Source organism: Mesorhizobium sp. WSM2240, from assembly GCF_040438645.1.
Taxonomy (GTDB): domain Bacteria; phylum Pseudomonadota; class Alphaproteobacteria; order Rhizobiales; family Rhizobiaceae; genus Allomesorhizobium.
Window position 1 is genome coordinate 3,496,425 of record NZ_CP159253.1, and the last position, 57,671, is coordinate 3,554,095.

The following is a 57,671-nucleotide window of genomic DNA, read 5'->3' on the forward strand; positions in this document are numbered from 1 at the left end:
CGGGCCGAGTACGAAGACCTGAAGGCGCGCAAGGGCTTCCGCATCGTCGATCATTCGATTGACGCCGATAGCGCTTCGCCGCGTGTCTGCGCCCAATTTTCCGAGGAACTGGTCAAGACCGGCGTCGACTATGCGCCCTTCGTGACGATCGACGATGCAGCCCCCAAGGCCGTCGAAGCCAAGGACCGGCAGATCTGCGTGGAGGGCCTGGAGCATGGCCGCCATTATCGCGTGGCGTTCCGTCCCGGCCTGCCGGCCGCGATCGGCGAGGTGATCGAATCTCCGGTCGTGCTGGAGGTCTACGTCCAGGATCGCGCGGCGTCTGCCCGCTTCACCGGCGACAGCTTCGTACTGCCCTCCTCCGGCCGGCGGGGCATTCCTCTGGTCACCATCAATATGGAGGCGGCCGACCTCAAGCTGTTCCGCATCGGCGACCGCTCGCTCGCCCAGCTTCTCACTGGCTATCAGTTTCTGCGCCAGCTCGACGGCTACGACATCACCAATATAGCCGACCAGATCGGCGAACCGATCTGGTCGGGCGAGATCGAGGTCACCAGCACGCTGAACGAGGAGGTCACCACCTCCTTCCCGGTCGACGAGGCGCTGCCGAATCGCGAGCCCGGTGTCTATGTGTTGACCGCGCAGCCCAAGAACGACACGCGCGACACCTGGGAATCGCGCGCCACGCAATGGTTCGTCGTTTCGGACATAGGCCTCTCCACCTATACCGGGCAGGACGGCCTCAATGTGTTCGCCCGCTCGCTCGGCTCGGCCAAACCGCTCGCCGATGTTGAGCTGACACTGCTCGCCCGCAACAACGAAATTCTCGGCACCGCCACCACCAACGCCGAAGGCCGCGCAATGTTCATGCCCGGCCTGACCCGCGGCGATGGCGGCATGGCGCCGGCGGTGCTGATGGCCAGCCAGGGCGAGAAGGATTTCGTCTTCCTCGACATGACCCGCGCCGGCTTCGATCTGTCGGACCGCGGCGTCATGGGCCGCCCCGCGCCCGGCGCGCTCGACGTGTATGCGTGGACCGAGCGCGGCATCTACCGCGCCGGCGAGGAGGTGCATGTCGCAGCGCTTGCCCGCGACGATACGGCAAAGGCGGTCGAGAACCTGCCGCTCACCTTCATCTTCTCGCGCCCGGACGGCGTCGAGGACCGCCGCATCATTTCAGACGGGGCCAATGCCGGCGGCCATTCGGTCGACCTGACGCTTTCGCCCAACGCCATGCGCGGCACCTGGACGGTGAATATACACACCGATCCGAAGGAAGCAGCGGTCGCCAGCCATATGTTCCTGGTCGAGGATTTCGTTCCCGACCGGATCGAGTTCACGCTCACCAGCGACAGCGACGAAATTGCCGCGGGCGAGACAGCCAACGTCACCGTCGACGGCCGCTTTCTATACGGCGCGCCTGCTGCCGGCTTGGCGCTCGAAGGCGAGATCACGCTTTCCACGATGCGCGAATGGAAGCGCTTTGTCGGCTATTCCTTCGGGCTTGCCGACGAGCAGGAAGGCGACGCCACCCGCATTCCGCTGACCGGCCTGCCCCTGGTCGGCGATGACGGCAAGGCCACCTTCCCGATCGAAATCGACCAGTTGCCCTCGACGACGCGCCTGCTCAACGCCGCAGTGACGGTGCGCATGCGCGAGAGCGGCGGCCGCGCGGTGGAGGAATCCACCGATATCAAAATTCGTCCGACCGGCGCGATGATCGGCATCAAGCCGGAATTCTCGGCCGGCGAGTTGCCGCAGGCCTCGACCGCGAAATTCAGCGTCATCGCCGTCGATCCGGACGGCAATCGCGAAGCGCTGGCCGGAGCCGAGTGGTCGCTGGTCAAGGTTGAGCGCAATTACCAATGGTACCGCAGCGGCAATTCCTGGAACTACGAGCCGGTGACCTTCACCAAGGCCATCGCCAACGGAAAGGTCGACATTCCGGCCGACGGTGCGGCCCAGGTGGCGGTCTCCGTCGACTGGGGCCGCTACAGGCTGGAAGTCGAGACCGCCGACCCGGCCGGTCCGGCGACGAGCGTCGAGTTCGAGGCAGGCTGGTATGTCGAAGCTTCGTCGACTGAAACGCCGGATGCGCTCGAGATCGCGCTCGACAAGGAAACCTATGTTGCTGGCGACATCGCCAAACTGCAGGTTTCCCCGCGCTTCGCCGGCGAGCTTCTGGTCACGGTTGGCGCCGACAAGCTCCTGACCACGGTCACCGCTGCGATTCCGGAGGGCGGCACGACTGTCGACATTCCGGTCGGCGCCGACTGGGGCGCAGGCGCCTACGTCACCGCCACGCTCTACCGTCCCGGCGAGGCGCAGGAATCGCGCATGCCGGCCCGCGCCATCGGAGTGAAATGGCTGAAGGTCGATCCCGGCGCGAAAAAGCTCGCCGTCGCGATGACGACGCCCGAAAAGACGTCGCCACGCCAGACCCTGTCGATCCCGGTCGCAGTGACGGGCGCCGCTCCGGGCAGCGACGCCTATGTCATGGTCGCCGCAGTGGATGTCGGCATCCTCAATCTGACGGACTACAAGGCGCCCGATCCGGAAGCCTGGTTCTTCGGCCAACGCCAGCTCGGCCTCGAACTGCGCGACCTTTACGGCCGGCTGATCGACGGCTCGCTGGGCGCCGCCGGAAGACTGCGCACCGGCGGCGACGGGGCTGCGATGACCGCCGAAGGCAGCGCACCGACCGAAAGACTGGTCGCCTTCTTCTCCGGTCCCGTAAAACTCGATGCGGAAGGCAAGGCGACGATTGATTTCGACATACCGCAATTCAACGGCACCGTGCGCGTGATGTCGGTGGCCTGGACGAAGGAGGCCGTCGGCCACGCCTCGGCCGACGTGATCGTGCGCGATCCGGTGGTCATCACCGCCGGCCTACCGCGCTTCCTGGCGCCCGGCGACGCCGCCGTGATGCGCCTCGACGTCGCCAACACCGACGCGCCCGACGGCGATTATTCGCTCGCCATTGAAACCACTGGCGATCTCTCCACCGGCAGCGCCGCCCTGCCGGACAGGCTGCAACTGACGGCCGGCAAGCGCCAGACGCTGACCGTGCCGCTGATCGCGCAGACTGCGGGCGACGCGGGCATCACTATCCGCCTCGCCCATGCGAGCGGACTGACCGTCGAGCAGAACCTCTCCATTCCGGTTCGCCCGGCGGCGATGCCGGTCACCACTCGAATGGTCGTCGATCTCGGACCGAACGGCAGGAGCCTGCGCGTAGACCGCGAATTGCTCGCCGCCAGCCTGCTGCCCGGCGCCTATGTCAGCGTCGGCGTCTCGCCTTCATCCGCCTTCGACGTGCCGTCGCTGCTGATGACGCTCGACCGCTATCCCTATGGCTGCGCCGAGCAGACCACCAGCCGTGCGCTGCCGTTGCTCTATGTCAGCGAGCTTTCGGCCGCCGCTGGCATGGAAATCGACCCGGGGTTGCGCGGCCGCATCCAGGACGCGATCTACCGCGTTCTCAACTACCAGTCCTCGTCGGGCAGCTTCGGCCTGTGGTCACCTGGTTCGGGCGATCTCTGGCTCGATTCCTACGTCACCGACTTCCTGACGCGGGCGCGCGAGCAGAATTACGACGTGCCGCGGCGGGCGATGGAGCAGGCGCTGAACAACCTGCAAAACTCGCTGTCCTACGACATCGATCTACAGGACCGCGGCAGCCAGATCGCCTATGCGCTCTACGTGCTGGCCCGCAACAAGAAGGCTTCGGTCGGCGATCTGCGCTATTATTCCGACACGCAGATCGAGGCGTTCTCCAGCCCGATGGCGGTCGCCCAGCTTGCCGCGAGCCTTGCGCTTTATGGCGATCCGCAGCGCTCGCAATCTGCATTCACGACCGCGCTGCAACTGGCCAAGTCCAATGCCGAACACAACTACTACCGCTCGGACTACGGCTCGCGCCTTCGCGACGGCGCGGCGATGCTGGCGCTGGCGGCGGAAAGCCGGCCGATGCCGGCCGTCGTCCCTGAACTGGTCAGGCTGGTCTCGGCCGAGCGGCGCGCAGCGTCCTACACCAGCACCCAGGACGAAGCCTGGATGCTGCTCGCGGCCCGCGCCATGAAGGCCAACAGCGCGGCGATCAGGCTCACAGTGAACGATGCACCGCACACCGGCGCCTATTCCGAGCGCCTGACCGGGACGGAACTTCTCGACAACCCGCTGGTCATCGCCAACACCGGCCCGGACCCGGTGCAGGCGGTGGTGACCACCGTCGCTGCCCCGGCCCAGCCGCTGCCCGCCGGCGGCAACGGCTTCACCATCGAGCGCACTTACTACCGCCTGGACGGAACCGAGGCCAACGTCACCCAGGCGACGCAGAACGAGCGCTTCGTGGTGGTGCTGAAGGTCGAGGAACTGAGCAGCTGGCCGTCGCGCGTCCTCGTCACCGACCTCCTTCCGGCAGGCTTCGAGATCGACAATCCGCGCCTGATATCGAGCGCCGAACTCGCCAATTTCGGCTGGCTTGCCCGGACGGAAGCCGCCCACCTCGAATTCCGAGACGACCGTTTCGTCGCGGCGTTCAACCGCGACGCGGGCAGCGACCGATCCGTCAGCATGGCCTATGTGGTGCGCGCGGTGACACCCGGCGTCTATGCGCATCCGGCAGCAAGCGTGGAGGACATGTACCGCCCGCAATTCTCGGCGCGCACGGCGACGGGCATGATGGAGGTGAAGGCGCCGTGAGGTGCCCAAGAAACTTGCGAACATGACGCTGCCCCTCACCTGCCTGCCGGCATCCTCTCCCCGTAAGAACGGGGAGAGGAGACACGGCCGCAACGCTGACGCCTCCCTCTCCCCGTTCTTCACGGGGGTCCGCAGGACGGGTCGAGACAAGCGGCTCGACCCAGGGCGCGGGTAAGGGTGAGGGGCGGCGCCATGCCGGTCCGGGGAAGCCTGAGAAAAGCAGCCCTCGCCTGTGCCGCTGGCGCTGGCCTCCTCGCCTCGGTTATCGCAGGCTTAAACAGCCTCGACCGCGCCTTCCCGCCGCCGCTGCCGGAAAAGCTCATCGTCTCGGCCGAAGTCGTGGACCGCGACGGCGCATTGCTGCGCGCCTTCGCCACGCCCGACGGGCGCTGGCGGTTGGCGGTTGGCCTCGACCAGGTCGATCCGCAATTCGTCGACATGCTCATCGCCTACGAGGACAAACGCTTTCACGACCACCAAGGCGTCGATCCGCTGGCGCTGCTGCGGGCCGCGGGACAATTCGCCGGCAATGGCCGCATCGTCTCCGGCGGCTCGACACTCTCCATGCAGCTTGCGCGCCTCATCGAACCGCGTGCGAGCCGCAGCATCGCCTCGAAGCTGCGCCAGATGGTCCGCGCCATCCAGATCGAGCGGCGGCTGACCAAACGCGAAATCCTCGAGCGCTATCTGACACTGGCCCCCTATGGCGGCAACCTCGAAGGCGTGCGCGCCGCCTCGCTCGCCTGGTTTGGCAAGGAACCGAAGCGGCTGACGGTCTCGGAAGCCGCGCTGCTCGTCGCCTTGCCGCAGCTTCCGGAAAGGCGCCGGCCCGATCGCCATCCCAAGGCGGCGCACGCCGCGCGCGACCGCGTGCTTTCCCGAATGGTGGCCGCCGGGCTGCTCGGCGAAAGAGAGGCCGCGCGCGCCGCTCTGGGAGAGCCGCCGGGCAGACGCCTTGCGCTGCCGGCGCTCGCCGCCCACGCAGCCGATGCCGCGTTACGCGCCGCGCCCGCCGAAACCCGCCACCAGTTGACGGTGAAGAAGAGTGTCCAGCAGGGGCTGGAGACGGTCGCCCGCGACGCGGCGGCAAAGCTCGGGCCGCGCATCTCGGTCGCGATGGTGCTTGCCGACGCCCGCACCGGAGAGATCCTCGGTGAAGTCGGTTCAGCGAATTATTTCGATGCCAGCCGCTCCGGCTGGATCGACATGACGAACACGCGGCGCTCACCTGGCTCCACTTTGAAGCCCTTCATCTACGGTCTGGCGTTCGAGCAGGGGCTGGTGGCGCAGGAAACGCTGATTGAGGATCGTCCCACCGATTTCGCAGGCTACCGGCCGAAGAATTTCGACATGAGGTACCAGGGCGATGTCAGCGTCAGACAGGCGCTGCAGCTTTCGCTCAACGTGCCGGCGGTGCGGCTGCTCGACGCCGTCGGCCCGGCGCGGCTCGTGGCGCGGTTCCGCCGGGCCGGCGTGACGCCCGAGCTGCCGCCCGGCGAGACGCCCGGCCTCGCCATCGGGCTCGGCGGCGTCGGCGTGTCGCTGCGAGATCTGGTGCAGCTTTATACCGGCCTCGCCAATGGCGGGCGGGCAAAGCCGCTGCGCGACCGGGCGGAAGGCGGAGAGTCGTCATCGGCCGAGGGCCTCATCCTGGAAGCGCAAGCCGCGTGGCAGGTCAGTGACATGCTGGCCGGCGTCAGGCCGCCGGAGGGCGCAGCCCCTCGTGGTATTGCCTACAAGACCGGCACCTCCTACGGCTACCGTGACGCATGGTCGATCGGCTATGACGGCCGTCATGTCCTCGGCGTCTGGGTCGGCCGCCCCGATTCCGGCTCGGTGCCTGGCCTGTCCGGCTATGTCTCGGCAGCGCCCATACTGTTCGAAGGCTTCGCCAAATCCGGCCTCGCCGCCGTGCCGCTGCCCCGCGCGCCGGCCGGTGTCTTCCACGCCAGGCGCGAGGATCTGCCGGTCACGCTCGAGCGCTTCGGTCCGGGTGGAGACGGAACTGCCGTCGCCGCGATCTCCGAACCCGCGCCGCAGATCGTCTTTCCGCCAGACGGCGCGCGCGTCGAACTCGGCGCGGCCACGGCTGAGGCGACACCGCTGGTCCTGAAATTGCAAGGCGGCCGCGCGCCCTTCCGCTGGCTGGCCAACGGCAAGCCGCTGACCGAGACGATCCGCCGGCGCACGGCGACGTGGCAGCCGGACGGCACTGGCTATTCGACGCTGACCGTGATCGACGCGGCGGGGCGCGCGGCCAGTGTCAGGGTGTTCGTGGAATAGCGGCGCGACCTCCTCGCCCGCGGAACCAACAATTCCAGCGGCTTGTCTCCCTTTCCGGAATCAACTTGGCAACTGCCGGATTCTTTGCGTCAACAACCCGAGCAGCCCCGGACACAAAGCGTTTTCCCGAAATATTTTTGTGATCGATTCCCGGTGCGGCAAGACCGGAAAAATCCGCTCAGATGCGCGCCGCGACACGAATGGCTGGCACGACCCGCCGGCCGCGCCATATAATTTCGCGCCGATGTTCTTGCAGCTTTGAAAGGGCCCGCATCTGCCCATCAGGAGAGATCGGCAGGGGTTGATCACCGGTTGCGGCGGTGGAATGAATGGCTTGCAGCCACCCGTCCTTCGGCTCGGAGTATCACGGATGCCCCAGAAAAATGTGCTCAGCCTCCACGTTCCGGAACCGGAAGTGCGGCCGGGCGGCACGCCCGATTTCTCCAACGTTCCGATCCCCAAAGCTGGTTCCGTTCCGCGACCCGAAGTCGATGTCGATCCGCGCTCGATCCGCGACCTCGCCTATTCCATCATCCGCGTGCTCAACCGCGAGGGCGAGGCGGTCGGACCATGGGCCGGTACTTTGAGCGACGAGGAACTGTCCGAAGGCCTGCGCCACATGATGACGCTGCGCGCCTTTGACGCTCGCATGCAGATGGCGCAGCGCCAAGGCAAGACCTCCTTCTACATGCAGCACATGGGAGAAGAAGCGGTGAGTTGCGCCTTTCGCAAGGCGCTACTGCCCGGCGATATGAACTTTCCGACGTATCGCCAGGCAGGCCTGCTGATTGCCGGCGGCTATCCGATGGTCGACATGATGAACCAGATCTATTCAAACGAGCTCGACCCGCTGAAGGGCCGGCAATTGCCGGTAATGTATTCGTCGAAGGAGCACGGCTTCTTCTCGATCTCGGGCAATCTGACGACGCAATTCATCCAGGCGGTCGGCTGGGCGATGGCGGCGGCGATCAAGAACGACACCAAGATCGCCGTCGGTTGGGTCGGCGACGGCGCGACGGCGGAGAGCGATTTCCACGCCGCCCTGGTCTTCGCGTCGACCTACCGCGCGCCGGTCGTGCTCAACATCGTCAACAACCAGTGGGCGATCTCGACCTTTCAGGGCATCGCGCGCGGCGGCTCCGGCACGTTCGCGGCCCGCGGCCTCGGTTTCGGCATCCCTGCCCTGCGCGTCGACGGCAACGACTACCTTGCCGTCCACGCCGTCGCCAAATGGGCGATCGAGCGGGCGCGTAGAAATCTCGGGCCGACGCTGGTCGAATACGTCACCTACCGCGTCGGGGCGCATTCGACTTCCGACGATCCCTCCGCCTATCGGCCAAAAGAGGAATCGGCGGCGTGGCCGCTGGGCGACCCGGTGTTGCGGCTAAAGAACCATCTAATTGTCCGCGGCCTGTGGTCGGAAGAGCGCCACAAGCAGGCGGAGGCCGAAATCCTCGACACGGTGATCACTGCGCAGAAGGAGGCCGAGAGCCACGGCACGCTGCATGCCGGCGGCAAGCCCACGGCGCGCGACATGTTCGAGGGCGTCTATGCCGAGATGCCGCCGCATCTGCGCCGCCAGCGCCAGCAGGCGGGGGTGTAGTTCATGCCGCGCAAGACCATGATCGAGGCGATCCGCGACGCGATGGACGTGTCGATGGGCAAGGACGACAGTGTCGTCGTGTTCGGCGAGGATGTCGGCTATTTCGGCGGCGTCTTCCGCTGCACGCAGGGCCTGCAGCAAAAGTACGGCGTCACCCGCTGCTTCGACACGCCGATCAGCGAACTCGGCATCGTCGGCGCGGCGATCGGCATGGCTGCCTATGGCCTGCGTCCGTGCATCGAGGTGCAATTCGCCGACTATGTCTATCCGGCCTACGACCAGATCGTCTCGGAAGCAGCGCGCATCCGCTACCGCTCCAATGGCGGGTTCACCTGTCCGATCGTCATCCGCATGCCGACAGGCGGCGGCATCTTCGGTGGGCAGACCCACAGCCAGAGCCCGGAGGCGCTGTTCACCCACGTCTCGGGTCTCAAGGTGGTGGTTCCCTCCAATCCGCATGACGCCAAGGGACTGCTGATCGCGTCGATCGAGGATCCCGATCCGGTCATCTTCCTTGAGCCGAAGCGGCTTTATAACGGCCCCTTCGACGGCCATCACGACCGGCCTGTGACGCCGTGGTCGAAGCACAGGCTGGGCGAGGTGCCGGACGGGCACTACTCCATCCCGCTCGGCAAGGCCGAAATCAGGCGGCAAGGCGCGGACGTGACCATCCTCGCCTACGGCACCATGGTCTATGTCGCAGAAGCGGCGGCCGAGGAGACCGGCATCAATGCCGAGATCATCGATCTGCGCACGCTCCTGCCGCTGGACCTCGATGCCATCGTCGCTTCGGTCAGGAAGACCGGCCGTTGCGTGGTGGTGCACGAGGCGACGCTGACCTCCGGCTTCGGCGCGGAACTGGCCGCGCTGGTGCAGCAGCATTGCTTCTACGAGCTGGAAGCGCCCATCGTCCGCGTCACCGGCTGGGATACGCCATATCCGCACGCGCAGGAGTGGGATTATTTTCCGGGCCCGGCCCGCGTCGGCCAGGCCCTGCGCGAAACGATGGAGGCTTGAGATGCCGAAAGCCTCGCCAGGAACTGGCACGAACCTGTCCGACAAAGGGGCCCGCAATGGGTGAGCACACGATCAAGCTGCCCGATGTCGGCGAAGGGGTAGCGGAGGCGGAACTCGTCGAATGGCACGTCAAGATCGGCGATCTGGTGCGCGAGGATTCAATCCTGGCCGCTGTCATGACCGACAAGGCTACGGTCGAAATCCCCTCCCCGGTCGACGGCGAGATAACCTGGCTGGGCGCAGAGATCGGCGACACGGTCGCCGTCGGCTCGCCGCTGATCCGGCTGAAGGTCGAAGGCGGTGCAGAAATTCCCGCTGTGGAAGCGGTGCCGGTGGAAGCGGTGCCGGTGGAAGCGGCCATGAATGACGACCAGGAGGAAGCGCCGCTCGCCGACGGCATGGCCGAAGAGGGCGAACGCATCCCGCCGCCTCCTGAAAAGCCCGCGACTGCGGCGCCGGCCAAGGCGCCGGCACAGTCCGCCGTAGCGGCCAGGCCCGCTGCGCGGCCCGCAACCGCCGGCGCGCCGCGCCCCGAAGGGGAAAGGCCGCTCGCTTCGCCGGCGGTCAGGCTGCGCGCCAGGGAATCCGGCGTCGACCTGCGCCAGGTTCCGGGCAGCGGGCCGGCCGGCCGCATCACCCACGAAGACCTAGACGGCTTCATCGCGCGCGGCTCGCAGACGGCGCGTCCAGCCGGCCTGCAGCGCAACGACGCGGTCGAGGACATCAAGATCGTTGGGCTGAGGCGCAAGATCGCCGAGAAGATGGCGCTGGCCAAATCGCGCATCCCGCACATTACCTATGTCGAGGAAGTCGATGTCACGGCGCTGGAGGAGCTGCGCGCGGCGCTCAACAAGGGCAAGCGCGCCGACCAGCCCAAGCTGACGGTGCTGCCCTTCCTGATGCGGGCAATGGTCAAGGCGATCGCCGAGCAGCCCGGCATCAATGCCATCTTCGACGACGAGGCCGGCATCATCCACCGCCATGGCGGCGTCCATATCGGCATCGCGGCGCAGACGGCGTCGGGACTGGTGGTGGCGGTCGTCAAGCACGCAGAGGCGCGCGATCTCTGGGATTGCGGCGCCGAGGTCAACCGGCTGGCCGAAGCGGCCAAGGCCGGCACGGCGACGCGCGAGGAATTGTCTGGCTCGACTATCACCATCACCTCGCTCGGCGCGATGGGCGGTGTGGCGACGACGCCGGTCATCAACCATCCTGAAGTGGCGATCATCGGCGTCAACAAGATGATGGTCCGCCCGGTCTGGGATGGCACGCAGTTCATTCCGCGCAAGATGATGAATTTGTCGTCCTCATTCGATCACCGCGTCGTCGACGGCTGGGATGCGGCGGTGTTCGTCCAGCGCATCAAGACGCTGCTGGAAACGCCGGCGCTGATTTTCGTGGAGGGGTGAGATGACGTTGGTAGCGCTCGAACTGTTGTGGTTGGGATGAAAATCTCAAGAGGATTTTGGATCGCGGCGTTGTGCCTCGTAGGGCTGCCATCGTTGTTGTTCGTGACTAATTTTGTGCTCTCTGGCCCTGCATATGAGTTTTCGAACGGAAAAATTTTGGACCAAGACACAGGAGTGGTCGTAGACAGCTTGGAGCACGTGAGGTTCGTTTGCCTTATCGGTACGCCGATGGCTGAAATCGTCGGCAAGGTGGACCAGCGAGATATAAGCGGCTGTCCAGCGATCAAGGACCAAGGCATCATAGTGAGGAGAGACGACAGCTGCTCATTCTATGAGATTCATAGCCACAGGGTCCTCGATGAATATGACTACCAGTGCAGGGACGACATACAGAACTTAAAGCGATTCAATCGCTACGGAGTCTACACGCTTTACTTCGACGACCCCGTTTAATCCGCTGAGGGCTTAGCCCCCGAGGGCCAACCAGACATGAAAGAAATCTCCTGCAAGCTTCTGGTCGTCGGCGCGGGTCCGGGCGGCTATGTCTGCGCCATCCGGGCGGGACAGCTCGGCGTGGACACGGTGATCGTCGAGGCGAAGAAGCCTGGTGGCACCTGCCTGACTGTAGGCTGCATCCCCTCCAAGGCGCTGATCCATGCGGCGGAGGAGTTCGAGAAAGTCGCCCATATGGCAGGTGGCAAGAACCCGCTCGGCATCTCGCTTTCAGCGCCCAAGCTCGACCTCGGTAAAACAATCGCATGGAAGGACGGCATCGTCGGCCGGCTGACCGGCGGGGTATCGGGGCTTCTGAAGAAGGCCAAGGTGAAAACCGTCCATGGCTGGGCGAGATTCCGCGACGGCAAGACGGTGGAGGTCGAAACCGAGACCGGAATCCAGGTCATCCGCGCCGAGACTGTGGTAATCGCCACCGGATCGGTCTCCTTGGAACTGCCGTCCCTGCCCTTCGGCGGACCGGTGATTTCATCGACGGAAGCGCTGGCGCTGACGAAGCTGCCGGAACGTCTGGTGGTGGTCGGCGGCGGCTATATCGGGCTCGAACTCGGCACCGTCTTTGCCAAGCTGGGCTCTCAAGTGGCGGTGGTCGAGGCCGAGCCACGCATCCTGCCGCAATACGATTCCGAGCTGACCCGGCCAGTCGCCAAGCGGCTGGCGGAGCTCGGCGTCGACGTCTTGACCGGCGCCAAGGCCAAGGGCCCGTCGCCGAAACGCGACGCCTTGCTGGTCGAGACCGCCGATGGCGCGGAGAAGAAGCTGCCGGCGGACAAGATACTGGTGACGGTCGGGCGCAAGCCGATGACCGAGGCCTGGGGGCTGGAAGAGCTGGTCCTAGACCGGAACGGAAGATCCGTCCGCATCGACGACCAGTGCCGCACCTCGATGCGCGGCGTCTATGCGATCGGCGACGTCACCGGTGAGCCGATGCTGGCGCATCGCGCCATGGCGCAGGGCGAGATGGTCGCCGAGATCGTCGCCGGCCACAAAAGAAGCTGGGACAAGCGCTGCATCCCGGCGGTGTGCTTCACCGACCCGGAAGTGGTGACGGCCGGCCTGTCACCCGACGAGGCGCGGAAAGCCGGCCGCGAGATCAGGGTCGGGCAGTTTCCGTTCTCGGCCAATGGTCGCGCCATGACCAAGCTTGGCGAGGAAGGATTTGTACGGGTCGTCGCCCGTGCCGACAATCATGTCGTGCTCGGCATCCAGGCGGTCGGACATGGCGTTTCCGAATTGTCGACGGCCTTCGGCCTGGCGATCGAAATGGGCGCGCGGCTGGAGGACATTGCCGGAACGATCCACGCGCACCCCACGCAGGGCGAAGGTTTCCAGGAAGCCGCGCTCAAGGCGCTGGGGCACGCGCTGCATATTTGAGATCGTTTGCGGCCGCAACCTACTCCCCGTACCCGACGATCCCCTTGGTCTCGAGGAAATCGTGGATGGCCCAGTCGGCGTATTCGCGGCCATTACCGGACTGCTTGTAGCCGCCGAAGGGCGCGAACGTGTCCCATTCGGGGTAATTGAGATAGACCGAGCCCGCGCGCATCCTGCCCGCGACGCGGCGGGCGCGCTCCAGGTTTTCCGACTGGATGTAGGCCGCGAGGCCATAGACCGTGTCGTTGGCGATGCTGACCGCATCCTCTTCGTCCTGGTACGACATGATCGAGAGCACCGGCCCGAAAATTTCCTCGCGCGCGATGGCATCTCGGGCGTGACGTGGCCAAACACGGTCGGCCGGACATAATAGCCGCGATTGAGGGTCTCGGGACGGCCCGGACCGCCCGTCACGAGAGTTGCGCCTTCCGAAATGCCGCTTTCGATCAGCCGCTGGATCTTGTCGTATTGCAACTGGCTGACCACCGGCCCGAGCTTGGTGTCGGGCGAGCGCGGATCGCCCACATTGTGGGCTTCGGCCGCTTCTTTGGCCATTGCGAGCGCCTCATCGTGGCGGTCGGCGGGAACCAGCATGCGGGTCGGCGCGTCGCAGGACTGACCGCTATTGCCGAAGCATCCATTGACGCCCTCGCGCACCGCATGAGCGAAATTCGCGTCGGGCAGGATTATGTTGGCAGATTTGCCGCCGAGTTCCTGGGCGACACGCTTAACCGTGTCGGCGGCAGTCTTGGCGACGATTATGCCGGCGCGCGTCGAACCGGTGAACGACACCATGTCGACGCCGGGATGGCCGGCCATGACCTGGCCCACATCCGGGCCGGTGCCGTTGACGAGATTGAACACACCCTTGGGAACGCCGGCCTCGTGCATGATCTCGGCAAATACGATGCCGCTGATCGGCGCGATCTCGGACGGCTTGAGCACCACCGTGCAACCGGCGGCGATGGCCGGCGCGACCTTGCAGACGATCTGGTTGAGCGGCCAGTTCCACGGAGTGATCAGGGCGCAGACGCCGATCGGCTCCTTCACAACCATGGTCGTGCCGCGCTTCTCGCTGAATTCGTAGTCTTCCAGCGCCTTGATCGTGGATTCCAGATGCGCCCGGCCCGCCCAGGCCTGCGCCTCGCGCGCCCAGGTGATCGGCGCGCCCATCTCCTGCGAGATCGCCTGCGCCACGTCCTCGTAACGCCTGTTGTAGACTTCCAGGATCTTGCGCAGCAGCGCCAAGCGCTCTTCCCTGGTGGTCTCGGAGAAAGCCGCGAATGCCGCGCGCGCCGCAGCGACGGCCTCGTCGACATCGGCCTTCGAGCCGACGAAAATCGCGGTGTAGGCCTCCTCGGTCGACGGGTCGATCACGTCGAGCGTTGCCGGGGCCACCGGAGAAACCCATTTGCCGTCAATGTAGAAATTGCGATGGTTGCTCATGCTGGATGCTCCGGGGTGGGGTTCTCAGGGACGTATGGCCGAGATAGCGCCATCTCGATGGCTTATATCCGCCGCAAGGTTTAGGAAAAAGGCCTCCGCATGTCAGCGTTCCAGCGCATCGAGCGCTCGATACCAGGCGATTGCGGCCGCAACGCCGACGCGGCGGAACCGATGGAATGGGATCGGCCGGATCGGCGAGACTGGAAAGGGCGACGCCGCCGGATCGCGTGTTGCAACGTAATCGGCGATGCGGGCACCGAGCGATGTCATCAGCCCGATGCCGCGGCCCTGGCAGCCGATGGCGGCGATCAGTCCGTCTTCCGGCTCGTGCAGATGCGGCAGGTGATCGGGCGTCATCGCCACGCGGCCGAACCATCGCCGTTCGACGGCGATCCCTTCCAGCGCGGGAAACAGCCGCGTGATAGTGCGTTCGAGATGCGCCCAGTCGGCGGCGCTGCGCGGCAAGCCCATACGCCCGCGCCCGCCGAGCATCAGCCGGCCGTCGGGGCTCTTGCGGAAATAGATCAGGATGCGCCGCGAATCCGAGACGGCCTGACCGCCGGGCAGGATGCCCGACGCAATTGAAGGCAGCAGCGGCGCGGTTGCGATCTGGAAGGAGTGCAACGGCACGATGGTGCGCGCCAGTTCCGGGATCAGCCCGTCCGAATAGGCGTTGGTCGCCGCGACCACTGCCTTGGCGACGAGCGAATTTCCGCTGACGGTCCCGACGCGCCATGCGCCTGCGTGACGGGTCAGCCGCGTCACGCGCTCGTTGGTTGCGATGCGTGCGCCGGCCTCTGTGGCGATGCGCGCCAGCTCCAGCGTGTAGGCGAGCGGGTCGATGACGCCGGCGCGCCGGTCGAACCAGCCGCCGACATAGCCGCGCGCACCGGTCTTGGCGGCGATTTCGCCGGGGCCGAGGATCGACGCGTTGACGCCGCGCGCGCTCCATTGCTGCGCCCGCTTCTCGGCGGCCTGCAGCGCGGTGTCGGTATGCGCCGCCTGTATCCAGCCGTTTCGCGCATGGGGAACGTTCAGGCGCTCGTTCCCGATCAGGTCGAACACGCTGTCGGCCGTGCCGGACGCAAAGGCGATGATCCGTTCGCCGCGCTGCTCGCCGAAATGCTCGATCAGCCAGTCCGGATCGTATTTCAGGCCGGGGATGACCTGGCCTCCATTGAGGCCAGATGCACCCTGCCCGATTTCCAGGGCCTCGACCACCCGGACCGAAAGGCCGCGGCGCGCCGCATGCAGCGCCGTCGAGAGCCCCATGATGCCGGCCCCGACAACCACCAGGTCCATATGCTCGCCATCGTCCAGCGCCTGCGAGACCGGCGTGATGTCGGCCGCAGCCTGCCACAAGGGCGTATTGAAGGTGGCTGCCTGCCGCGGCATGAAGGCTATTTCCGTTTGGCTTCAGGAGACCTCAGCGGCCCTCGAAGCCGGTGAGTACGCCGACGGCGTTTATACCGATCTCGTCGACCGCATAGCCGCCTTCCATGACGAACAGCGTCGGCAGGCCGAGTGCCGCGATCCTCCTGCCGATCTTCGGATAGTCGGCGCTTTTCAGCTTGAACTGGCTGATCGGATCCTTCTCGAATGTGTCGACGCCGAGAGAAACGACTACCACGTCCGGCGCATAGGCCCGAAGCTTGCCGCAGGCGTCCTCCAACGCCGCGCTCCAGCTTTCCCAGCCTGTGCCGAAGGGCATGGGATAGTTGTGGTTGAAGCCTTCGCCCTCCCCCGCTCCGCGCTCGTCGGCATGGCCGAGGAAGAACGGATATTCGGTCATCGGATCGCCATGCAGATTCAGCACCTGTACGTCGCCGCGCTGGTAGAAAATCTCCTGCGTGCCGTTGCCGTGATGATAGTCGACATCGAGGATCGAGACACGCGCCGCACCTTGGTCGCGGAACCACTGCGCTGTAACCGCCGCATTGTTGATGTAGCAATAACCGCCCATGAAACCCGCCCCGGCATGGTGGCCGGGCGGGCGGCAAAGCGCGAAGGCCGAGCGCTCGCCGGCCTTGACGATGCCGGCTGCCGTCAACGCCACGTCGTAGGACGATTTGATCGCCTCCCACGTGCCCTTCACGAAACTCGCGCCGCCGTCGAACGAGTAGAAGCCGAGCAGCGCGTCGATGGTTTTTGGCCGGACATCGCCGCGCAGGCCCCGCGTCGGCCAGGTAAAGGGGATCGCCGAGCCGGATTTCCCGGACGCCTCCCAGAGCGGCCAGACGGTCGGCAGGAAATCGAGATAATCCTGCCGGTGGATGCGCGCCGCGGCAGCGAGATCGTGCGTTTCGGGCGCAAGGATCGGCCCAAGCTTCTCAGATTCGACGCGAGCCCTGACGATCTCGGCGCGGGACGGCTTTTCGAATCCGGGAACGATCGCCCCTGCCACCAGTTCCATCTGCCCGCCATGGCCGGCATGCAGCGGCGAAAATACAGTCTTCATGGATGTCCTCTCGGCTATTCGCCGCGAACCTAGCCGCAGGCGCTGGCACTTCACAAGCGCCGCTCTTGGGCCAAGACCGATCTTCCGGCTGGTCTGGCGTTCGGGCACGAGGCAGTGCTAGCCTCCCGGCAACGGAGCCATGATGCCAGTTTTCGCCGATCTGATCGTGACCAATGCGCGCGTCCTCACCATGGACAGCGAAAACCCCGCCGCCGAGGCTATCGCCGTCAAGGACGGCTTGATCCTGTCCGTCGGGGACCAGAGTTCGGTCCTGGTGGCGCGTGGACCGGAGACCAGGATGATCGACGCCGGCGGCGGCTCGGTCATTCCGGGTTTCATCGAAGCGCATATGCATCTTTTCTCCGGCGCGGCCGAACTTGCGCATCTGCACCTTGCCGGCATTGCCGGTTTCGATGCGCTGCAAAGCGCGATCCGCGGCTACGCGGCTTCCAATCCGGACCGGAAAATGCTGGTCGGCCAGGGCGTCGACTATACGGTGCTGGGTGGTGAGCGCGTCACCCGCCACCATCTGGACCGCATCCTGCCCGACCGTCCCTTCGTCATGGGCGCGCCCGACCATCACACAATGTGGGCCAACACCAAGGCGCTGGAGATGGCGGGCATACTGCACGGCAGGGCGCTTGGGCCCGGCAATGAGATCGTCATGGGCGCTGATGGCCTTGCCGAGGGCGAGTTGCGCGAAGGCGAGGCGTTCGGGCCGGTCGTGGCGCTGGCCGGCGAGGAGCGCGCGCGGCTCGGCCTGTCGACCGGCGGCGAGCCGGATCCTGCCCCGACGCCGCAGGAACGCGCCACGGACCGCGACATCTTGCGGCGCGGCCTTGCCTGGTGCGCCAGGCACGGCATCACCTCCATCCAGAACATGGACGGCAACCTCTACCAGCTCGAACTCCTCTCAGAGATCGAGGCGGAGGGCGGGCTGGCCTGCCGCGTCAAGATCCCGTTCCACTACAAGAACTTTATGACGCTCGACATGCTTGGCAAGGCATCCGCCATGGCCGAGCGCTACGACAGCGAGTGGCTGTCGTCCGGCATGGTCAAGGTGTTTTACGACGGCGTGCTGGACTCGTGGACCGCTGTGATGATCGATCCCTATGCCGACCGGCCGGACTGGCGCGGCGAGCCATTGTTCACACCGGAGCAATTCACGGAGGTCGCGGTCGAAGCCGACCGGCGCGGCCTGCAAATCGCGGTGCACGCCATCGGCGACGGCGCGGTGCGCGCCGTGCTCAACGGCTACGAAGCTGCGCAGCGAAAGAACGGCAAGCGCGACAGCCGTCACCGCATCGAGCATATAGAGGTGACCACCGAAGCCGACGTGCCGCGCTTTGCCGAACTCGGCGTGATCGCCTCGATGCAGCCGCCGCATCCGCCGGGCGCCATGGGCCTGCCGCTCGAGCCGACGATTTCGCGCATCGGCCGCAAGCGTTGGCCGCTGAGTTATGCCTGGCGCACGCTGAAGGATGCCGGCGCGCATGTCGTCTTCGCCTCCGACTGGCCGGTTTCGCCGATCGATCCGATTGCCGGCATCCAGGCGGCGGTGCTGCGCAAGCCTTGGGCAGAAGGCATGCCGGACCAGCACTTTTCGCTGCACGAGGCACTGGCCGGCTACACCGTGGAAGGCGCCTATGCCGGCTTCATGGAACACCGCAAGGGCGTGCTGAAACCTGGCCATCTGGCCGATATCGCCGTGCTTTCCGGCGACATCGAAGCGACAGCGCCCGAGGCGCTGCACGCAATCCGCGTAGTGACCACGATTTGCGGCGGAAGGATTACCTGGCAGCATTGATGGCACGGCGATTGCATGGCGCAAGACGCGTTGAAGCGCAGCTTGGAAGGCCGATTGCCAAGCGTGCCGGCATGTGATGACAATTGAACGGGAACACCGCCCGGCCGCAAAGAACCGGGACGGACAATGAGTGGGGCGATTTGTGCCGGCAGCACCGGGTAGGAATGCGATTGAAGTTCGCGGCGTCAGCAAGCTGTTTGGAACCGGCGAAGCGCAAGTGGCCGCGCTCGACAATGTTTCGGTAGCGATCCGCGAAAACGAGTTCTTCACCCTGCTCGGGCCGTCAGGATGCGGCAAGACAACGCTTCTGCGGCTGATCGCAGGTTTCGACTATCCAACCGAGGGTGAGATACTGCTTTACGGTGAGGACATCGCGCCGCTGCCGCCCTTCAAGCGGCCGGTCAACACGGTATTCCAGAGCTACGCACTGTTCCCGCACATGACCGTCGGCCAGAATATCGGCTTCGGGCTCGAAATGCTCGGCAAGCCGAAAGCCGACGTCGAAGCCCGGGTTTCGGCCATGCTCAAGCTGGTCAGGATGGAGGCGCTGAAGGACCGCCGCACCAGCCAGATTTCCGGCGGCCAGCAGCAGCGCGTAGCGCTCGCCCGTGCGTTGGCGCCGCAGCCCAAGGTGCTTCTGCTCGACGAGCCGCTGTCGGCGCTCGACTATAAGCTGCGCAAGGAGATGCAGATCGAGCTCAAACGGCTCCAGCACGAGACCGGCATCACCTTCATCTTCGTCACGCATGACCAGGAGGAGGCGCTGACGATGTCCGACCGCATCGCAGTGATGTCTTCGGGCAAGATCCTGCAGGTCGGCTCGCCCTGGGACATTTACGACCGCCCGGCAGAGCGCTTCGTCGCGGATTTCATTGGCGAGACCAATTTCCTGCCGGCCTCCGTCAGCGCCGTTGAAAACGGCATTGCGCGGGTTACGCTGCGGTCGGGAGCGGAGATCTCCGCCACGGTCGCCGAGGGCTACCAGCCGAAGGCCGAAGCCACCGTCGCCGTCAGGCCTGAACATGCGACGGCGGTGAGAACGGGAGGACAACTGCTGGGAACGGTGGAAACCGTCGTTTATCTCGGCACGGATACGCACATCCATATCAATCTGGACAGCGGCGGCAACTTCATGGTGCGCCAGCAGAACATGCGCAGCCAGTCCTGTGGTTTCGAGGTCGGTGAGCGCGTGGGTGTGCAGATCGCGGCGGACGCCGCGCAGGTTCTGAGGGACTGATGACGGGCGCCGCCGAGATCGCCAGACAGGCTGGGCGCAAAAATGTCCATGCGCGATGGCTGCTTTCGGCGCCCGCGCTGCTGATCATCTTCTTCGCCGCCGTCGGACCGTTGTTCGTCATGCTGGCTTACTCCGTGATGGTGAAGGGCGACTATGGCGACGTGAAGTTTGGCGAGTTCTCGCTGGACGGCTGGTTTTCCGTCTTGTTCCAGCGCGATATCTTCGACGACACGGTCGGCCTTGCCGACGCCCACCTGTCGATCTTCTGGCGCTCGGTGAAGCTGTCTTTGATGACCACCGTGCTGACGCTGGCGCTGGGTTTTCCCACCGCCTACTTTATCGCCACGCGCCCGCCGCAGACGCGGGAGGTCTGGGTATTCCTTGTCACCATTCCGTTCTGGACGAACCTGCTGATACGCACCTTCGCCATGCAGGAGGTGATCCGCAATGAAGGCCTCCTCAACACAATGATGATGTGGCTGGGGGTGATCGATCAGCCGGTTCAGCTCATGTACACTGACGCCGCAATTCTCTTCGGCATGGTCTATGTCTACCTGCCGCTGATGGTTCTGCCGCTCTATGCCAGCATGGAAAAGCTGGACTTCCGCCTCGTCGAAGCCGGCTATGACCTGTACGCGACACGGCTGCGGGTGCTCTGGCGCATCATCATCCCTCTGGTGCGGCCCGGCATCATTGCCGGTTCCATCCTGGTGTTCATCCCGTCGCTCGGCGCCTATGTCATTCCGCGCGTGCTCGGCGGCGGCAAGAACATGATGCTGGGCAATTTGATCGAACTGCAGTTCGGCGCCGGCCGTAACTGGCCGCTCGGCGCGGCCATTTCCATAACCCTGATGTTCATCGTCATGCTGGCGCTTCTCGTTTATGTGCGCAACGCGGCGCGCTCGGGAGCGCAGCATGGCTAGCAGACGCACCTTCGATCTCCGCAGTCAGCCGTCCTTCGCCTTCGTCGCGCTATTCACCTTTTTCATGCTCTACCTGCCGATCGCGGCTCTCGTCATGTACGCCTTCAACGCCGGCAGTTCGATGACGACCTGGGAAGGTGTATCGCTACGATGGTTCTACGAGGCTGCCGGCAATGAGCGCGTACAGGAGGCTGCGTTGCGATCGGCGGTCATCGCCCTGTTCGCCGCCTTTATTGCAACCATCGCCGCCACCATGGCCGCCATCGCCACCACCCGTACAAGGCCCTATCCGGGCCTCACCTTCAAATACGCATTCATCAATCAGCCTTTGATGGTGCCCGAAATCGTGACGGCGGTGGCGCTGCTCATCGTCTTCTCGCGGATCAAGGTGTGGACCGGCTATTCCGGTCTGGGCTACCTCATCGCGGCGCATTCGGCATTCTGCATTCCCTTCGCCTATCTGCCGATCCGCGCCCGGCTGGAGAATATGGATCTGTCGCTTGAGACGGCCGCCGCCGATCTCTACGCAACCGGATGGCAGGCGTTCCTCTACGTCACCTTGCCGCTGCTGAGGCCAGGCATCATCGCCGGCTTCATGCTGGCTTTCGTCATTTCGCTGGACGACGTGGTGATCACCGAGTTCGTAAAGTCCGGCGGCCAGGATACCTTGCCGACCTACATGCTTGGCCAGCTTCGCCGCGAAACCACACCGGAGATCAACGCGATCGCGGTGGTGTTCCTGCTCTTTTCGGTCATCCTCGTCACGGCATTCTTTTTCATCAACCGCCGCAAGGTGTAACTCGCTCAAGGGAACCAAGGGAGAAAACCATGAGACAAAAGCTAAGGACCGCAACCGCGGCGACGGCGCTGCTCGCCTTCGCCGGCATGGCGCATGCGGATGGGGAACTCAACATCTACAATTGGGGCGACTACACCAACCCCGACCTGATCAAGAAGTTTGAGGAAGCCCACAACGTCAAGGTGACGATTACCGACTACGATTCCAACGACACCGCGCTCGCCAAGGTCCGCGCCGGCGGCCATGGCTTCGACATCGTCGTCCCTTCGGCGAACTACGTGCCGATCTGGGTCAAGGAAGACCTGCTGCTCGAGGCGCGTCCGGACCAGATGGAGAACTTCAAGAATGTCGATCCGCGCTGGGTGGACGTGCCGTGGGATCCGGGCCGCCACTACTCCGTGCCGTGGCAGTGGGGCGTGACCGGCATTGGCGTCAACACAAAGGTCTATGGCGGGGACATCAACACCTCGGCGATCTTCCTTGATCCGCCGGCCGAACTCGTCGGCAAGATCAATGTGGCGCCGGAAATGAACGACGTGCTCTACGCCACGATCAAATATTTCGGCGGCGACTGGTGCACCGAGGACAAGGAGCTGCTCAAGAAAGTGCGCGACAAGCTGGTCGAGGCCAAGACCAAGTGGCTGGCGATGGACTACAGCGTCACCGACAAGCTTCCCGCCGGCGACTATTCCGCCGTCTATTATTGGAACGGCGCCATCATGCGCTCACGCCTGGCCAATCCGGACATCAAGTTCGGCTATCCGAAGGAAGGATACCCGATTTTCATGGACAGCGTCGCGATCCTCAAGGACGCGAAGAATGTCGAAAACGCCAAGCTGTTCATGAACTTCATCATGGAACCGGAGAATGCGGCTTTAATCTCGGCATTCGCGAAGTATGCGAACGGCATCAAGGGATCGGAGCAGTTCATGCCCGAGGACATGAAGACTGCCCCGGAACTCGTCGTTCCGGCCGAGTTCGAGAAGGCCGGCGAGTTCCTGGTGTCCTGTTCGCCCGAGGTCGTCAGCCTCTACTCGCGAATCTGGACCGACGTGCAGAAGTAAGCCTTTTGGGCGTGCGACCCGGCGGGCGACCGCCGGGTCTTTTTGCGCGTGGCGCATGGCAGGGGATTGACGATGGACCCTACGGCATTCGAACGGCGATACGGCTTTCGCCGTGACGAGGTAACGCTCGGCAACTGGCGTACGCGCCCCTATTCCTCCTGGTCGTTCCAGAATGTCGGCGAGTTGGTGCCGTCAGCCGTGATCGCCTGCGCCGATAGCCAGGTTGAATCTCGCTTGGCCGATCCGGGAAGCCTGCTCGCGCAGTCGGTCGACTTCGAAGGACGGTGGGAAACCGTCGCGGATTTCCTGCTGCGCTCGCACACGGACGCATTCGTAGCGATGAAGCGTGGCGAGTTCGTCGCCGACCATTTCGCGCCGCACATGAATCCAGGCGCCGCTCACATCGTCTTCTCGATCAGCAAATCGCTGACCGCCATTCTCGCCGGCTCGCTCCAGGCGGAGGGGCTACTCGATCCAGCCGCGCCCGTCACCCGCTACATTCCCGAGGCTGAGGGATCTGCCTATAGCGACGCGTCGGTGCAGCATCTCCTCGACATGACGGTCAGCGTCGACTTTGACGAGGCTTATCTCGACCCTGCGGGCGCCTTCGAACGCTACCGCCGCGCCATGCTGTGGAACCCTGGCGGCGGCGATGAGCCGCTGCTCGCCTTCCTCCTGACTTTGCAAAAAGGTCCGCATCCGCACGGCGGACCGTTCCGCTACCGCTCGCCCAATTCCGACCTCCTCGGCGTCATTCTCGAACGCGCGTCCGGCCGCCGCTATGCCGAACTGATGCGGGAGCGCCTCTGGCTGCCGCTTCGCGCGAAAAGCGCTGCCTCGGTAACAGTCGACGGGGAAGGTACGGCGCGCGCCGCCGGCGGCGTGTCGGTCACAGCTCGCGACCTCGCCCGCGTCGGCGAGATGATGCGACTTGGAGGGGTGCTCGACGGCCGGCGGATCGTGCCGGAAAGCTGGGTGCGCGACACGTTGACCGGCGGCAGCCAGGCCGCCTGGAAGGCCGGCGACTTCGCCCATCTGCTCGAGAACGGACGCTACCGTAACAAATGGTACCAGACCGGCTTCGACAGCGGCGCCTTCTTCGCGATCGGAATTCACGGCCAGTGGCTCTATGTCGATCCGGCGACGGAGGTCGTCATGGTCAAGATGTCGTCGCAGCCCATTCCCGTCGACGACCCGCTCGATCGGCAATGCGTCGCCTTTTTCCAGGCAGTATCGGCCATGCTGTAGGGCTCAGTTCAACGGCCAGACCAGCATCAGCATCGGCACCGCGACCAAGACAACGATGAAGGACAGCGGCAAGCCCAGCCGCGGATAGTCGCTGAACTTGTAGCCGCCCGGGCCCATGACCAGCGTGTTGCACTGATGGCCGATCGGAGTCAGGAAATCGCAACCGGCGCCGATCGCCACCGCCATCAGGAACGCTTCGGGCCGGAAGTCGAGGCTGGCGGCGAAGCCGGCCGCTATCGGCGCCATCACCAGCACGGTTGCGGCGTTGTTGAGGAAGGGCGTGATCGCCATCGCCACCACCAGGATAAGCCCCAGCGCACCATAGGCCGGCAACGTGGCGCCGACACTCGCCAGCCAGCCCGCGATGACGTCGGTGGCGCCAGTGCTTCGCAGCGAATCGCTGACGGGAATGAGCGTGGCAAGCATCACCAGGATCGGCCCGTCGACCGCCGAATAGATCTCGCGCGTGGGGATGACCTTGAACAGGATCATCGCCACGGCAGCGGTGAAGAAGGCGATCTGCACCGGCAGCAGCCCGAGCGCGGTCGACCCCATGGCGCCGGCCAGGATGAGCACCGGGACGATGCCGCGCCGCACCGTGCCCAGCAGGATCGGCCGCTCGGCAAGCGGCAGCAGGCCTAGATCGCGCAAGATCTCCGGCAGCGCCCGCCGGTTGCCCTGGAGAACGATGACGTCGCCCAGCCGCAGCGTGATAGCGCCCAGCCGCTGCGTCAGCCGTTCGCCTTTCCTGCTGACGGCCAGCAGATTGACGTTGAAGCGATCGTAGAGCGCCAGGCGCTGCGCCGACCATCCGATCAGGATCGAATGTTCGCCGATAACCGCTTCGATTGCGTCCACCTCCTCCGCTGCGCCCTGTTTGCTGGCCGGCTTGCGTTGGTCGGTTAGGCTGAGTTTGGCCTGCGCCACCAGCCGGTCGAGTGCTTCCGGCGCGCCTTCCATCAGCAGGATGTCGCCCTCGCGCAGCACCGCGTCGGGCAGCGGTGTGATGCGAACGTCTCTGGAACGCACGATCGATGTGACGATCGCGCTGCCGTCGGACATCTTCAGGAGCTCGCCCACGGTCTTCCCAAGCACCGTCGATCCTTCCACGACCTTGCCTTCGGCCATGTAGTTCTTGATGTCGATCGCCTCGTTCATGGAAACGTTTTCGCGCTGCCGTGGGGGCACGAGGCGGTAGAACAGGACTAGAAAAATGGTGCCGACGGCCGCAAGCGCCGCGCCCACCGGCATGAAGTCGAACATCCGGAACGCCTGACCCGTGATGTCGTCGCGAAGCTGCGACACGACGATGTTCGGCGAGGTGCCGACCAGCGTCATCAGGCCGCCGAGCAACGACCCGAACGCCATCGGCATCAGGAATACCGAGGGCGACGCGCCGGACCGCCGGGCGAACTGGAAAGCGATCGGGATCATGATCGCCAGCGCGCCGATATTTTTGACGAATGCCGATAGCACCGTAACCACGATCACCAGCAGGGCCAGTTGCGCCCTGACCGACGTAACGCTCGGCGCATAGCGCTGGATGGTGAATTCCATGATGCCCGACCGGGCGACGCCCGCGCTGACCAGAAGCGCACTGCCGACGATGATGACGATGTCGTTGCTGAAGCCGCTGAACGCGTCCTCGTAGGGCACCACGCCCAGCGCCAGCGCCACAAGCAGAGAACCGGCGGCGACCAGGTCGTAGCGGAAGCGGCCCCACACAAATGCCGCCATCATTGCCGCGATGACACCGATCGATAGTATCTGGTCAAGTGTCATTCGTGGAAGGCCCCCGGCCGCCGCGGCGCGGCAAAACGGAACGCGCCGGCCGCGACTTGGTTGCGCGGCCGAAGGTTCAGGCCGCCGAAGTCCGCATCTCCCGCTGGCTCGGCAAGAAGATCGTCAGCAATCCGAGCAGCGGTAAATAGGAGCAGACCAGGTAGACGAATTCAATACCTCTGGCGTCGGCCACCACGCCGAGCACGGCTGCGGCTATGCCGGCCATGCCGAATGCAAAGCCGAAGAAGATGCCGGCGATCATGCCCACCCTTCCCGGCACCAGTTCCTGCGCGAACACCACGATGGCCGGGAAGGCCGAAGCGAGGATCAGGCCGATCAAGCCGGTCAGCACCATGGTCCATTCGAGATTTGCGTAAGGCAGCGCCAGCGTGAAGGGCAATACGCCAAGGATCGAGAACCAGATCACGAATTTCGGTCCGAAACGGTCGCCGATCGGCCCTCCCGCAACGGTGCCGACGGCAGCCGCGCCGAGGAAGATGAACAGCATCAACTGCGACTGCTGCACCGTCACGCCGAATTTGTGGATCACGAAGAAAGTGAAATAACTCGAGAGGCTGGCGAGATAGATGTTTTTGGTGAAGACCAGCAGCGCCAGCACCACCAGCGCGATCACGATCTTGCGGCGCGGCAATGCGACCGTGATGGCGCCGGCCGGGCGTTTTGCGCTGCGGATCCGGTAGCGGCTGTACCAGTTGCCGACCTGCCAGAGAATGATCATGCCGAGCAGGGCCGCAGCCGAGAACCAGGCGACGCTACCCTGCCCGCGCGGTACGACGATGAAGGCAGCCAGCAACGGCCCGAGCGCCGAGCCGAAATTGCCGCCGACCTGGAATAGCGATTGCGCCAGGCCATAGCGCCCGCCGGAAGCAAGGCGCGCCACACGCGAGGATTCCGGGTGGAAGATCGCCGAGCCGATGCCGATGAAGGCCGCGCCCATGATCAGCAGCGCATAATCGGAGGCGAAGGCCAGGATGAACAGCCCGACCATTGACGAGCCCATGCCGACGGGCAGCGAGTAGGGCATCGGCCTTTTGTCGGTGACGATGCCGATCAGCGGCTGCAGCAGCGAGGCGGTAACCTGGAACGTCATCGTGAGCACGCCGATCTGCCAGAAATCGAGACCGTAATCGGCCTTAAGCATCGGGTAGATCGCCGCCAGCAGCGACTGCATCACGTCGTTCAGCAGATGGCAGAAGCTTACCGCCAGGATGACGGCGTAGGCCGTAGTATCGACCTGGATGCGGCTGGCTGTCGCCGAGGCGTCGGTCATGGTCTCATTCCGTGAACTCGGACGGGACAAAAGAGTCCTGCCCGCCGAGCACATAGACCGTGCGAACCGATGCTCCTTGGGTCAGACAGCCGTTCTTTGTGGCGCAGGTGCGCTCAGCCCTCGCCGAGGTCGCGTACCGCGCCGCGCGAGGCGCTGGTGGCGAAGGCGGCATAGGCCTTCAACGCCGTGGTGACTTTGCGCTTGCGCTGTTCGGCGGGTTTCCAGCCAGCGGCATCCTGCTCTGCGCGGCGGGCGGCGAGCATCGCCTCATCGACGGCGAGATGGATGGTGCGGTTCGGGATGTCGATCTCGATCCGGTCGCCTTCGCGCACCAGGCCGATGGTTCCGCCCTCGGCGGCTTCCGGCGAGACATGGCCGATCGAAAGACCGGACGTGCCGCCCGAAAAGCGCCCGTCGGTGATCAGCGCACAGGCCTTTCCCAGCCCCTTCGATTTCAGATAGCTGGTCGGATAAAGCATCTCCTGCATGCCGGGGCCGCCGCGCGGGCCCTCGTAGCGGATGACCAGCACGTCGCCTTCCTTGATATGGCCGGAAAGGATCGCCTTCACCGTCGCGTCCTGGCTCTCAAACACGCGCGCCGGGCCGGCGAACTTCAGGATGCTCTCGTCCACGCCAGCGGTCTTCACGATGCAGCCGTCCACCGCGAGATTGCCGCTGAGTACCGCAAGTCCGCCATCCCTTGAGAAGGCGTGCTCCACGTTGCGGATCGCGCCCTTTTCACGGTCGAGATCGAGCTCGTCCCAGCGCCGTTCCTGGCTGAAGGCGACCTGGGTAGGCACGCCACCGGGTGCCGCCATGAAGAATTTGCGCACGCTTTCGCTGTTGCTGCGCGAAATATCCCAGCGGTCGAGCGCGTCGCCTATCGTTGATGTGTGCACGGTCGGCAAATCGCGGTTGATGAGGCCGGCTTTGTCGAGCTGGCCGAGAATCGCCATGATGCCGCCGGCGCGGTGGACATCTTCCATGTGCACGTCGGCCTTGGCGGGTGCCACCTTGCACAGGACGGGCACGCGGCGCGACAGCTGGTCGATGTCTTCAAGATCGAAATCGATCTCGCCCTCATGCGCCGCAGCGAGGATGTGCAGAACGGTGTTGGTCGAGCCGCCCATGGCGATGTCGAGCGTCATGGCGTTCTCGAACGCGCCCTTCGACGCGATGGTGCGCGGCAGCGCTGTCTCGTCGTCCTGCTCGTAATAGCGCTGGGCGAGATCGACGATGAGGTGTCCCGCCTCGACAAACAGCCGCTTGCGGTCGGCGTGGGTGGCGAGCGTCGAGCCATTGCCGGGCAGCGACAGGCCAAGCGCCTCGGTCAGGCAATTCATCGAATTGGCGGTGAACATGCCCGAGCAGGAGCCGCAAGTCGGGCAGGCGGAACGCTCGATGGTCTTGACGTCCTCGTCAGAGACCCGGTCGTCGGCGGCCGCGACCATGGCGTCGACAAGGTCAAGCGCCTGCGTCTTGCCGGCCAGCACCACCTTGCCGGCCTCCATCGGACCGCCGGAGACGAAGACGGTCGGAATGTTAAGGCGCAGCGACGCCATCAGCATTCCGGGCGTGATCTTGTCGCAATTGGAGATGCAAACCATGGCGTCGGCGCAATGCGCATTGACCATGTATTCGACGGAATCGGCGATGATCTCGCGCGACGGCAGCGAATAGAGCATGCCGTCATGGCCCATGGCGATGCCGTCATCGACGGCAATGGTGTTGAATTCCTTGGCGACGCCGCCGGCCTTCTCGATCTCGCGTGCGACGAGCTGGCCGAGATCCTTCAGATGCACATGGCCCGGCACGAACTGGGTGAAGGAGTTAACCACGGCGATGATCGGCTTGCCGAAATCCGAATCCTTCATGCCGGTGGCGCGCCACAAGCCGCGCGCGCCGGCCATGTTGCGGCCATGGGTTGTGGTGCGGGAGCGATAGGGCGGCATAGCGTGGTTCCTGGGTGGTCGGCTTACTTATGTGTGGGCGCGCGGCCTTTGCCGCAACCATTTCCCTTGCTGATAGCGAAAAGCGGCGGTCGCGTCACCCGTAATGTGTGCTGGCGCATCTTCCCTTCCCCCTGATCGCGGAAGCGGGAAAGGCGGAATAGCTCGGCGGTCGCCCCCTCCACCACGCTTCGCGTGGTCCCCTCCCCCGTAAACGGGGGAGGATCTGCTACCTCACCCCACCGGCACGACATCGACCGACTGCTCGCCCGCCTGGCCGCCAGTGGTCTTCAACACGCCGACGATCGGGGCTACGTCGGAATAGTCGCGGCCATAGCCGACGGTGATGTGGTCGTTGCCGGCACGCATGGCGTTGGTGGGATCGAATTCCTGCCAGCCCATTTCCCTGCCGCACCAGACTTTTACCCAGGCGTGCATGGCGTCCGACCCTTCGAGCCGTTCCTTGCCCTCCGGCGGGATGGTGCGCAGGAAGCCCGAGACATAGCCGGCCGGAATGCCCAAGCCGCGCAGGCCGGCGATCATCACATGCGAAAAATCCTGGCAGACGCCTCGCTTCAGCCTGAACGCATCGGCTGCATGGGTTGCTACGGTGGTCGCCTCATTGTCATAGGCGAATTCGTCGTGGAGACGTCGGCAGAAATCGTTGGCGACGGCGAGCACCGAGCCGGAGGAAAGGCTTTCCGCCGCATAGGCGGTGATCGCCGGGTCGATGCCGGCATGGTCGCTGGAGGCGAGGAAATGATGCGGCGCGTCCGGCGCGAGCGACAGCACCTGCCGGATCTCCTCGCTGAGCGCCGGCACGGTCGGCGAGACGTCGAGGCCGGGTTCCGACCGTTTGACCGCGACGCGCGCGCTCATCTTCACGTCGAGCGTCTCATGCGCGTCTCGATAGGCGATGGAAGCGGCGTGATTGCCGAAGAAATCGCTGAATTCCGCGCGCTCTATCGGCTCGGGCGAAAACGACAGGCTTGCTGCAATCACCCGCTGCACGCCGGGTATGGTCTGCGGCATGACGCGGACCTGATGCCTGCCGCCGCCGGCCCAGGATTCGTAGTCATAGTGGAGGGTCAGCCGGATATCGTAGTGCATGGGAATAAGTCCGCTTTGTCGATGCTAACCTGTCAAAATCGGCGCCGCCCCTCACCCTTACCCTCTCCCCGTGTAGAACGGGGAGATGGGTCGTCAGCGTTGCGGCCAGCATCCTTCTCCCCGTCATACACGGGGAGAAGGGCCCGGCACGGGGATGAGGGGCAGTTTCATTCTTACCCGAAATACGTCCTGGCAAGCGTTTCGTAGAGGCCGCCAATATCCCATGCCAGCGTATCGAGCGCTTCCGGCGTCATCTCCGCCGGCTCCCGGATCGCGAGCGAAGTATGCAGGCGCAGGACCTCCTTGGCGGCGGGGGAGAGATGGCCGGCAGCGCCCCTGCCCGGCAGATGGTCGATCTCCGTCTTCAGCCGTTCGAGCTGGAACAGCACCGAGCGCGGATTGAGTGGGTCGAGCGCCAAGAGGTCGACCACGGTCAGCCGGCTTGAGCGGACATGATACTGGCGGCGGTGGGTCATGACGCTGTCGCCGATCTCCAGCATCATGTCGAGAGCGCCGTCCGGTGCGTCTTTATACGTCGCGCGCGCGAGCGTGCGGGCGATCTGGATGGCGCGTTCCAGCCGCCGGCCGATTTCGAGGAACCGCCAGCCAGTGAAGCGGTACATGTTCTCGTGCAGCAGGCCTGAAAATCCCGCAAGCTTGCGCAGCAGGACCGTCATCGCCCGCGTCGCGTCGTCGCCGGGCGCAACAGTCGCGGCGAACTGGTGCACGGTCTTCGACAGATCGCGCAACGCCAGCCAGCCATCCGGCGAGAAGCGGTCGCGGATCTGTCCGGCGCTGTAGACGGCGCTGTCTATATTGGCGATCAGCCCGGCCGGAATGGCGGCCTCGAGATCGATGCCGAACGGTTCGAGATAGTCGCGGACGTCGGAAAGCAGCGGCAGGTCCGGATCCGAGGTTTCGGCGAGCCGCACATGGTACGCGCGCAGTGTGCGAACCGTGTCTTCCGAGCGTTCGATATAGCGGCCGAGCCAGGTCAGGTTTTCCGCCGCGCGGCTCGGTAGGCTGCCTGGAATGCTGCGCACGAAATCGTCGCCCTCAGCCGGCAGCAGCGTGTCGCGCTCGACCGGCCGGTTGCTCACAACCCAGACGTCGGCGGCCTGGCCGCCGCGCTGCATGGCGATCGCCTTCGCATCCAGCGTGTCGCCGACACGGGCGAAACCGCCGGGCATCACCACCCAGCCGTCGGCCGTGCGCGCCAGATGGACCCGCAAGATGGCAGGACGCGGCTCCAGCCGGCCGTTGACGAAGACCGGCGTGGTCGACAGCGTCACCGCTTCCTGACCGACAAAATCGCCCCCATTTTCCGTCAGATCCGCCAGCAGTTGCTGTCTTGCCTCCGGACCGAGCGAGGCGCCAAGCATGGTCGCATCGTCGTCCTCGAAGGCCAGCCGCGTCGACAGGGCCGGGCCGACCATCATCCGATCGAGGTTTCCCTTGACATGCCGGCGTTCCTCGTCCTGGCCGCACCACCATGTCGCAATGCTCGGCAGGAAAAGCTCCTCGCCTCGCAGCGCCCTGGAAATTCGAGGCAGAAAGGCCAAGAGCGCGCGGGTCTCGACGAACCCCGAGCCGAGTGCGTTGACCAGGGTCACCGAACCATGCCGCACCGCCTCGCTGAGGCCTGGCGTGCCGATGTGGGAATCCGGATTGAGTTCGAGCGGGTCGGCGAAGGCGGCGTCGAGCCGCCGCCACAGCACGCTGATCGGTTTCAATCCGGATACGGTTCGCACCATCAGCCGGCCGCCGGAAACGGTCAGGTCCTCGCCTTCGAGCAGCATGATGCCGAGATAGCGGGCGATGTAAGCGTGCTCGAAATAGGTTTCGTTGAGCGGCCCGGGCGTCAAGATTGCGGCGCGGCCGTCCCGATCGCCGATCATGCCGATGAGCGTGTCGCGGAAGCGGCGGAAGAAGCCGGCAAGCCGGTGCACATGCATGTCGCCATAGATGTCGGACAGAGCGCGTGTCGTGGCGACGCGATTCTCCAGCGCGAAACCCGCGCCCGACGGCGCCTGCGTTCTGTCGCCCAGCACCCACCACTGGCCGCCGGGACCGCGCCCGAGCTCGAAGGCGCAGACATGCAGGAAATAGCCGCCAGCCGGCTTCACGCCGGCTACGGGGCGCAGATATTCCGCGTTCGATGCGACGAGGCCGGGTGGCAGCAGGCCCTGCGCGACCAGCCTGTTGTCGCCGTAAATATCGGCGACGATGGTTTCCAGGAGGTCGGCGCGCTGGATCAGCCCGGCGCTGATGGCGGCCCACTCATCTTCGTCGATGAGAAGCGGGATATGGGCGAGCGGCCATTCGCGCTCCTTCACCCCCACCTTGTCGTAGAAGCGGTAATAGACGCCGGCGTCGCGCAGATACTGGTCGGCGCGGGCAAAGCGCTGCGCAAGCTGCTCAGGGCCGATGTCCTCGAGCGCGGCGATGAAATCACGCCAGACGGGCCGCGGATTGCCGGCCTCGTCGACCATCTCGTCGGCGACGCCGGCCACCGGCCGGTAGCCGTCCAGCAAAATGCCGGGGCTCGGCCCTGCCCTCTCGCGCTTCTGATTCCCCTCAGCCATCGCCAATCACAATCTCGGCGGCCGCCTGAGGTCAAGCGTCAGCGGAAATTCGTCCGATGGTTCCTCGGGCCGGATCTCGAACGCCGACGGCGTGTGGCCGCGCGGCTCGAAGCGGGCGAGCCGCCGCGCCTCGGCCTCGTTGGCGTTGACCGGGAAGGTCTCGTAATTGCGCCCGCCGGGATGGGCGACATGATAGACGCAGCCGCCGACCGAGCGGCCGGACCAGCGGTCGTAAATGTCGAAGGTAAGCGGGGTGTTGACCGGCAGCGCCGGATGCATGCCCGAAGACGGCTGCCACGCCTTGTAGCGCACGCCGGCAACCGCGATCTCGCGATTGTCAGTTGCCTTCATCGGCACGACGCGGCCGTTGCAGAGAATAGCGTGGCGCTCGGGATTGAGGCCTTCGGCTTTGACCTGCAGCCGCTCGACGGAAGAATCGACAAAGCGCACCGTACCGCCAATCGTGCCCTGTTCACCCATCACATGCCACGGCTCCAGCGCCTGGCGGAGCTCGAGCTTTACGCCGGAGTATTGAACTTCGCCGCAGAAGGGGAAGCGGAATTCGAGCTGCGCGTCGAACCATTCCGGGCGGAAGGCAAAGCCGTGCTGCGCGAGATCGTCGAGCACGTCGAGAAAATCGGCCCAGACATAGTGCGGCAGCATGAAGCGGTCGTGCAGCGCCGTGCCCCAGCGGGTGAAACGCCCGTCGAGCGGAGCTGTCCACAGGCGGGCGATGATGGCGCGGACCAGCAATTGCTGGGCGAGGTTCATGCGCGCATTGGGCGGCATTTCGAAGCCGCGGAATTCGACCAGCCCCAGCCGGCCGGTCGGGCCGTCGGGCGAAAACAGCTTGTCGATGCAGATCTCGGAGCGGTGGGTATTGCCGGTGACGTCGGTGAGGACATTGCGGAAAAGGCGGTCGACCAGCCAGGGCAGCGGCGGGTTGCCCTGGTCGGGACGCGGCACCTGCGCCAGCGCGATCTCCAGTTCGTAAAGACTGTCGTGGCGCGCCTCGTCGAAGCGCGGCGCCTGGCTGGTAGGGCCGATGAACAGGCCGGAAAACAGATAGGACAGCGCGGAATGGCGCTGCCAGTGCAGCACCAGGCTCTTCAACAGGTCCGGCCGGCGCAGAAACGGGCTGTCGTTGGGCGTGGCGCCGCCGACCACGACATGGTTGCCGCCGCCCGTGCCGGTGTGGCGGCCGTCAATCATGAATTTCTCCGCGCCGAGCCGGGTCTGGCGCGCTTCCTCGTAGATAGCGGTGGTGGTGGCAACGCAGTCGCGCCAGCTCGAGGCCGGATGGATGTTGACCTCGATGACGCCGGGATCGGGCGCGACGCGGATGACGTTGAGCCGTGGATCGTGCGGCGGGCCGTAGCCTTCGATGTGGACCGGCAGGCCGGTCTTCTTTGCCGCGTTCTCGGCCGCCGCGACAAGGTCGAGATAATCTTCCAGCGCTTCGGTGGGCGGCATAAAAACGCAGAGCCGGCCGTCGCGCGGTTCGACGCTGATTGCGGTGCGCACGGCGCCGCCGATCTCGCCAAGCTCCTGCTCGACCCGGTTCTGCTGGCCGGTGACGGCGGTGAAGGACGCCGCAGCCTGGCGGCGCGCCATTTCGTCCGCGCCGGCCGCTTCCGCAGGAGACGCGGCGGCTTCGCGCGGCGGCAGCGGCCCGCGCGGCACTGACGGGTCAACAGGCACGATGAACGGAAATTGCGACGGCGGCACATAAGGCAGCGTGCCGAGTGGAAGGCGGTAACCGACGGGGGAGTCTCCGGGTACCAGGAAAAGCCTGCCGCGCCGCGTCTGCCATTTCTCCGACCGCCAGCGGTGGCCGGCGGCTTCGGCATTCCATCGCTGCACCGGCAGTACGTAGCCGGAGGGCTGCGTCAGCCCACGCTCGAAGACGCGCGCCATGCGGCTGCGCTCCTCCGGATCGTTCAGCTTCGAGTCGGATGGATCGACGTTTTCCGGCAGCTTGCCTTCCTTGAGCAGCCATTCGGCCGGATCCTCATAGGCCTCTGCGACCATGCCGGTATCGATGCCGAGTTCGCCGGCGATCGCGGTGAGCAGCGTTTCGGCCTGCTGCGGCGTCGTCTTGCCGTCGGCCTTCTCCGTGGCGATTAGCGACGGATCCATCCACACCGGCTCGCCGTCGGTGCGCCAAAACAGTGAAAAGGTCCAGCGCGGCAGGGATTCGCCCGGATACCATTTGCCCTGCCCGTAATGGAGAAAGCCGCCCGGTGCGAATTTTTCACGCAGGCGGCGGATCAGCAGATCGGCCTTTTCGCGCTTGGTCGGCCCGACAGCGGCGGTGTTCCACTCCTCGGATTCGAAATCGTCTATCGACACGAAGGTCGGCTCGCCGCCCATGGTGAGCCGGACGTCTTCCTTTTGCAGCACTGCGTCGACCTCTTCGCCGAGCGCGTCGAGCGCCTGCCAGGAGGCGTCGGAAAACGGCTTGGTGATGCGCGGATGCTCGGCGACGCGATCGACGCGCATGTCGAACTTGAAATCGACATTGGCGAAGCTCGCCATGCCCGAAATGGGCGCGGCGTTGCGAAAATGCGGTGTGGCGGCAAGCGGCACATGGCTTTCGCCGGTCAGCAGCCCCGACGTCGGATCGAGCCCGATCCAGCCGGCCCCCGGAATATAGACCTCGCACCAGGCATGCAGGTCGGTGAAATCGTGCGTCGCGCCGGCGGGGCCGTCCAGCGCGACCAGATCGGGCTTGAGCTGGATCAGATAACCGGAGACGAAGCGCGCGGCGATGCCGAGATGCCGAAGCACCTGGACAAGCAGCCAGCTCGAATCGCGGCACGAGCCCTTGGCCAGCGCGAGCGTTTCTTCCGGCGTCTGCACGCCGGTTTCCAGCCGCACGATATAGGCGACCTCGCGCTGGATCCGTGCGTTGAGCGCGACGATGAAATTCACCGTGCTGGTCTCGGAACGATCGATCGTTCCCAGGAAGGCCGTGAGCAGCGGCCCGGCCGGCTCGGGCGTGCGGTAGATCGCCAGATCATCGCGGATGTCTTCGGGATATTCGAACGGGAACGCTTCCGCCGAGGGTTCGACGAAGAAATCGAACGGATTATAGACCGTCATGTCGGCGACGAGATCGACCTCGATCTTAAGTTCTGTCACCGGCTCCGGAAAGACGAAGCGCGCCAGGAAATTGCCGTAGGGATCCTGCTGCAGATTGGTGAAATGATTGGCGGGGCCGACCTTCAGCGAGTGGCTGAGCACTTTGGTTCGGGAATGCGGCGCCGGCCGCAGGCGGATTATTTGGGGCCCGAGAATGACCGGCCGATCATAGACATAGTGGGTCAGGTGATAGACGGCTGCCAGAATTGCCATGTGCGCCCGGTGCCTTTCGTCGGAAGGCCACCTTTCCACACTTCGTCTCGGGCCGCCAAGAATTTATTGCACTGCGAAGAAGGTCTGCCTTATGCGAGTTGAACGCCAGCCATGGTGTACAGCACGCCACTGGCTTGCTGACCTCTTCCCCCGCCCCGAGGGAGAAGACGGCTAAGCGCCGGGTACCGCTACTCGTCCTTCGGCTTTTCCTCGCCGCCGTCGGTTTCCGCCTGCTTGGCCCCTTCCTCAGCCTGGCGGCGAAGCACCTCGTCGGTGCCGACGATAGTCGTTTTGGTGGCGATGGTGGTGGATACCACGGAAACTGGGTCGCTGGCGGGGAACGTATCCTCCAGCCCTTCTTCGAGCTGCTCTTCGAGCGTCTCGGGATCCTGGGCCCTGCCCTCTGTTTTTCGCCCCATTTCCTCGGCATGCCGCTTCCGCTCCTCGGCCTGGCGCCGCTCCTCGGCTTGACGGCGGAGCACCTCGTCAGTGCCGACGATCTTCTTTGTTTTGCTGGCTATGGTCGTGGAGACGACAGAAACCGGGTCGCTGGCAGGAAAAGTATCCTCCAGCCCCTCCTCCAACTGTTCGTCCAGAGTGGTGCGGTCTTCAGCCCGGCCTTCGGTTCGGCGCGGTTTGTCGTCGTCGCCTTCGTGGGCCTTGCCTGTTCGGTGTTTGCGCGCGTCAGGCATGACTTTGCTCCATCCCTTGGCATGATCCAGAAATCATGCCGACTACTCAACATGTTGGAGCCATTTCCATCCCCGTTTCCGTGGGAATGGTAGAGCTCTGATGTCCTCGAAAACGAAAGTCAGCCGATAACGTTCCGCTTTGCCGCATTCGGTGCAACAATGCTGCGGGGGCGCAATTCGACTGGTGAGTGCGATGACTTCAGGATTTCGTTTCGTGGTGATCATGCTTGCGGCAATGCCGGCATCGGCCTGCTCGTCGCTTCCAGCCGCGATCGAGGCGGAAGTGGTGCGGTCGACCCTCTATGACGACATCCCTTGCGGAACACTCCAGGCTGAGCGCGCCGCACTGGTCAGGCAATATGGAGACCCTGAAAAGAATCCCGACAAGAGGCAGCCGGGCGACCCGGTGACGCCGACCGGCCTCAGCGTAGTCACGCCGGATTTCCGCTCTGCGGCGGAAAAGGAGCGCGGGATTGCCTGGGGCAAGATCGTGGCGATGAATTCGTCGATTAAGCGGCGGTGCAGCGCGTAGCGTCAGGCCGCAGAATACTGCGCGTCGGTGACATGCTCCAGCCATTCAACGGAGACACCGTCGAGCGCCTCCTGCATGGCGATATGTGTCATCGAATTGGCCGGCGCGGCGCCGTGCCAATGCTTTTCGCCCGGCGCGAAAAAGACCGTGTCGCCGGCGCGGATGTCCAGGACCGGCCCGCCCCAGCTCTGCACCTTGCCGAAGCCCGAAACGACGTAGAGCGTCTGGCCGAGCGGGTGCATATGCCAGGCCGTTCGAGCGCCGGGCTCGAAGCTCACCACCAAAGCCCGGATACGCGCCGGCGCCTCGGCTTCGACGATCGGTTCCTGCCACACCGTCCTGGTGAACCATTTGTCCGGCGCCCGGCGCGACGGCAACGAGCCGCAGGGGGTAATTTTCATGGCTTTTCTCCAAAGGCGGTGCTTTGCGCCTCAACATAGAGCGGCCGCGGCTTGGAGGGAAATGCCGATCATCGAACGCGCGGAATGCCCTTCTTTCTCACCTTCGCCAGAGGAAAAAGGCCTGCACGGATTCAATGAAGCTCGTCGATGGGCTTTTTCTGGCGGACGATCTGGCCGGCCTTGTCGACGGTTGGCTCGACGCTGTTGCTTCGCGGACCGGGCTCCACGTCGCCGGAAATCTCGGGATCCTGCACTTCGGAGACGCGGCTGCGCGTAGTCGAATCGCGGTCGTCTCGGCGCTTTACCGGCTCGCCGTCCGGCGGCGTCGGAAGCTTTTTCCTGGGTCCATCGGCCATGGCTTTCCCTTTCGCATGGATCGAAGGAAAAACGCCCGGCCGGTGGATCGGTTGCAGGGTTTGCGGGGCTCCCCTCCCCGTCGGGGAGGGATATCGCCTTACTCCACCACCGCCAGAACTGCGGCGCAGTCGCCGGCCTTGACCAGGCCCGGAAAATGCCGCGCGGCGAGCACTCCGGACATCTTTGCCCGGATCTCCTGCAGCACGCCACCCGTGCGTCCGACCGGGTAGATACGCGCCACGACCTGGCCCGCCTCCACACTCTCGCCGAGATCGATCATGGTTTCGATCAACCCGTCATTCTCGGCGAAAGAGAAACAATCGCCGGACGGCATATCGAGCCAGCGTGTAGGCTGCGCCTCTACGGCGCCAGAGACGATGCCGGCATGGCGCAGCACGTTGAGCGTGCCGCGCCGCGCGATCCGTACGGTTTCGGCGCGAGAGGTGCCGCCGCCGCCGAGTTCGGTGGTGACGAAAACCTTGCCCATCTCCTCAGCGGCCGTGTCGTACATGCCCACCGTGTCAATCTCGATCATCCGCATCGAATAGGGCGCGGAAAACGCCGCGACTGCGGCAAAGGCCTTCCGCTCCTGCTCCTTGTCTGGCAGCACATGGGCCGCGCAAAAGGGCAGGAAATCGAGCGTTTTGCCGCCCGAATGGAAGTCGAGCACGATGTCGGCCCGGGGCAAAAGATGCCGCTGGAAATAGTCGGCTATCTTTTCCGTCACCGTGCCGTCCGGGCGGCCCGGAAAGCTGCGGTTCAGGTTGCCCTTGTCGATCGGCGAGGTGCGCGTACCGGCCCGGAACGCCGGATAGTTCATCGCCGGCACGATGATGACCGTGCCTGAGACGTCCTTCGGATCGAGCGTACGGGCCAGGTCGTAGAGCGCCAGCGGGCCTTCATACTCGTCGCCGTGATTGCCGCCGGTGAGGAGCGCGGTCGGCCCCTCCCCGTTCCGGATCACGCAGACAGGGATCATCACCGATCCCCACGCCGAATCGTCGCGGCTGTAGGGCAGCCGCAGAAAGCCGTGCTGCACGCCGTCCGCGTTGAAGTCGACGGTCGGGGCTATAGGCGAAGGCCGAAGATTTGGCATCAGCATGGCTCAGTTCTTCACGAAAAGCTGGCGCGGGACATTGGCGAGGCACTCGACGCCGGTCTCCGTGATGACGATGCTCTCGGTGATTTCGAGACCCATCGTCTCCAGCCACAGGCCGGTCATGAAATGGAAGGTCATGCCGGGCTTCAGCTCGGTGCGGTCGCCGGGGCGCAGGCTCATGGTGCGCTCGCCCCAGTCCGGCGGATAGGAAAGACCGATCGGGTAGCCGGTGCGGTTGTCCTTGACGATGCCGTATTTCTTCAGGACCGCGAAGAAGGCGTTGGCGATATCCTCGCAGGCATTGCCGGGCTTGGCCGCCGCCAGCCCCGCTTCCATGCCCTCCAGCGTCGCCTTCTCGGCATCCAGGAACTCCTGCGTCGGCTTGCCGAGGAAGACGGTGCGTGAGAGCGGGCAGTGATAGCGGTTGTAGCAGCCGGCGATCTCGAAGAAGGTGCCCTCGCCCCCCTTCATCGGCCGGTCGTCCCAGGTCAAATGCGGCGCGGACGCGTCGGCGCCCGACGGCAGCAGCGGCACGATCGCCGGATAGTCGCCGCCTATGCCGTCGACGCCGCGCGTGCCGGCGTCATAGATCTCGGCGACGAGATCGCATTTGCGCATGCCGACCTCGATCTTGTCGACGATGCGCTGGTGCATGGATTCAACGATCCGCGCAGCCTTGCGCATGTAGTCGAGTTCCGTCGGGCTCTTCACCGCGCGCTGCCAGTTGACCAGCGCCGTCGTGTCGACGAAGCGCGCGTTGGGCAAATGCTTCGTCAGCGAGGCGAAGGCCGCGGCCGAGAAATAGTAATTATCCATCTCGACGCCGATGGTGAGCTTGCCCCAGCCCCTGTCGGCCAGCACGGTGGACAGGTAGTCCATCGGGTGCCGCTCCGTCGACTGTACATAATGATCGGCGTAGCCGACGATGTTGCTGTGGTCGAGATAGGCGGTGCGCTTGGCGCCGTTGGCGTCCTGGCCGCGGCCGAACCAGACCGGCTCGCCCTGCGGCGGCACGATCACCGCCTGGTGCACATAGAACGACCAGCCGTCATAGCCGGTCAGCCAGGCCATATTGGACGGGTCGGTGACGATCAGGAGGTCGACGCCCCTGGTCTCCATCGCCTTGCGCGTCTTGGCGAGGCGATCCGCATATTCGCCGCGCGAAAACTTCAGGATTGGTCCGGTCATTTTCTTGAAAATCCTCGTTTGTTGGGCCTCGCGGCCGGTCTTTCAGCTTTCGAAAATCGTCCCGGCGTTCGCCGCCAGTGCGCGGTCGCGCGCCAGCGTGGCGATGGCCGTATCCTGCACGCCGGTTCCGGTCAGGTCGGCGAGCGTGATCTGGTTGGGTGAGGTGCGTCCCGCGCGCAGGCCGGCGACGATCTGTCCAAGTTCCGGGAACTCCGCCTCGGCCCCGACCAGCCCTGCCTTGATTGTGTGGTGCAGTTCGCCGAGCCGTCGCGTCTGCTTCAGGCTGTCGGCAACGTAGAGGCCGGCCTTCGCCACAAGCGCCGGCTCGATCTCGTTCTTGTGCTCGGCATCAGAGCCCATCGCGGTGACGTGCTGGCCCGCCGAGAGCCACTCGGCTTTTAGAATCGGCGTCTCCGACGGGGTCGTGGTGACGATGACGTCCGCGCCTTTGACGGCCTTGGCCGGATCGCTTTCGGCGCGAACCATGATGCCCAGCCGCTCGCGCAGCGCTGCTGCCGCGGCTTCGGCCTTGACCATGTCGCGAGCCCAGATGCGTGCCTCGCGGATCGGCCGCACCAGCGTGAGCGCCTCGAGCTGCAGGCCGGCCTGCACGCCCGCTCCGAAAATGGCAGCCACGCTGGCATCCTCGCGCGCAAGGTGCTTTGCAGCGACAGCACCGGCCGCTGCGGTGCGCACGTCGGTCAGATAGCCATTATCGAGCAGCAGCGCCTCGACCAGCCCAGTGCGCGCGGACAACAGCACCATCATGCCGTTGACGCTCGGCAGGCCGAGCTTGGGATTGTCGAAGAAGCCGGGGCTGATTTTTATGGCGAAGCCGTCGATGCCTGGCACATAGGCGGTCTTGACGTCCACCTCGCCGCGATGCTCGGGAATATCGAGCCTGAGAATTGGCGGCATGGCGACAGGCAGTGTCGCCAGCGCCTGGAAAGCCCCCTCGACGCAGGCGACCGCATCAAGGTCCAGCCGCACGATCTCGCGCAGTTCGGCTTCGGTGAGAATGGTCATGCGGCTCATATGTCGCCCTCCCCAGGCAGCGGCGCCTCACCGCAGATGACCCGGCGATGCAGCGCCATATCGATGTTGCGGCCGGAAAGGAGGATCACAATCGGCCCTTCCGCGGCGATCTTGCCCGCGAGCAGAGCGGCGATGCCGACCGCGCCTGCCCCTTCGACGATCTCGCGCTCCTCGTTGTAGGCATGGTCGATCCCGGCGGCGATCTCATCCTCTGTGACCAGCACGATCCCGTCGAGAAGATCACGGACCATGGAAAAGGTCAGCCGATTTTCGAGGCCGACGCCGCCTCCGAGCGAATCCGCCAGCGTCTCCATTTCCTCGACCAACACCGGCTTGCCAGCCGCGAGACTGGCCTTCATGGCCGCGCCCCGCTCCATCGAGACGCCGATCACCTTGACCGACGGCTTTCGGCCTTTGACGGCAGCGGCGACGCCGGCTGCGAGCCCCCCGCCCGAAACCGGCGTCACCACCGTCGCGGCGTCCGGCACATCGTCGAGCATTTCCAGCCCGACGGTACCCTGACCCGCGATGACCGCCGCATGGTCGAAGGGGGGCACCATCGTGAGCCCTTCCTCCGCAACCAGCCGATCGACTTCCTCCTGCGCGTCGTCCTGGGATTTCCCGACGATGCGGATGTCGGCGCCGAGCCGGCGGATTTCCGAAACCTTGTTCTCCGGCACCAGCCGCGACATGCAGATCACCGCACGAATACCTTCGAGCTTTGCCGCATGCGCCAGCGCCCGTCCGTGATTGCCGGTCGAGGCGGCGATCACGCCTCGGCGCTTGTCGTCGGCGGAAAGCGAGGCGATGGCGTTCGACGCACCGCGCAGCTTGAAGCTGCCGGTGGTCTGGCGATGCTCCAGCTTCAGGTGAACCGGCACGCCTAACCGCTCGGAAAGACTCGTCGAAAGCACTGTCGGCGTGCGCGCGATTTTTCCTCCGATACGCTCGTGCGCCGCCTGGATGTCGGAGAGGGTGACGGTTTGATTTGTCATGGCAAGCTCAGCCTCGGCATGGTCATCAGCCGGCCGAACTCGGGCCGTGGTGCGTCGTCGCCGCAGAGGCGGAGACACGACCAGGCGCTCGCCAGATTGCTGGAGACCAGCGGCCGGCCGGTCGTCTTCTCGATCTCGGCGGCCGCAAGGGCGGCGCGCACCGCCGTGCATGAGATGAACAGCGCATCTGCGTCATCTGCCATTGCCTCGCGGGCGAGTTCGACCAACGCGGCCGGTGAAATCCGGGCCATGTCGCGGTCGTCGTCGAGCCCCAGGCAGGTAAAGCTGGCGATCTCGAAGCCGTGCTCCGCGAAATAGGCCGCCATCGGGCGGCTGGTCTCGACCGTGTAAGGCGTCAGCACGCTGATCCGCCGCGCGCCGAGCGCCCGCAAGCCGTGGACGCCGGCCAGCGGCGGCGTCACGACCGCGACGCCGGGTTTTGCTTCGCGGATCGCCGCTTCGATCTCGGCATCGCCGATGACGACCGAGGCCGAGGTGCAGGAATAGCAGATCGCGTCCAGTTTTTCTCCCGGCAGGATTAGTGCTGCCGCTTCGGTCAGCGACGGCTGCATGGCGCGCAGATTGTCCGGCGTCACGGGGTTCGCGAATGGGATGCGCGCGACATAGACGCCGATATCCGGCCCGGCCACCATGCGCTGGAAATCAGGCTCGGTCGTATGGTCGGTCGAAAGGATGATCAGCCCGACGCGCTTCTTAAGCGGCCGCGCGTCGAGAGCGGGACGCACCGGATGCAGACGGATTTCGACGGGTGGCTTCATGAGAGCGGACATGGTTTGGGTTCTAGCGCTCGATCCGGCCGTACCGTGCTTCCAGCCAACGCAGCAGGATAACCGAGAACAGGCTGATGACGAGGAAGAACGCTCCGACCAGCGTGATCGGTTCGATGTAGCGGTAGCTGGAATTCGCGACGCTTTTTGCCTGGTTCATCAGTTCGAGCACGGTGATGGCCGAAAGCAGCGGCGTTTCCTTGAACATGGCGATGAAGTAGTTGGCAAGAGCCGGGATCATCGGCGGCAACGCCTGCGGCAGGATGATCCGCGTCCAGGTCTGTGCAGCGCTGAGGTTACAGGCTTTCGCCGCCTCCCACTGGCCGCGCGGCACATTCTCGATGCCGGCGCGATAGACCTCCGCCGTGTAGGTGCCGTAGTGAAGGCCAAGGCCGATGACGCCCGCCACCAGCGGCGAGAGCAGGATGCCGATGTCGGGCAGCACGAAGAAGATGAAATAGAGCTGCACCAGTAGCGGCGTGCCGCGGATGAACTCGGCAAGGAAGCCAACGGTGCGCGACAGGAGTCGGTTCGGCGAGCGCCGTGCCAACGCAATGGCCAACCCGACGATAGCGGCCAGCGCCGAGCCAAGCACTGTGGCGAGGATGGTTATCTTCACGCCCTCGACGAGCGTGGGAAAAATCTGCCAGACGAAGTTCCAGTCCCATTCCATCAGGCTCGAACTCCGTCGAGGCCGCGCGCCATGCGGCGTTCAAGCCCGCGCACGCCCCATGAGATGACGAGGGCAAAAGCGAAATAGAGAAGCAGGATGGTGGTGAACGGCACCAGAGTGTTTCCGGTCTGGGCGCGCACCACCTGCGCCTGAAACGTCATGTCTGTCAGCGAAATCAGCGACACCACCGCCGTCGCCTTCAGCAGCTCGATCGCATTGTTGCCGAAGGTCGGCAGCATCACCAGGAGCGCCTGCGGCAGGATGATGTGGCGCATGCATTGCCAGCGGCCGAGATTGAGCGCGGTGCAGGCCTCGTACTGCTCGCGGCCGACCGATTTGATCGCGCCGCGCACCACTTCCGCGCCGTAAGCGCCAACATTGAGGCCAAGCGCCAGAATGCCGGCCTGCAGCGGCGTCAGCGAGATGCCGAAGAAGGGCAATACGAAATAGGCCCAGAAAAGCTGTACGAAGATCGAGGTGCCGCGGAAGAATTCGATATAGACGGTCGCCAGCGCACGCACCGCGAAGAAGCGCGACAGCCGGCCGAGCCCGGCCAGGAACGCCATAACCAGCGCCAGCGCCGATCCCAACACGGTGAGCTGGATTGTGACCAGCGCGCCGTCGAGGATAAGGCCGATATAGCCGGACCATTGGGTCATGAAGGGGTTCTATCGCTTCCTGAATTAAGGTGAGCGCTGCCCCTCACCTGCCTGCCGGCATCCTCTCCCCGTATCCTTCGACAAGCTCAGGACGGGGAGAGGAGAGACGGCCGCAACGCTGGTGCCCCCTCTCCCCGTACTTTCACGGGGAGAGGGCAAGGGTGAGGGGCGATTCTGCTACTGCGCCGCGCAGAGCTTTTCGCGCGAGGTTGACATAGCCGCCGCGGCCGAGAAGCCGTAGGGCTCGATGATCTTGGCGAACTCGCCCGATTCCTTCAGCTTGGCGAGCTCGACGTCGAATGCGTCGCGCAGCGCTTCGTCGCCCTTCCTGAAGGCGGCGCCATCGCAATAAACGGGAGCGCCCTCGACAGGAGCGACCACTTCGAGGTTCGGGTCATTGGCCTTGCTGGCGAGGTCGTTGATCGACAGGACTGGCAGCGAATAGACGTCGATGCGGCCGTCCTGCAGCATCTTCAGGCCGCTCTGGCCATCCGGCACCACGATGACGCGGTCGCGCGGCACACCCGCTTCGAGCGCCAGCTTCTCTTCCGTGCCGCCGCCCGGCGCACCGATCGTGCCGGTCGGATCCTTGGCGATGTCGGCGAAACTCTTGAAGCCCTTCGGATTGCCCTTCTTGAGCAGGAATGCTTCGGCGTCGCAAAGCACCGGCTCGGAATAGGCGACGGCGGCGCAGCGCTCCGGCTTCATGAACAGGCCGGCGGTGACGGCGTCATGACGGCCGGCCTGCAGGCCAGGGATCATCGCGCCGTATTCCGAGATCGAGGCGACGATTTCCGGAACCCCGAGGCGCTTGAATATCTCGCGGGCCACATCGGGCGCGGCGCCCGAGACCTTGCCGTCGGCGCCGACTGCCGTGAAAGGCGGCTCATTGGCGATGGCGACGCGGGCAAAGCCCTGCGCCCTCAGCTCCTCGAGCTTGTTGTCGTCGGCAGCGCTAGGGCCGGAAGCCACGAATGCCGCCAAAATGGCCGCGGCCGCCACGCCGGCAGTGCCGGCCAGAATTGCTATTTTCTTCACTGTTCCCAACTCCATGGTTTTCTTGTGTGGTTCACTGCTTGCGGCATTTTCGCCGCGCCATTGCGGTCAGACCCGATGTCCGGCCGCGATGATCTTTTTCAGGAAGGTCTGCGTACGCTCCTGCTTCGGATGCCTGAATATCTCGTCGGGCTTGCCCTCCTCGACGATCCTGCCGCGGTCGAAGAACAATATCCGGTCGGCGAAATCGTGGGCGAAGCCCATTTCGTGCGTGACGAGCAGCATGGTCATGTCGGTCTCGGCGGCGAGCTTGCGCATGACGTTCAGCACCTCCTCGACCAGTTCCGGATCTAGCGCCGAGGTCACCTCATCGAACAGCATGATCTTCGGCGACAGCGCCAGAGCGCGGGCGATGGCGACACGCTGCTTTTGCCCCCCGGAAAGCTGCGCCGGCATGGCTTTCGCCTTGTCGGCCATGCCGACCATGTCGAGGAGTTCCATCGCCCGCTTCTCGGCCGCGGCGCGCGGCATGCCCTTGGTCAGCATCGGCGCCAGCGTGACATTGTCGAGCACGCATTTGTGCGGAAACAGGTTGAAGAGCTGGAAAACCATGCCGATCTTCTGGCGCATCCTGGTCAGATGGCGCTCGTCCGCCGGCAGTAGCTGGCCGTTGCGCTCCATGTGGTAGAGCTGTTCGCCGTCGACCTGGATGTGGCCGCTGTCGATCCGCTCCAGCGTCATCAGGATGCGCAGGATCGTCGTCTTGCCGGAGCCCGATGGGCCGATCAGCGCCAGCTTCTCGCCCGGCATCACCTGCAGCGACAGGCCGTCCAGCACCTTAAAAGAGCCGAAGCTCTTGGAAATGTTATCTATTTTTATGATGGGCGCGGGCATGCGTTTCCCTGTCGGAGGCCGATTGCCCGTGACGATGGGGAAGTTACAAAATCATGTCAATTGCGAAAATAAAATCATGACAATTATTTAGCGAAGCCACTGCGATCCTATCCGATCAGCTCCGCCACCGGCAGCGCCATCTCCTCCTTCACCGTCTTGGTAACGATGTAGGTGAAATAGCGGTCGATGCCGATCTCGCGCTCGAGCAGGCCGTCGACCAGCCGCTGATACGCGTCGATGTCGCGCGCCATGACCTTCAGCATATAGTCGACTCCGCCGCCGACAGACCAGCAGGCGACGACCTCGGGAATATCGCGTATCGCGCGCTCGAAACGGTCGAAATCGGCCTGTCTGTGGGCACCTAGCGTTACCTCCATCAGCACGGTGGCCACCGGCGCGATCTGGCGCATGGCGATCTTTGCATGATAACCGCTGACGATGCCTGCCTTTTCCAGCTTCCTCAATCGCATCCAGCAGGGCGTGGGCGACAGGCCGACGCGCTCGGCCAGCGCCAGCTTGGTGATGCGGCCGTCGCGCTGGATGGCGTCGAGGATGCGCAGGTCGATCGGATCGAGCTTCATTCCGGATATGGACGGGAGAATTGTCATGCGCCAAGCATGATCCCGCATTTTTTCGATTGTCAATTGCACTGATTCTGATCTCATATGAGTCATGACATTGTGGCGCCCAGATCCGGACCTCATCAGACGCCCCGCCTATCTCTCGCTTGCCGAGCAGATCGCGCGGGCGATCCATGACGGGCGGCTGGAAAGCGGCGCGCGGCTACCGACCCACAGGCGCATGGCCGACGACCTGCAACTGTCGGTACAGACGGTCAGCCGTGCCTATGAGGAACTGATCCGGCGCGGGCTGATCTCGGGAGAGATCGGCCGCGGCAGCTTCGTGCAGACGCGTCGCCGCGAACCTGACCCGCCCTATCTGCCGGAACGGCTGGGCGAGGTCATCGACCTGTCGATCCTGAAGCCGGTCTGCGAGCCGATGCACCTCGACAAGATGAAGCGCGCTCTGGGCTGGCTGGCGGAGAACCTGCCGCCCAGCTCGGCTCTGTCGTTCCGCCCGAACGTGGTGTTTCCGCGCCACCGGGCGGTTGCGGTGGAGTGGCTGAAGGCCTGTGGGCTCAGCGCTTCACCGCAGAACATAAGCCTCACCAACGGCGCCACGGCCGGCATGACCGTGGCGCTGATGAGCGTCGCGCCTCCCGGCTCCACGGTGGCGACCGAGGCTATCGGCCATCACACACTTATCCCGCTCGCCACCTATCTCGGCTTCAACCTCGAAGGACTGGCGATCGACGATCAGGGCATGATCCCTGAAGCGCTCGATGCAGCCTGCCAGGAATCGCCGATCCGCGCGGTTTTCCTGCAGCCCTCGGTGATCAACCCGACTTCAACCCTGATGAGCGCCGAACGGCGCAAGGCGATCGCGGCGGTGGCACGCAGGCATGATCTGGCGATCATCGAAAACGACGTGCTCGGCCCGCTGGTCGAGAACAGGCCGCCGCCGGTGGCGGCTTTCGCGCCCGAACGCACGCTCTACGTCACCAGCTTCACCAAGATCGTCGTGCCGGGATTGCGCATCGGCTATCTCGCAGCGCCCGATCGTTTCGTGGCGGCGGTCGCCAACCGTCACCTCGTTTCGAACTGGATGGCGACGCCGATGGTTGCGGAGATCGCCACCAAATGGGTGGCGGACGGCACCGCCATGGAACTGGTCGAGTGGCAGCGCGAGGCGCTGAAGCGGCGGCACGCCATCGCCGCCGAACTGTTCGCGAACGTGCCTTATCGCGCGCACCGCGATGGCCTGCATGTCTGGCTGCCGCTGAGCGGCGAGCGCTCGGAAGAGGGTTTTGTCGCCCAGGCGAGGCTGCAGGGCGTGGCGATCGCGCCTGGCGCTTCGTTCAGGATCTCGCAGGCCGAATGGCAGCCGGCGGTGCGCATTTCGCTCGGCTCAACGACCGAAGGCGAGCTTCGCGCCGGCCTAGGGGTGGTGGCGCAGCTGCTTCTCGGCGACCCCGAACATCTGCTGCTGGCGATCTGACGGTCAACCTGGCGGAAGAACGGATTCTCTCAACACGGCGTGGTCCGGAGAGAATCTCTCTACTGCCGTGGCCATCAACAGCCTCTTTCTCCGGCAGCTCGAAATAGACTCGCCGCACCTTATCCAGGGGAGGCTCCCATGTCCGCGCATTTCGCACGACCGCACCGCCACGACGCTCTCGACCGGCTTTCCGACCGCCGGCTGCTGCGCGAACTCGCCTATGTCGACGGCCACTGGACGGCGGGCGAGGCCGGGCACGGCTTCGCCGTCACCGACCCTGCCAGCAGCGAAACCGTCGCCTGGGTCGCGGCGCTCGACGCCGGTCAGACCAAAACCGCGATCGACGCCGCAGCCAAGGCATTCCCGAAATGGAAAGCGCTGCTGCCGCAGCAGCGCTCGGCCATTCTACGAAAATGGTTCGAGCTGATTCTCGCCGCCAAGGAGGATCTGGCGCTGCTGATGACACTGGAACAGGGCAAGCCGCTGGCGGAATCGCGCGGCGAGATCGACTATGCCGCTTCCTTCGTCGAGTGGTATGCCGAGGAAGCAAAACGCCTAAACGCCGAGAGCGTGACCAGCCACCTGCCCGGCGCCGAAATGATGGTGCGGCGCGAACCGCTCGGCGTGGTCGGCGTCGTCACGCCCTGGAATTTTCCGTCCGCCATGCTGACCCGCAAGGCCGCCGCGGCGCTGGCAGCCGGCTGCACGATCGTCGCCCACCCCTCTTCCGAGACGCCGCTGTCGGCGCTGGCGCTGGCCGAGCTCGGCGAGCGCGCCGGCCTGCCGGCGGGTGTGTTCAACGTGGTCACCGGTGACGCGGCGACCATTGTGGGCCGGATGTGCGAGGATAGCCGCGTGCGCGCGCTTTCCTTCACCGGCTCGACCCAAATCGGCCGCCTGATCGCGGCGCAATGCGCCCCGACCATGAAGCGGCTGGTCATGGAACTGGGCGGGCATGCTCCGCTGATCGTCTTCGACGACGCCGATCTCGACCGCGCGGTTAAGATCGCCATCGACGCCAAGTTCGCCACCTCCGGCCAGGATTGCCTCGCCGCGAACCGCATCTACGTCCAGCGCGGCATCTACGACGCCTTCTGCAAGGCCTATGCCGAGCGGATCGCCGCTCTGAAGGCTGGCGCAGGCCTCGCGGACAATATCGACATCGGCCCGCTGATGCATGAGCGCGCCGTGGTCAAGGTCGAGGAGCAGATCGCCGACGCCATCGAGCGCGGCGCCCGGCTTGTCACCGGCGGCAGGCGGCACCCCGCTGGCAAATTGTTCTTCCAGCCGACACTGCTCGCCAATGTGCCGGATGACGCGCTGATCATGCGCGAGGAGACGTTTGGGCCGGTCGCGGCCGTCACGCCCTTCGACACGGAAGCGGAAGTCGTCGCCCGCGCCAACGACACCGAATACGGCTTGGTCGCCTATGTCGTGACCGAGAACGGCGCACGGCAATTGCGTATGGGCCGCACGCTGGACTACGGCATGGTCGCAATCAACCGCGTCAAGATCACCGGCGCGCCGATCCCGTTCGGTGGCGTGAAGCAGTCCGGCATCGGCCGAGAGGGCTCGCGCCATGGGCTCGAAGCCTTCACCGACCTGAAGTACCTTTGCCTGGATGCGGCGTGAGATTCCGAATGCCGCCCAAGGCGCAGCGCGAGAATGCGCCCTCATCTGAATGAACTGGAGTACCTGATATGCTCGACCGCTCGAACGAACTTTCCGCCTGGGATCGCGACCACTTCTTCCATCCCTCGACCCATATGGGCACGCACGCTCGCGGGGAGTCGCCGACGCGGGTGATTTCGGGCGGCGAAGGCGTCTACATCACCGACACCAACGGCCGCACCAGCCTCGACGCGTTTGCCGGGCTCTATTGCGTCAATGTCGGCTATGGCCGCCAGAAGATTGCCGACGCCATCGCCGAGCAGGCGAAGAACCTCGCCTACTATCACGCCTATGTCGGCCACGGCACGGAAGCCTCGATCACGCTTTCCAAGATGATCGTCGACCGCGCGCCGAAGGGCATGTCCAGGGTCTATTTCGGCCTGTCCGGCTCGGACGCCAACGAAACCAATATCAAGCTGATCTGGTACTACAACAACGTGCTCGGCCGGCCGGAGAAGAAGAAGATCATCTCACGCTGGCGCGGCTATCACGGTTCGGGCGTCATGACCGGCTCGCTCACCGGCCTCGACCTCTTCCACAACGCCTTCGACCTGCCGCGCGCGCCGATCCTGCACACCGAAGCGCCTTATTATTTCCGCCGCGCCGACCGCTCCATGAGCGAGGAGCAGTTCTCTCAATACTGCGCCGACAAGCTCGAGGAGATGATCCTGGCCGAAGGGCCGGAGACTGTCGCCGCGTTCATCGGCGAGCCGATCCTCGGCACCGGCGGCATCGTGCCGCCCCCGGCGGGCTATTGGGAAAAGATCCAGGCGGTGCTGAAGAAGTACGACGTGCTTCTGGTCGCCGACGAGGTCGTCACCGGCTTCGGCCGCCTCGGCACCATGTTCGGCTCCGATCATTATGGCATGAAGCCGGACCTGATCACCATCGCCAAGGGCCTCACCTCGGCCTATGCGCCGCTTTCCGGCGTCATCGTCTCCGACAAGGTCTGGCAGGTGCTGGTCCAGGGTTCCGACAAGCTCGGCTCGCTCGGCCATGGCTGGACCTATTCGGCGCACCCGATCTGCGTGGCGGCCGGCGTCGCCAATCTCGAACTGATCGACGAGATGGATCTGGTGAAGAATGCCGGCGAGACGGGTGCATATTTCCGTGCCGAACTCGCAAAAGCCGTCGGCGGCCACAGACACGTCGGCGAGGTGCGCGGCGACGGGCTGATGGCGGCGGTGGAATTCGTCGCCGACCGCGACGACCGCGTGTTCTTCGATCCGGCCCAGAAGATCGGCCCGCAGATCGCCGCCGCCCTTGCGGAGCGCGGCGTCATCGGCCGTGCCATGCCGCAGGGCGACATTCTCGGCTTCGCCCCGCCGCTCTGCTTGACCAAGCAGGAAGCGGATGTGGTGGTGGAGAAGACGGCGGACGCGGTGAAGGCTGTGTTTGCCACGTCTAATTCTGAATAGGTCCCGCAGCCCCTCACCCTTACCCTCTCCGGTAAGAACGGGGGAGAGGGGGCGTCAATGTCGTGGGCAGCCTTATCCTCCCGCAATCCTCGGGAGGATAAGGAACAGCGCTGGCGACTCCCTCTCCCCGTCTTTCACGGGGAGAGGATAAGGGTGAGGGGCAGCGCCCAAGCTTGCAAAGTGAAACGTACATGACCACCAATCCCCTTCCCTCCACAATGGCCGCCGTTCTGCTCACGGGACATGGCGGGCTCGACAAACTCGAATACCGCACCGATGTCCCTGTCCCCTCGCCCGCGCCGGGCGAGGTGCTGGTCGAGGTGACTGCCTGCGGCATGAACAACACCGATGTCTGGGTGCGCCAGGGCGCATACGGCACCGAGGAAGACGCCACGGCGGTCTCGACCTGGCGGCGGCAGGGCAACACCCTGACCTTCCCGCGCATCCAGGGCACCGATACGGTAGGCCGGATCGTAGCCGTCGGCGAAGGCGTGCCGGAGAGCCGCATCGGCGAGCGCGTGATGGTCGATTTCTCGATCTACAACCGCGACGATGATTCCCTTGCCGACATCGACTATATGGGCCACGGCCGCGACGGCGGTTACGCAGAATACCAGACGCTGCCAGCCGAGAACGCCCATGTCGTCCGCACCGATCTCTCCGACGTCGAACTTGCGACTTTTTGCTGCGCTTATCTGACCGGCGAGCAGATGCTGGAGCGCGCCGGCCTGAAGGCCGGAGAGCGCGTGCTGGTCACCGGCGCTTCCGGCGGGGTGGGCTCGGGCATCGTCCAGCTTGCCCGCGCCCGCGGCGCGATCCCCTATGCGATCGTCGGTCCCGGCAAGGAACAGGCGGTGAAGGATATCGGCGCGGAAGCCGTTATCACGCGCGGCGTTCCCGACCTGCTAGCGGCGGTGAATGAGGCGGCCGCTGGACAAGTCATCGACGTCGTCGCCGATCTGGTCGGCGGTGCGATCTTCAACGACCTGCTGCGCATCCTGCGCCCGGAAGGCCGCTACACGACGGCCGGCGCAATCGCCGGGCCGGTGGTGCAGTTGGACCTTAGGACGATGTATCTGAAGCAACTGCAACTGCACGGGTCGAGCCAGGGCACGCGGGCGGACTTCCGCCGCATCGTCCGCTACATCGAGGAAGGCAAGATCAGGCCGCTGGTCGGCGGCGTCTATCCGCTGTCGGATTTCCACCGCGCGCAGAGCGACTTCATGGCCAAGGATTTCGTTGGCAAGCTGGTCGTCGTGCCGGACAGAAAGCGCGTCTAAACCGCTCGTCTGACAGCCTTCAACCGCCTTTGGCGGCAGCCGTAGCTTTGAGGAATTCGGCGGCCTCGGCGACAAGCTCCGCTACTGGCCGCGTGCCGTCGAGGGTCAGCGCGGCCTCGTCTCCTGTCGGCGGCTCGAGGTCGGCGAACTGGCTGTCGACCAGCGTGGCCGGCATGAAATGCCCCTTGCGGCGGCCGACGCGCTGCCTCGCAGTCCCTTTGTCGATCGCCAGATGGATGAAGACGAGGCCTGGGCAGAACCGCCGCAGGCGGTCGCGATAGGATCGCTTCAGCGCCGAGCAGGCAGCGACGCCGCCATTTCCGGTTCGCGCCGCCTTATTCAATTTCGCGCCAACCGCGTCGAGCCAGCCAGCGCGATGCGCGTCGGTCAGCGGCTGGCCGCCCGCCATGCGAGCGACGTTTTCGGGCGGATGCAGTTGGTCGCCTTCAATGAAGCGGCAGCCGAGCGCTTCGGCGAGCGCGGCCCCAACCACCGACTTGCCGCACCCGGAGACGCCCATCACTACCACGGCCGGCGCGAGGCCGGCCGAACCCGTCTGATCGGGCGCCGGTTTCATTTCCATTTTCGAACTCACCTGCTGGCCGGCGCGCGCCCGTAGAGCAGCAGCATGCCGATGATGACGACGCCATAGATCACCTGACGTCCCGCTTCGGGCATCTGCATAACCGACAGGATCGACTGCAGCAAGGTGATGAGGATGACGCCGGCGACGGTTCCGAGATAGGAACCGCGGCCGCCGAGGATCGAGGTGCCGCCGAGCACGACGGCGGCGATGGCCGGCAGCAGGTAGGCGTCGCCCATGGCCTGCGCCGCCTTGGAAGCATAGCCGGCCAGGAGCACTCCGCCGAAGGCCGAGAGCCCGCCGGAGACGGCGAATGCGATCATGACGATTCGCCGCGTGTCTACGCCGGAAAGATAGGCGGCGCGCTCGCGATTGCCGATGGCGTAGACCGCGCGGCCGAATGTCGTGCGGGTCAGGACGAACACCATGGCCGCGCCGACGATCGCCCACACCACGACGGCGTTGGGTACGCCCGGCAGAAGAAAGCCGGTGGCGAGCCAGCGCATCGCGGCCGAGGCGGAATCCTGCGGCGAAAATCCGCCGGTATGGACGACCATCAGCCCTTGCGCGACGGCGTTGGTGGCGAGCGTGATGATCATCGACGGGATGCGCAGATAGGCGACGCCGATGCCGTTGACGAGGCCGATCAGCACGCCGCAGGCGATTCCGAACGGGATGGCCAGTACCATGCCGGCAGTGCCGTGTGCGGCGGCCGCGCACGCCATCATCGCGCCGACCGCGACCACCCAGGGCACGGACAGGTCGATCTGGCCGAGCAGGATGACGAGCATCATGCCCGACGCGATGACGCCGAGAAAGGACGCCACCTTGAGCTGCTGCAGCAGGTATTCCGGCGACAGGAAACTGGTCGAATAGAGGCTGCCGAAAATCAGCAAGAGGATGATGCAGGCAAAGGCGGTGGCGACCGCAGGATCGGCGCGGCGCAGGAAGCCGGGCATGCGACTGGCGATGCGGGCGGTGGTAGTATCTGTCATCCGAACCACTCCAGCCGGTTCTTGACCCTGAACAGCGCGAATGCGCCGACGCTGACCGCCACGAGCAACACCACCCCCTGGAACAGGGGCTGCCAGAGCGGATCGAGATCAAAGACGAACAGCAGGTCGCCGATGGTGCGGAACGCGAATGCTCCGAAGATCGCGCCGATGGCGCTGCCCTTGCCGCCGAACAGGGACACGCCGCCGAGCACGACGGCGGCAATAGAAAACAGCGTATAGGCGTTGCCGCTGGCAAGCGCCGCCTCGCCCGTATAGGTGAAGAAGGTCAGGAACAGCCCGCCAATCGAGGCCAAGAGCCCGCCAAGCGTGTAAGCCATGAACTTTGCCCGCCGGATCGGCACACCCGACATATAGGCCGCGACTTCGGAGGAGCCGGCGGCATAGGCCGCACGACCGGTCAGCGAACGCCGGAACGGGATCCAGACCACCAGCACGACGGCAATCAGCGTGACCAGGCTCGCCGGCACCACGCCGAAAAGGCGGCCGGTCAGCGCGTCGGCCAAATCCTCGTTGACGGAGCCGCCGGGAAACGGCCGCAGCATCAGCGCAATGCCAAAATAGACGGCACCGGTAGCGATGGTCGCGACGATCGGCTGGAGCCGGCCGAAGATGACGATAGCGCCGTTGATCGCGCCGCAGAGCACGCCGACGAGGAGCACGGCCGCGACGCCGAGGGCGGTTTCCATCGGCGTTCCGACGACCAGCCACGAGGCCAGGCAGTTCGTCAGGATGAAGATCATCCCGACCGAAAGATCGATGCCGGCGGTGATGACCACAAGCGTCTGCGCCATCGCCACGAAAGCGAGCAGCACGCCCTTGTTGGAGGCGGTCTGCACCACATTTGCGGTCAACCCGGCGGGGTGGTTCGCCGTGTAGAGAATGAACATCGCGACGAAAATGCCGAGCGCGAGCAGCGTGCCGCGCTGTTCGGCCGCCCAGTAGCGCCAGTCCTTCATGCGCCCGCTCCCATCGCCACCCCGGCCTCCGCACCCTTGATGTTGAGCGCGCTGGCGATCAGCGCCCGCTCGGTGATCTCATCGCCCGCCAGTTCGCGCTTGATGGCGCCGTCATAGAGGACGAGCACACGGTCGCAGCAGCCGATCAGTTCGTCATAGTCGGTGGAATAGAAGATGATCGCGGCGCCGGCGTCGGCAAGCTGACGAAGCAGCTGATAAAGCTCCTGCTTGGTGCCGACATCGATACCGCGCGTCGGATCGTTGAGCAGGATGATGCGCGGTTTGCGCATCAGCCATTTGGCGATCACCACCTTCTGCTGATTGCCGCCTGAAAGCGCGCCAACCGGAATGTCGACGCCCGCGGTGCGGATGGCGAGCAGGCGAACCATCTCGTCGATCAGCCGCTGCTCGGCGTCGCGGTCGATGACGCCGCCGCTGGAGACGCGGTCGAGCGCGGCGAAGGAGAGGTTCTCGCGCACGCTCATCGGCAGCATCAGGCCCTCGGTCTTTCGGTCCTCCGGGATCAGCGCCATGCCGATCCCTTCGGCGCGGGCCGCCGAAGGACTGGAGATCGACGCCGGCCGGCCGTCTATCAGTATCTCGCCCGAAACGCCGCGCAAAACGCCGAACAGGGCCAAAAGCAGTTCGCGCTGCCCCTGCCCGTCGAGCCCGCCGAGGCCGATCACCTCGCCCGCCCTGACCGACAGCGAGATATCGCGCAGCCGGCCGTTCCAGCCAAGATTGCGGCATTCGAGCACCGGCGGACGACTGTCGTCGGCGGCCGGCGGCTTTGGCGGGAAGATGTGGCTGTATTCGCGGCCGATCATCAGTGCGACGACTTCGTTGTCGGACTTGCTGCCGGCCTTGTAGGTGGCGACGTTACGCCCGTTGCGGAACACGGTGCATTCGTCGGCGAGTTCGGCGATCTCGTGCATGCGGTGAGAGATGTAGAGAAGCGCGAGGCCCTCCGAGCGCAGCCGCTTCAGCACGGCGAACACCTTCGACACGTCGGCCGCAGTCAGCGCCGAGGTAGCCTCGTCGAGGATCAGGATGCGCGGCTTGCGCGCCAGAGCCTTGGCGATTTCCACCATCTGCCGGCGCGAGAGCGGCAGGTCCTTGACCAGCGCGTGCGGATGGATGTCGGCCGCACCCGCACGCGCCAGCGCTTCCTCGGCGATTCTGCGCTGCGCCTTGCGGTCGATCATCCCGAACTTTCTCGGCGGGTCGGAAATGACGATGTTGTCGGCGACGCTGAGATCGGGGATCAGCGACAATTCCTGGAAGATACAGGCGATTCCCGCTCGGTTGGCCTCGGCCGGAGAGGCGAAGGAGATCTCGTTGCCGGCCAGTGTCATGCGGCCCTCGTCCGGCGCGACGACTCCGGCCATGACCTTGATGAGCGTCGACTTGCCGGCCCCGTTCTCGCCCAGGATGGCATGGATGCGGCCGGCATAGACGCGAAGTTCGGCCTGTTCCAGCGCCCGAACGCCGCCATAGCGTTTCGAGACGCCTTCCATCTGGAAGAGCGGAACGGCAGCCTCCGCCGGACCTGCCTCCATCAAAATCCCCTCCCGGTCGCGCCCTGCGCATCGGGCGCCGCGGTTTGTCCGTGACGCCCGATCGTCTGGATGGCAGTTACTGGTTCGCTTCCGTCTGGCCCATGATCTCCTGCGCGGTAAAATTGATGCCGCAGGTCGGGAAGGAATTGCCGACGAAGAAATTGTCGGACTGGTCGGGGAAGTAGTCCTCGTTCTCCTTGAAGTTCGGATCCTCGACGATCGCCAGCGGCAGCTTGACCGACTGGGGAACGACATTGCCTTCCAGGGCCGCGATGGCCGTTTTGATGGCGACGGCGACCTGCGCCGGCCCGGTGCCCGCAGAGGAGCACTTCAGACCATCGGCCGAGAATTTGGCGCAGAATTTGCGGAAGCCGTTTTCGGTCTCGGCGCCGATCGGCACCCAGGGATGCTTGGCGTCGATCATCGCCTGCACCACGCCGGTATCGCCGCCCTGCGCGGTGATGCCGTCGAACGTCTTGTGCACGGCGATCGCGTCGGCTGTCGCCTTCTGCGCTGTCGGGTCGTCCCACTTGCCGAGCACCTCGACCACTTCCCACTTCTTGCCGGAGGCCGCGAAGGTCTCGTGGATGCCGTTGTGGCGGTCCGTGTCGACCGAAGTCCCGGCGACGCCGCGCACTTCGAGCACCTTGCCGCCTTCCGGCAGATGCTTGATCAGCCAGTTCGCCCACAGCACGCCAAGGCCCTTCTGGTCGACATTGACGTTAATGGCGTCTTCCGTGTCGAGGATGTTGTCGAAGGCCACGAGGACAACGCCCGCATCTTTTGCGCGCTTGATGACGGGCGCGAAGGCGGTCGGGTTCTGGGCGTTGACGACGATCGCGTCATAGCCTGAATCGATGAA

Annotated in this window: 43 protein-coding genes and 1 pseudogene (2 of these 44 cut by a window edge); 17 read left to right on the top strand and 27 right to left on the bottom strand. The window is 64.9% G+C overall.

Annotated features, from left to right (window positions below; all coding sequences use genetic code 11):
- From ABVK50_RS17375 to lpdA, 6 genes are all read left to right on the top strand, one after another.
- On the top strand, positions 1–4,704 hold the 3' portion of the coding sequence (locus ABVK50_RS17375; RefSeq protein ID WP_353645389.1) for an alpha-2-macroglobulin family protein. Its footprint begins 771 nt before the window's first position; the window shows 4,704 of its 5,475 coding nt (coding positions 772–5,475); its start codon lies beyond the left edge, outside the window; it ends in the stop codon at positions 4,702–4,704.
- Between the two features lie 192 nt (positions 4,705–4,896).
- Positions 4,897–6,987: a penicillin-binding protein 1C gene (gene pbpC, locus ABVK50_RS17380; RefSeq protein WP_353645388.1), complete on the top strand. Its 2,091-nt coding sequence runs from the start codon at positions 4,897–4,899 to the stop codon at positions 6,985–6,987.
- A 370-nt stretch (positions 6,988–7,357) separates the two neighbouring features.
- Entirely contained in the window at positions 7,358–8,590 is a 1,233-nt protein-coding gene (locus tag ABVK50_RS17385; RefSeq protein WP_353645387.1) for a 3-methyl-2-oxobutanoate dehydrogenase (2-methylpropanoyl-transferring) subunit alpha, read from the top strand.
- A 3-nt stretch (positions 8,591–8,593) separates the two neighbouring features.
- On the top strand, positions 8,594–9,607 hold the full coding sequence (locus tag ABVK50_RS17390) for an alpha-ketoacid dehydrogenase subunit beta (protein ID WP_353645386.1): 1,014 nt from the start codon (positions 8,594–8,596) through the stop codon (positions 9,605–9,607).
- A gap of 56 nt (positions 9,608–9,663) precedes the next feature.
- Positions 9,664–11,016 carry a dihydrolipoamide acetyltransferase family protein gene (locus ABVK50_RS17395; RefSeq protein WP_353645384.1) on the top strand — a complete coding sequence of 451 codons (1,353 nt, stop codon included), beginning with the start codon at positions 9,664–9,666 and terminating at the stop codon, positions 11,014–11,016.
- A 489-nt stretch (positions 11,017–11,505) separates the two neighbouring features.
- On the top strand, positions 11,506–12,903 hold the full coding sequence (lpdA, locus tag ABVK50_RS17400) for a dihydrolipoyl dehydrogenase (RefSeq protein WP_353645383.1): 1,398 nt from the start codon (positions 11,506–11,508) through the stop codon (positions 12,901–12,903).
- A gap of 19 nt (positions 12,904–12,922) precedes the next feature.
- On the opposite strand, the pseudogene ABVK50_RS17405 reads toward lpdA, so the two are convergent.
- From ABVK50_RS17405 to ABVK50_RS17415, 3 genes and pseudogenes are all read right to left on the bottom strand, one after another.
- Positions 12,923–14,349: pseudogene (locus ABVK50_RS17405) on the bottom strand (aldehyde dehydrogenase family protein).
- Between the two features lie 102 nt (positions 14,350–14,451).
- Entirely contained in the window at positions 14,452–15,744 is a 1,293-nt protein-coding gene (locus tag ABVK50_RS17410) for an FAD-dependent oxidoreductase (protein ID WP_353645382.1), read from the bottom strand.
- Positions 15,745–15,775: 31 nt separating this feature from the next.
- Entirely contained in the window at positions 15,776–16,807 is a 1,032-nt protein-coding gene (locus tag ABVK50_RS17415) for a histone deacetylase family protein (protein WP_353645381.1), read from the bottom strand.
- Positions 16,808–16,949: 142 nt separating this feature from the next.
- On the opposite strand from ABVK50_RS17415, the gene ABVK50_RS17420 reads away from it, so the two are divergent.
- The 6 genes from ABVK50_RS17420 (at position 16,950) to ABVK50_RS17445 (ending at position 23,885) form a co-directional block, all read left to right on the top strand.
- Positions 16,950–18,614 carry an amidohydrolase gene (locus ABVK50_RS17420; RefSeq protein WP_353645905.1) on the top strand — a complete coding sequence of 555 codons (1,665 nt, stop codon included), beginning with the start codon at positions 16,950–16,952 and terminating at the stop codon, positions 18,612–18,614.
- A 142-nt stretch (positions 18,615–18,756) separates the two neighbouring features.
- Entirely contained in the window at positions 18,757–19,851 is a 1,095-nt protein-coding gene (locus ABVK50_RS17425; protein ID WP_353645379.1) for an ABC transporter ATP-binding protein, read from the top strand.
- Complete coding sequence (locus ABVK50_RS17430; protein ID WP_353645378.1) at positions 19,851–20,774, top strand: ABC transporter permease; 924 nt, start codon at positions 19,851–19,853, stop codon at positions 20,772–20,774. The genes ABVK50_RS17425 and ABVK50_RS17430 overlap by 1 nt, the downstream gene beginning before the upstream one ends.
- Positions 20,767–21,573 carry an ABC transporter permease gene (locus tag ABVK50_RS17435; RefSeq protein ID WP_353645377.1) on the top strand — a complete coding sequence of 269 codons (807 nt, stop codon included), beginning with the start codon at positions 20,767–20,769 and terminating at the stop codon, positions 21,571–21,573. The genes ABVK50_RS17430 and ABVK50_RS17435 overlap by 8 nt, the downstream gene beginning before the upstream one ends.
- A gap of 29 nt (positions 21,574–21,602) precedes the next feature.
- A complete protein-coding gene (locus ABVK50_RS17440; RefSeq protein ID WP_353645376.1) occupies positions 21,603–22,637 on the top strand; it encodes an extracellular solute-binding protein in 1,035 nt (344 codons plus the stop codon).
- Between the two features lie 72 nt (positions 22,638–22,709).
- Positions 22,710–23,885, top strand: coding sequence for a serine hydrolase (locus ABVK50_RS17445; protein WP_353645375.1), 1,176 nt, complete (start codon positions 22,710–22,712; stop codon positions 23,883–23,885).
- Between the two features lie 3 nt (positions 23,886–23,888).
- On the opposite strand, the gene ABVK50_RS17450 is transcribed toward ABVK50_RS17445, so the two are convergent.
- The 7 genes from ABVK50_RS17450 to ABVK50_RS17480 form a co-directional block, all read right to left on the bottom strand.
- Positions 23,889–25,667: an SLC13 family permease gene (locus tag ABVK50_RS17450; RefSeq protein WP_353645374.1), complete on the bottom strand. Its 1,779-nt coding sequence runs from the start codon at positions 25,665–25,667 to the stop codon at positions 23,889–23,891.
- 76 nt (positions 25,668–25,743) lie between these two features.
- Positions 25,744–26,958, bottom strand: coding sequence for an MFS transporter (locus ABVK50_RS17455; protein WP_353645373.1), 1,215 nt, complete (start codon positions 26,956–26,958; stop codon positions 25,744–25,746).
- 113 nt (positions 26,959–27,071) lie between these two features.
- A complete protein-coding gene (gene ilvD / locus ABVK50_RS17460) occupies positions 27,072–28,910 on the bottom strand; it encodes a dihydroxy-acid dehydratase (RefSeq protein ID WP_353645372.1) in 1,839 nt (612 codons plus the stop codon).
- A gap of 231 nt (positions 28,911–29,141) precedes the next feature.
- Positions 29,142–30,017, bottom strand: coding sequence for a transglutaminase family protein (locus ABVK50_RS17465; RefSeq protein ID WP_353645371.1), 876 nt, complete (start codon positions 30,015–30,017; stop codon positions 29,142–29,144).
- A gap of 173 nt (positions 30,018–30,190) precedes the next feature.
- Complete coding sequence (locus tag ABVK50_RS17470; RefSeq protein ID WP_353645370.1) at positions 30,191–32,602, bottom strand: circularly permuted type 2 ATP-grasp protein; 2,412 nt, start codon at positions 32,600–32,602, stop codon at positions 30,191–30,193.
- A gap of 6 nt (positions 32,603–32,608) precedes the next feature.
- Entirely contained in the window at positions 32,609–35,959 is a 3,351-nt protein-coding gene (locus ABVK50_RS17475) for a transglutaminase family protein (protein WP_353645369.1), read from the bottom strand.
- 188 nt (positions 35,960–36,147) lie between these two features.
- On the bottom strand, positions 36,148–36,651 hold the full coding sequence (locus ABVK50_RS17480) for a hypothetical protein (RefSeq protein WP_353645368.1): 504 nt from the start codon (positions 36,649–36,651) through the stop codon (positions 36,148–36,150).
- Positions 36,652–36,844: 193 nt separating this feature from the next.
- Between ABVK50_RS17480 and ABVK50_RS17485 the strand changes: the two genes are divergently transcribed.
- Positions 36,845–37,183 (top strand): hypothetical protein, encoded by a 339-nt coding sequence (locus ABVK50_RS17485; RefSeq protein WP_353645367.1) that lies wholly within the window; start codon positions 36,845–36,847, stop codon positions 37,181–37,183.
- Positions 37,184–37,185: 2 nt separating this feature from the next.
- Here the strand turns inward: ABVK50_RS17485 and ABVK50_RS17490 are convergent, their stop codons facing one another.
- The 12 genes from ABVK50_RS17490 to ABVK50_RS17545 all read right to left on the bottom strand — a co-directional run bounded on the left by ABVK50_RS17490 (position 37,186) and on the right by ABVK50_RS17545 (position 46,849).
- Positions 37,186–37,584, bottom strand: a complete 399-nt coding sequence (locus ABVK50_RS17490) for a cupin domain-containing protein (protein WP_353645366.1) — start codon at positions 37,582–37,584, stop codon at positions 37,186–37,188.
- A gap of 131 nt (positions 37,585–37,715) precedes the next feature.
- A complete protein-coding gene (locus ABVK50_RS17495) occupies positions 37,716–37,940 on the bottom strand; it encodes a hypothetical protein (RefSeq protein ID WP_353645365.1) in 225 nt (74 codons plus the stop codon).
- 98 nt (positions 37,941–38,038) lie between these two features.
- Positions 38,039–39,043 carry a N(2)-acetyl-L-2,4-diaminobutanoate deacetylase DoeB gene (gene doeB / locus ABVK50_RS17500; protein WP_353645364.1) on the bottom strand — a complete coding sequence of 335 codons (1,005 nt, stop codon included), beginning with the start codon at positions 39,041–39,043 and terminating at the stop codon, positions 38,039–38,041.
- A 3-nt stretch (positions 39,044–39,046) separates the two neighbouring features.
- Complete coding sequence (gene doeA, locus ABVK50_RS17505) at positions 39,047–40,228, bottom strand: ectoine hydrolase DoeA (protein WP_353645363.1); 1,182 nt, start codon at positions 40,226–40,228, stop codon at positions 39,047–39,049.
- A 42-nt stretch (positions 40,229–40,270) separates the two neighbouring features.
- On the bottom strand, positions 40,271–41,263 hold the full coding sequence (eutC, locus tag ABVK50_RS17510) for an ectoine utilization protein EutC (RefSeq protein ID WP_353645362.1): 993 nt from the start codon (positions 41,261–41,263) through the stop codon (positions 40,271–40,273).
- Complete coding sequence (gene eutB, locus ABVK50_RS17515; protein ID WP_353645361.1) at positions 41,260–42,258, bottom strand: hydroxyectoine utilization dehydratase EutB; 999 nt, start codon at positions 42,256–42,258, stop codon at positions 41,260–41,262. The genes eutC and eutB overlap by 4 nt, the downstream gene beginning before the upstream one ends.
- Positions 42,255–43,037 carry an ectoine utilization protein EutA gene (gene eutA, locus ABVK50_RS17520; protein ID WP_353645904.1) on the bottom strand — a complete coding sequence of 261 codons (783 nt, stop codon included), beginning with the start codon at positions 43,035–43,037 and terminating at the stop codon, positions 42,255–42,257. The genes eutB and eutA overlap by 4 nt, the downstream gene beginning before the upstream one ends.
- A 22-nt stretch (positions 43,038–43,059) precedes the next feature.
- Complete coding sequence (gene ehuD / locus ABVK50_RS17525; RefSeq protein WP_353645360.1) at positions 43,060–43,719, bottom strand: ectoine/hydroxyectoine ABC transporter permease subunit EhuD; 660 nt, start codon at positions 43,717–43,719, stop codon at positions 43,060–43,062.
- Complete coding sequence (gene ehuC / locus ABVK50_RS17530) at positions 43,719–44,378, bottom strand: ectoine/hydroxyectoine ABC transporter permease subunit EhuC (protein WP_353645359.1); 660 nt, start codon at positions 44,376–44,378, stop codon at positions 43,719–43,721. Before ehuC ends, ehuD begins: the two co-directional genes overlap by 1 nt.
- A 177-nt stretch (positions 44,379–44,555) precedes the next feature.
- A complete protein-coding gene (ehuB, locus tag ABVK50_RS17535; protein WP_353645358.1) occupies positions 44,556–45,416 on the bottom strand; it encodes an ectoine/hydroxyectoine ABC transporter substrate-binding protein EhuB in 861 nt (286 codons plus the stop codon).
- 66 nt (positions 45,417–45,482) lie between these two features.
- Positions 45,483–46,268 carry an ectoine/hydroxyectoine ABC transporter ATP-binding protein EhuA gene (gene ehuA, locus ABVK50_RS17540; protein WP_353645357.1) on the bottom strand — a complete coding sequence of 262 codons (786 nt, stop codon included), beginning with the start codon at positions 46,266–46,268 and terminating at the stop codon, positions 45,483–45,485.
- A gap of 107 nt (positions 46,269–46,375) precedes the next feature.
- Positions 46,376–46,849, bottom strand: a complete 474-nt coding sequence (locus ABVK50_RS17545; protein WP_353645903.1) for an Lrp/AsnC family transcriptional regulator — start codon at positions 46,847–46,849, stop codon at positions 46,376–46,378.
- A 91-nt stretch (positions 46,850–46,940) separates the two neighbouring features.
- Here ABVK50_RS17545 and ABVK50_RS17550 point away from each other — a divergent pair, with 91 nt between their 5' ends.
- The 4 genes from ABVK50_RS17550 to ABVK50_RS17565 all read left to right on the top strand — a co-directional run bounded on the left by ABVK50_RS17550 (position 46,941) and on the right by ABVK50_RS17565 (position 52,695).
- The gene (locus tag ABVK50_RS17550) at positions 46,941–48,326 is read left to right on the top strand and encodes a PLP-dependent aminotransferase family protein (RefSeq protein WP_353645356.1); all 1,386 of its coding nucleotides are present in this window, start codon (positions 46,941–46,943) and stop codon (positions 48,324–48,326) included.
- A 138-nt stretch (positions 48,327–48,464) separates the two neighbouring features.
- Positions 48,465–49,958 (top strand): NAD-dependent succinate-semialdehyde dehydrogenase, encoded by a 1,494-nt coding sequence (locus ABVK50_RS17555; RefSeq protein ID WP_353645355.1) that lies wholly within the window; start codon positions 48,465–48,467, stop codon positions 49,956–49,958.
- 68 nt (positions 49,959–50,026) lie between these two features.
- A complete protein-coding gene (locus tag ABVK50_RS17560) occupies positions 50,027–51,415 on the top strand; it encodes an aspartate aminotransferase family protein (protein WP_353645354.1) in 1,389 nt (462 codons plus the stop codon).
- 191 nt (positions 51,416–51,606) lie between these two features.
- The gene (locus ABVK50_RS17565) at positions 51,607–52,695 is read left to right on the top strand and encodes an alcohol dehydrogenase family protein (protein ID WP_353645353.1); all 1,089 of its coding nucleotides are present in this window, start codon (positions 51,607–51,609) and stop codon (positions 52,693–52,695) included.
- A 19-nt stretch (positions 52,696–52,714) separates the two neighbouring features.
- On the opposite strand, the gene ABVK50_RS17570 is transcribed toward ABVK50_RS17565, so the two are convergent.
- The 5 genes from ABVK50_RS17570 to ABVK50_RS17590 form a co-directional block, all read right to left on the bottom strand.
- Positions 52,715–53,278, bottom strand: a complete 564-nt coding sequence (locus ABVK50_RS17570; protein ID WP_353645352.1) for a gluconokinase — start codon at positions 53,276–53,278, stop codon at positions 52,715–52,717.
- A gap of 8 nt (positions 53,279–53,286) precedes the next feature.
- On the bottom strand, positions 53,287–54,273 hold the full coding sequence (locus ABVK50_RS17575) for an ABC transporter permease (RefSeq protein WP_353645351.1): 987 nt from the start codon (positions 54,271–54,273) through the stop codon (positions 53,287–53,289).
- Positions 54,270–55,250, bottom strand: a complete 981-nt coding sequence (locus ABVK50_RS17580) for an ABC transporter permease (RefSeq protein WP_353645350.1) — start codon at positions 55,248–55,250, stop codon at positions 54,270–54,272. The genes ABVK50_RS17575 and ABVK50_RS17580 overlap by 4 nt, the downstream gene beginning before the upstream one ends.
- A complete protein-coding gene (locus ABVK50_RS17585; RefSeq protein WP_353645349.1) occupies positions 55,247–56,809 on the bottom strand; it encodes a sugar ABC transporter ATP-binding protein in 1,563 nt (520 codons plus the stop codon). Before ABVK50_RS17585 ends, ABVK50_RS17580 begins: the two co-directional genes overlap by 4 nt.
- Before the next feature lie 76 nt (positions 56,810–56,885).
- A protein-coding gene (locus ABVK50_RS17590; RefSeq protein ID WP_353645348.1) for a sugar ABC transporter substrate-binding protein crosses the window boundary here: on the bottom strand, positions 56,886–57,671 show its 3' portion. The gene runs 339 nt beyond the window's last position; the window shows 786 of its 1,125 coding nt (coding positions 340–1,125); its start codon lies off the right edge, out of view; its stop codon occupies positions 56,886–56,888.

Bases quoted from the DNA above. Each gene is read 5' to 3' on its own strand.
- pbpC (WP_353645388.1), top strand. From the start codon at position 4,897: ATGCCGGTCCGGGGAAGCCTGAGAAAAGCAGCCCTCGCCTGTGCCGCT.
- ABVK50_RS17385 (WP_353645387.1), top strand. From the start codon at position 7,358: ATGCCCCAGAAAAATGTGCTCAGCCTCCACGTTCCGGAACCGGAAGTG.
- ABVK50_RS17390 (WP_353645386.1), top strand. From the start codon at position 8,594: ATGCCGCGCAAGACCATGATCGAGGCGATCCGCGACGCGATGGACGTG.
- ABVK50_RS17395 (WP_353645384.1), top strand. From the start codon at position 9,664: ATGGGTGAGCACACGATCAAGCTGCCCGATGTCGGCGAAGGGGTAGCG.
- lpdA (WP_353645383.1), top strand. From the start codon at position 11,506: ATGAAAGAAATCTCCTGCAAGCTTCTGGTCGTCGGCGCGGGTCCGGGC.
- ABVK50_RS17410 (WP_353645382.1), bottom strand. From the start codon at position 15,744: ATGCCGCGGCAGGCAGCCACCTTCAATACGCCCTTGTGGCAGGCTGCG.
- ABVK50_RS17415 (WP_353645381.1), bottom strand. From the start codon at position 16,807: ATGAAGACTGTATTTTCGCCGCTGCATGCCGGCCATGGCGGGCAGATG.
- ABVK50_RS17420 (WP_353645905.1), top strand. From the start codon at position 16,950: ATGCCAGTTTTCGCCGATCTGATCGTGACCAATGCGCGCGTCCTCACC.
- ABVK50_RS17430 (WP_353645378.1), top strand. From the start codon at position 19,851: ATGACGGGCGCCGCCGAGATCGCCAGACAGGCTGGGCGCAAAAATGTC.
- ABVK50_RS17435 (WP_353645377.1), top strand. From the start codon at position 20,767: ATGGCTAGCAGACGCACCTTCGATCTCCGCAGTCAGCCGTCCTTCGCC.
- ABVK50_RS17440 (WP_353645376.1), top strand. From the start codon at position 21,603: ATGAGACAAAAGCTAAGGACCGCAACCGCGGCGACGGCGCTGCTCGCC.
- ABVK50_RS17445 (WP_353645375.1), top strand. From the start codon at position 22,710: ATGGACCCTACGGCATTCGAACGGCGATACGGCTTTCGCCGTGACGAG.
- ABVK50_RS17450 (WP_353645374.1), bottom strand. From the start codon at position 25,667: ATGACACTTGACCAGATACTATCGATCGGTGTCATCGCGGCAATGATG.
- ABVK50_RS17455 (WP_353645373.1), bottom strand. From the start codon at position 26,958: ATGACCGACGCCTCGGCGACAGCCAGCCGCATCCAGGTCGATACTACG.
- ilvD (WP_353645372.1), bottom strand. From the start codon at position 28,910: ATGCCGCCCTATCGCTCCCGCACCACAACCCATGGCCGCAACATGGCC.
- ABVK50_RS17465 (WP_353645371.1), bottom strand. From the start codon at position 30,017: ATGCACTACGATATCCGGCTGACCCTCCACTATGACTACGAATCCTGG.
- ABVK50_RS17470 (WP_353645370.1), bottom strand. From the start codon at position 32,602: ATGGCTGAGGGGAATCAGAAGCGCGAGAGGGCAGGGCCGAGCCCCGGC.
- ABVK50_RS17475 (WP_353645369.1), bottom strand. From the start codon at position 35,959: ATGGCAATTCTGGCAGCCGTCTATCACCTGACCCACTATGTCTATGAT.
- ABVK50_RS17480 (WP_353645368.1), bottom strand. From the start codon at position 36,651: ATGCCTGACGCGCGCAAACACCGAACAGGCAAGGCCCACGAAGGCGAC.
- ABVK50_RS17485 (WP_353645367.1), top strand. From the start codon at position 36,845: ATGACTTCAGGATTTCGTTTCGTGGTGATCATGCTTGCGGCAATGCCG.
- ABVK50_RS17490 (WP_353645366.1), bottom strand. From the start codon at position 37,584: ATGAAAATTACCCCCTGCGGCTCGTTGCCGTCGCGCCGGGCGCCGGAC.
- ABVK50_RS17495 (WP_353645365.1), bottom strand. From the start codon at position 37,940: ATGGCCGATGGACCCAGGAAAAAGCTTCCGACGCCGCCGGACGGCGAG.
- doeB (WP_353645364.1), bottom strand. From the start codon at position 39,043: ATGCTGATGCCAAATCTTCGGCCTTCGCCTATAGCCCCGACCGTCGAC.
- doeA (WP_353645363.1), bottom strand. From the start codon at position 40,228: ATGACCGGACCAATCCTGAAGTTTTCGCGCGGCGAATATGCGGATCGC.
- eutC (WP_353645362.1), bottom strand. From the start codon at position 41,263: ATGAGCCGCATGACCATTCTCACCGAAGCCGAACTGCGCGAGATCGTG.
- eutB (WP_353645361.1), bottom strand. From the start codon at position 42,258: ATGACAAATCAAACCGTCACCCTCTCCGACATCCAGGCGGCGCACGAG.
- eutA (WP_353645904.1), bottom strand. From the start codon at position 43,037: ATGAAGCCACCCGTCGAAATCCGTCTGCATCCGGTGCGTCCCGCTCTC.
- ehuD (WP_353645360.1), bottom strand. From the start codon at position 43,719: ATGGAATGGGACTGGAACTTCGTCTGGCAGATTTTTCCCACGCTCGTC.
- ehuC (WP_353645359.1), bottom strand. From the start codon at position 44,378: ATGACCCAATGGTCCGGCTATATCGGCCTTATCCTCGACGGCGCGCTG.
- ehuA (WP_353645357.1), bottom strand. From the start codon at position 46,268: ATGCCCGCGCCCATCATAAAAATAGATAACATTTCCAAGAGCTTCGGC.
- ABVK50_RS17545 (WP_353645903.1), bottom strand. From the start codon at position 46,849: ATGAAGCTCGATCCGATCGACCTGCGCATCCTCGACGCCATCCAGCGC.
- ABVK50_RS17550 (WP_353645356.1), top strand. From the start codon at position 46,941: ATGACATTGTGGCGCCCAGATCCGGACCTCATCAGACGCCCCGCCTAT.
- ABVK50_RS17555 (WP_353645355.1), top strand. From the start codon at position 48,465: ATGTCCGCGCATTTCGCACGACCGCACCGCCACGACGCTCTCGACCGG.
- ABVK50_RS17560 (WP_353645354.1), top strand. From the start codon at position 50,027: ATGCTCGACCGCTCGAACGAACTTTCCGCCTGGGATCGCGACCACTTC.
- ABVK50_RS17565 (WP_353645353.1), top strand. From the start codon at position 51,607: ATGACCACCAATCCCCTTCCCTCCACAATGGCCGCCGTTCTGCTCACG.
- ABVK50_RS17570 (WP_353645352.1), bottom strand. From the start codon at position 53,278: ATGGAAATGAAACCGGCGCCCGATCAGACGGGTTCGGCCGGCCTCGCG.
- ABVK50_RS17575 (WP_353645351.1), bottom strand. From the start codon at position 54,273: ATGACAGATACTACCACCGCCCGCATCGCCAGTCGCATGCCCGGCTTC.
- ABVK50_RS17580 (WP_353645350.1), bottom strand. From the start codon at position 55,250: ATGAAGGACTGGCGCTACTGGGCGGCCGAACAGCGCGGCACGCTGCTC.
- ABVK50_RS17585 (WP_353645349.1), bottom strand. From the start codon at position 56,809: ATGGAGGCAGGTCCGGCGGAGGCTGCCGTTCCGCTCTTCCAGATGGAA.